This window comes from Devosia sp. A449 (assembly GCF_054489375.1).
On record NZ_JBTMWU010000004.1, the window covers coordinates 114,595 to 170,868 of the forward strand.

The 56,274-nt window shown below is 62.4% G+C and carries 56 protein-coding genes (2 of these 56 cut by a window edge); 39 read left to right on the forward strand and 17 right to left on the reverse strand.

The window, feature by feature from the left end; all coding sequences use genetic code 11:
• On the reverse strand, window positions 1-447 hold the 5' end (the start) of the coding sequence (locus tag ACX3OW_RS13010; RefSeq protein ID WP_459096210.1) for a heavy metal translocating P-type ATPase. It extends 1,779 nt beyond the left edge of the window; 447 of the gene's 2,226 nt are visible here — the first part of the coding sequence; the start codon lies at window positions 445-447; its stop codon lies beyond the left edge, outside the window.
• Window positions 448-514: 67 nt separating this feature from the next.
• Here ACX3OW_RS13010 and ACX3OW_RS13015 point away from each other — a divergent pair, with 67 nt between their 5' ends.
• Window positions 515-952 carry a MerR family transcriptional regulator gene (locus tag ACX3OW_RS13015; RefSeq protein ID WP_459096211.1) on the forward strand — a complete coding sequence of 146 codons (438 nt, stop codon included), beginning with the start codon at window positions 515-517 and terminating at the stop codon, window positions 950-952.
• Between the two features lie 140 nt (window positions 953-1,092).
• On the opposite strand, the gene ACX3OW_RS13020 is transcribed toward ACX3OW_RS13015, so the two are convergent.
• A complete protein-coding gene (locus ACX3OW_RS13020; RefSeq protein ID WP_459096212.1) occupies window positions 1,093-3,825 on the reverse strand; it encodes a glycoside hydrolase family 2 protein in 2,733 nt (910 codons plus the stop codon).
• Between the two features lie 189 nt (window positions 3,826-4,014).
• Between ACX3OW_RS13020 and ACX3OW_RS13025 the strand changes: the two genes are divergently transcribed.
• Window positions 4,015-5,040 (forward strand): LacI family DNA-binding transcriptional regulator, encoded by a 1,026-nt coding sequence (locus ACX3OW_RS13025; protein ID WP_459096213.1) that lies wholly within the window; start codon window positions 4,015-4,017, stop codon window positions 5,038-5,040.
• Here ACX3OW_RS13025 and ACX3OW_RS13030 read toward each other — a convergent pair.
• Entirely contained in the window at window positions 5,037-6,038 is a 1,002-nt protein-coding gene (locus tag ACX3OW_RS13030; RefSeq protein WP_459096426.1) for a LacI family DNA-binding transcriptional regulator, read from the reverse strand. The genes ACX3OW_RS13025 and ACX3OW_RS13030 overlap by 4 nt on opposite strands.
• 135 nt (window positions 6,039-6,173) lie before the next feature.
• On the reverse strand, window positions 6,174-6,908 hold the full coding sequence (locus ACX3OW_RS13035; protein ID WP_459096214.1) for a GntR family transcriptional regulator: 735 nt from the start codon (window positions 6,906-6,908) through the stop codon (window positions 6,174-6,176).
• Window positions 6,909-7,088: 180 nt separating this feature from the next.
• Here ACX3OW_RS13035 and ACX3OW_RS13040 point away from each other — a divergent pair, with 180 nt between their 5' ends.
• From ACX3OW_RS13040 to ACX3OW_RS13065, 6 genes are all read left to right on the forward strand, one after another.
• Entirely contained in the window at window positions 7,089-8,372 is a 1,284-nt protein-coding gene (locus tag ACX3OW_RS13040; RefSeq protein WP_459096215.1) for an extracellular solute-binding protein, read from the forward strand.
• Between the two features lie 108 nt (window positions 8,373-8,480).
• On the forward strand, window positions 8,481-9,341 hold the full coding sequence (locus ACX3OW_RS13045) for a carbohydrate ABC transporter permease (RefSeq protein ID WP_459096216.1): 861 nt from the start codon (window positions 8,481-8,483) through the stop codon (window positions 9,339-9,341).
• Window positions 9,342-9,350: 9 nt separating this feature from the next.
• Window positions 9,351-10,178: a carbohydrate ABC transporter permease gene (locus ACX3OW_RS13050; RefSeq protein WP_459096217.1), complete on the forward strand. Its 828-nt coding sequence runs from the start codon at window positions 9,351-9,353 to the stop codon at window positions 10,176-10,178.
• A 24-nt stretch (window positions 10,179-10,202) separates the two neighbouring features.
• Window positions 10,203-11,669 carry a hypothetical protein gene (locus ACX3OW_RS13055; protein ID WP_459096218.1) on the forward strand — a complete coding sequence of 489 codons (1,467 nt, stop codon included), beginning with the start codon at window positions 10,203-10,205 and terminating at the stop codon, window positions 11,667-11,669.
• 26 nt (window positions 11,670-11,695) lie between these two features.
• Entirely contained in the window at window positions 11,696-12,766 is a 1,071-nt protein-coding gene (locus tag ACX3OW_RS13060; RefSeq protein WP_459096219.1) for an ABC transporter ATP-binding protein, read from the forward strand.
• On the forward strand, window positions 12,763-13,815 hold the full coding sequence (locus ACX3OW_RS13065) for an Ldh family oxidoreductase (protein WP_459096220.1): 1,053 nt from the start codon (window positions 12,763-12,765) through the stop codon (window positions 13,813-13,815). Before ACX3OW_RS13060 ends, ACX3OW_RS13065 begins: the two co-directional genes overlap by 4 nt.
• A 78-nt stretch (window positions 13,816-13,893) precedes the next feature.
• On the opposite strand, the gene ACX3OW_RS13070 is transcribed toward ACX3OW_RS13065, so the two are convergent.
• From ACX3OW_RS13070 to ACX3OW_RS13110, 9 genes are all read right to left on the reverse strand, one after another.
• Window positions 13,894-14,895, reverse strand: coding sequence for a LacI family DNA-binding transcriptional regulator (locus ACX3OW_RS13070; RefSeq protein ID WP_459096221.1), 1,002 nt, complete (start codon window positions 14,893-14,895; stop codon window positions 13,894-13,896).
• Window positions 14,896-14,928: 33 nt separating this feature from the next.
• A complete protein-coding gene (locus ACX3OW_RS13075; protein WP_459096222.1) occupies window positions 14,929-16,050 on the reverse strand; it encodes an ABC transporter ATP-binding protein in 1,122 nt (373 codons plus the stop codon).
• Between the two features lie 3 nt (window positions 16,051-16,053).
• Entirely contained in the window at window positions 16,054-16,887 is an 834-nt protein-coding gene (locus ACX3OW_RS13080; protein ID WP_459096223.1) for a carbohydrate ABC transporter permease, read from the reverse strand.
• Window positions 16,884-17,747, reverse strand: a complete 864-nt coding sequence (locus tag ACX3OW_RS13085; protein ID WP_459096224.1) for a carbohydrate ABC transporter permease — start codon at window positions 17,745-17,747, stop codon at window positions 16,884-16,886. The genes ACX3OW_RS13080 and ACX3OW_RS13085 overlap by 4 nt, the downstream gene beginning before the upstream one ends.
• Before the next feature lie 17 nt (window positions 17,748-17,764).
• A complete protein-coding gene (locus ACX3OW_RS13090) occupies window positions 17,765-18,715 on the reverse strand; it encodes a nucleoside hydrolase (protein ID WP_459096225.1) in 951 nt (316 codons plus the stop codon).
• A gap of 21 nt (window positions 18,716-18,736) precedes the next feature.
• Entirely contained in the window at window positions 18,737-19,666 is a 930-nt protein-coding gene (locus ACX3OW_RS13095; RefSeq protein ID WP_459096226.1) for a carbohydrate kinase family protein, read from the reverse strand.
• Window positions 19,659-20,063, reverse strand: a complete 405-nt coding sequence (locus ACX3OW_RS13100) for a secondary thiamine-phosphate synthase enzyme YjbQ (RefSeq protein WP_459096227.1) — start codon at window positions 20,061-20,063, stop codon at window positions 19,659-19,661. Before ACX3OW_RS13100 ends, ACX3OW_RS13095 begins: the two co-directional genes overlap by 8 nt.
• The gene (locus ACX3OW_RS13105; RefSeq protein ID WP_459096228.1) at window positions 20,063-21,193 is read right to left on the reverse strand and encodes an SIS domain-containing protein; all 1,131 of its coding nucleotides are present in this window, start codon (window positions 21,191-21,193) and stop codon (window positions 20,063-20,065) included. The genes ACX3OW_RS13100 and ACX3OW_RS13105 overlap by 1 nt, the downstream gene beginning before the upstream one ends.
• Before the next feature lie 98 nt (window positions 21,194-21,291).
• The gene (locus ACX3OW_RS13110; protein WP_459096229.1) at window positions 21,292-22,611 is read right to left on the reverse strand and encodes an ABC transporter substrate-binding protein; all 1,320 of its coding nucleotides are present in this window, start codon (window positions 22,609-22,611) and stop codon (window positions 21,292-21,294) included.
• A 202-nt stretch (window positions 22,612-22,813) separates the two neighbouring features.
• Here ACX3OW_RS13110 and ACX3OW_RS13115 point away from each other — a divergent pair, with 202 nt between their 5' ends.
• The gene (locus ACX3OW_RS13115) at window positions 22,814-23,047 is read left to right on the forward strand and encodes a substrate-binding domain-containing protein (RefSeq protein ID WP_459096230.1); all 234 of its coding nucleotides are present in this window, start codon (window positions 22,814-22,816) and stop codon (window positions 23,045-23,047) included.
• 181 nt (window positions 23,048-23,228) lie between these two features.
• Here the strand turns inward: ACX3OW_RS13115 and ACX3OW_RS13120 are convergent, their stop codons facing one another.
• The gene (locus ACX3OW_RS13120; protein ID WP_459096231.1) at window positions 23,229-23,870 is read right to left on the reverse strand and encodes a dihydrofolate reductase family protein; all 642 of its coding nucleotides are present in this window, start codon (window positions 23,868-23,870) and stop codon (window positions 23,229-23,231) included.
• A gap of 120 nt (window positions 23,871-23,990) precedes the next feature.
• Here ACX3OW_RS13120 and ACX3OW_RS13125 point away from each other — a divergent pair, with 120 nt between their 5' ends.
• Together ACX3OW_RS13125 and ACX3OW_RS13130 are read left to right on the forward strand one after the other, a co-directional pair.
• Window positions 23,991-24,341, forward strand: a complete 351-nt coding sequence (locus tag ACX3OW_RS13125) for an ArsR/SmtB family transcription factor (protein WP_459096232.1) — start codon at window positions 23,991-23,993, stop codon at window positions 24,339-24,341.
• Window positions 24,325-24,804, forward strand: coding sequence for an SRPBCC family protein (locus ACX3OW_RS13130; protein WP_459096233.1), 480 nt, complete (start codon window positions 24,325-24,327; stop codon window positions 24,802-24,804). The genes ACX3OW_RS13125 and ACX3OW_RS13130 overlap by 17 nt, the downstream gene beginning before the upstream one ends.
• A gap of 226 nt (window positions 24,805-25,030) precedes the next feature.
• On the opposite strand, the gene ACX3OW_RS13135 is transcribed toward ACX3OW_RS13130, so the two are convergent.
• Both ACX3OW_RS13135 and ACX3OW_RS13140 read right to left on the reverse strand, forming a co-directional pair.
• The gene (locus ACX3OW_RS13135; RefSeq protein ID WP_459096234.1) at window positions 25,031-25,471 is read right to left on the reverse strand and encodes a MaoC family dehydratase; all 441 of its coding nucleotides are present in this window, start codon (window positions 25,469-25,471) and stop codon (window positions 25,031-25,033) included.
• Window positions 25,468-25,905 carry an acyl-CoA thioesterase gene (locus tag ACX3OW_RS13140; RefSeq protein ID WP_459096235.1) on the reverse strand — a complete coding sequence of 146 codons (438 nt, stop codon included), beginning with the start codon at window positions 25,903-25,905 and terminating at the stop codon, window positions 25,468-25,470. The genes ACX3OW_RS13135 and ACX3OW_RS13140 overlap by 4 nt, the downstream gene beginning before the upstream one ends.
• Window positions 25,906-26,083: 178 nt before the next feature.
• On the opposite strand from ACX3OW_RS13140, the gene ACX3OW_RS13145 reads away from it, so the two are divergent.
• From ACX3OW_RS13145 to ACX3OW_RS13215, 15 genes are all read left to right on the forward strand, one after another.
• Entirely contained in the window at window positions 26,084-26,887 is an 804-nt protein-coding gene (locus ACX3OW_RS13145) for an enoyl-CoA hydratase/isomerase family protein (protein ID WP_459096236.1), read from the forward strand.
• A complete protein-coding gene (locus ACX3OW_RS13150; RefSeq protein ID WP_459096237.1) occupies window positions 26,884-28,683 on the forward strand; it encodes an ABC transporter permease subunit in 1,800 nt (599 codons plus the stop codon). The genes ACX3OW_RS13145 and ACX3OW_RS13150 overlap by 4 nt, the downstream gene beginning before the upstream one ends.
• A 44-nt stretch (window positions 28,684-28,727) precedes the next feature.
• Window positions 28,728-29,807 (forward strand): extracellular solute-binding protein, encoded by a 1,080-nt coding sequence (locus tag ACX3OW_RS13155; protein WP_459096238.1) that lies wholly within the window; start codon window positions 28,728-28,730, stop codon window positions 29,805-29,807.
• 127 nt (window positions 29,808-29,934) lie between these two features.
• Window positions 29,935-31,008, forward strand: a complete 1,074-nt coding sequence (locus ACX3OW_RS13160; protein WP_459096239.1) for an ABC transporter ATP-binding protein — start codon at window positions 29,935-29,937, stop codon at window positions 31,006-31,008.
• A gap of 79 nt (window positions 31,009-31,087) precedes the next feature.
• Window positions 31,088-33,124, forward strand: a complete 2,037-nt coding sequence (locus tag ACX3OW_RS13165) for an acetate--CoA ligase family protein (RefSeq protein WP_459096240.1) — start codon at window positions 31,088-31,090, stop codon at window positions 33,122-33,124.
• 77 nt (window positions 33,125-33,201) lie between these two features.
• Complete coding sequence (locus tag ACX3OW_RS13170) at window positions 33,202-34,311, forward strand: NAD(P)/FAD-dependent oxidoreductase (RefSeq protein ID WP_459096241.1); 1,110 nt, start codon at window positions 33,202-33,204, stop codon at window positions 34,309-34,311.
• Window positions 34,295-34,597 carry a (2Fe-2S)-binding protein gene (locus ACX3OW_RS13175; protein WP_459096242.1) on the forward strand — a complete coding sequence of 101 codons (303 nt, stop codon included), beginning with the start codon at window positions 34,295-34,297 and terminating at the stop codon, window positions 34,595-34,597. The genes ACX3OW_RS13170 and ACX3OW_RS13175 overlap by 17 nt, the downstream gene beginning before the upstream one ends.
• Entirely contained in the window at window positions 34,594-36,015 is a 1,422-nt protein-coding gene (locus ACX3OW_RS13180; protein WP_459096243.1) for an FAD/NAD(P)-dependent oxidoreductase, read from the forward strand. Before ACX3OW_RS13175 ends, ACX3OW_RS13180 begins: the two co-directional genes overlap by 4 nt.
• Window positions 36,012-36,398 carry a RidA family protein gene (locus tag ACX3OW_RS13185; protein WP_459096244.1) on the forward strand — a complete coding sequence of 129 codons (387 nt, stop codon included), beginning with the start codon at window positions 36,012-36,014 and terminating at the stop codon, window positions 36,396-36,398. Before ACX3OW_RS13180 ends, ACX3OW_RS13185 begins: the two co-directional genes overlap by 4 nt.
• 57 nt (window positions 36,399-36,455) lie before the next feature.
• Complete coding sequence (locus ACX3OW_RS13190; protein WP_459096245.1) at window positions 36,456-37,463, forward strand: LacI family DNA-binding transcriptional regulator; 1,008 nt, start codon at window positions 36,456-36,458, stop codon at window positions 37,461-37,463.
• An 87-nt stretch (window positions 37,464-37,550) separates the two neighbouring features.
• Complete coding sequence (hisD, locus tag ACX3OW_RS13195; RefSeq protein ID WP_459096246.1) at window positions 37,551-38,861, forward strand: histidinol dehydrogenase; 1,311 nt, start codon at window positions 37,551-37,553, stop codon at window positions 38,859-38,861.
• 679 nt (window positions 38,862-39,540) lie between these two features.
• Entirely contained in the window at window positions 39,541-41,070 is a 1,530-nt protein-coding gene (locus ACX3OW_RS13200) for an ABC transporter substrate-binding protein (protein ID WP_459096247.1), read from the forward strand.
• 81 nt (window positions 41,071-41,151) lie between these two features.
• Window positions 41,152-42,069, forward strand: a complete 918-nt coding sequence (locus ACX3OW_RS13205; protein WP_459096248.1) for an ABC transporter permease — start codon at window positions 41,152-41,154, stop codon at window positions 42,067-42,069.
• A complete protein-coding gene (locus ACX3OW_RS13210; RefSeq protein ID WP_459096249.1) occupies window positions 42,062-42,976 on the forward strand; it encodes an ABC transporter permease in 915 nt (304 codons plus the stop codon). The genes ACX3OW_RS13205 and ACX3OW_RS13210 overlap by 8 nt, the downstream gene beginning before the upstream one ends.
• Window positions 42,973-44,598: a dipeptide ABC transporter ATP-binding protein gene (locus ACX3OW_RS13215; RefSeq protein WP_459096250.1), complete on the forward strand. Its 1,626-nt coding sequence runs from the start codon at window positions 42,973-42,975 to the stop codon at window positions 44,596-44,598. The genes ACX3OW_RS13210 and ACX3OW_RS13215 overlap by 4 nt, the downstream gene beginning before the upstream one ends.
• 40 nt (window positions 44,599-44,638) lie before the next feature.
• Here ACX3OW_RS13215 and ACX3OW_RS13220 read toward each other — a convergent pair whose 3' ends face one another.
• Window positions 44,639-45,289: a GntR family transcriptional regulator gene (locus ACX3OW_RS13220; protein WP_459096251.1), complete on the reverse strand. Its 651-nt coding sequence runs from the start codon at window positions 45,287-45,289 to the stop codon at window positions 44,639-44,641.
• Window positions 45,290-45,491: 202 nt separating this feature from the next.
• Between ACX3OW_RS13220 and ACX3OW_RS13225 the strand changes: the two genes are divergently transcribed.
• From ACX3OW_RS13225 to ACX3OW_RS13285, 13 genes are all read left to right on the forward strand, one after another.
• Complete coding sequence (locus ACX3OW_RS13225; protein WP_459096252.1) at window positions 45,492-46,091, forward strand: peroxidase-related enzyme; 600 nt, start codon at window positions 45,492-45,494, stop codon at window positions 46,089-46,091.
• Between the two features lie 41 nt (window positions 46,092-46,132).
• Window positions 46,133-47,341, forward strand: coding sequence for a cystathionine beta-lyase (metC, locus tag ACX3OW_RS13230; protein WP_459096253.1), 1,209 nt, complete (start codon window positions 46,133-46,135; stop codon window positions 47,339-47,341).
• A gap of 41 nt (window positions 47,342-47,382) precedes the next feature.
• Window positions 47,383-47,730: a RidA family protein gene (locus ACX3OW_RS13235; protein WP_459096254.1), complete on the forward strand. Its 348-nt coding sequence runs from the start codon at window positions 47,383-47,385 to the stop codon at window positions 47,728-47,730.
• Between the two features lie 25 nt (window positions 47,731-47,755).
• On the forward strand, window positions 47,756-48,553 hold the full coding sequence (locus ACX3OW_RS13240; protein WP_459096255.1) for a 2-keto-4-pentenoate hydratase: 798 nt from the start codon (window positions 47,756-47,758) through the stop codon (window positions 48,551-48,553).
• A 4-nt stretch (window positions 48,554-48,557) separates the two neighbouring features.
• Window positions 48,558-49,502: an acetaldehyde dehydrogenase (acetylating) gene (locus ACX3OW_RS13245; protein WP_459096256.1), complete on the forward strand. Its 945-nt coding sequence runs from the start codon at window positions 48,558-48,560 to the stop codon at window positions 49,500-49,502.
• 1 nt (window position 49,503) lies between these two features.
• A complete protein-coding gene (gene dmpG, locus ACX3OW_RS13250; protein ID WP_459096257.1) occupies window positions 49,504-50,523 on the forward strand; it encodes a 4-hydroxy-2-oxovalerate aldolase in 1,020 nt (339 codons plus the stop codon).
• Window positions 50,520-51,287, forward strand: a complete 768-nt coding sequence (locus tag ACX3OW_RS13255) for a 2-keto-4-pentenoate hydratase (protein WP_459096258.1) — start codon at window positions 50,520-50,522, stop codon at window positions 51,285-51,287. The genes dmpG and ACX3OW_RS13255 overlap by 4 nt, the downstream gene beginning before the upstream one ends.
• 110 nt (window positions 51,288-51,397) lie before the next feature.
• Window positions 51,398-52,129, forward strand: a complete 732-nt coding sequence (locus ACX3OW_RS13260; protein ID WP_459096259.1) for an aspartate/glutamate racemase family protein — start codon at window positions 51,398-51,400, stop codon at window positions 52,127-52,129.
• A gap of 7 nt (window positions 52,130-52,136) precedes the next feature.
• A complete protein-coding gene (locus tag ACX3OW_RS13265) occupies window positions 52,137-52,910 on the forward strand; it encodes a hypothetical protein (protein ID WP_459096260.1) in 774 nt (257 codons plus the stop codon).
• 69 nt (window positions 52,911-52,979) lie between these two features.
• Window positions 52,980-54,056: an AbrB family transcriptional regulator gene (locus ACX3OW_RS13270; protein ID WP_459096261.1), complete on the forward strand. Its 1,077-nt coding sequence runs from the start codon at window positions 52,980-52,982 to the stop codon at window positions 54,054-54,056.
• A 42-nt stretch (window positions 54,057-54,098) separates the two neighbouring features.
• Window positions 54,099-55,229 (forward strand): NAD(P)/FAD-dependent oxidoreductase, encoded by a 1,131-nt coding sequence (locus tag ACX3OW_RS13275; protein WP_459096262.1) that lies wholly within the window; start codon window positions 54,099-54,101, stop codon window positions 55,227-55,229.
• Between the two features lie 12 nt (window positions 55,230-55,241).
• A complete protein-coding gene (locus tag ACX3OW_RS13280; protein WP_459096263.1) occupies window positions 55,242-55,544 on the forward strand; it encodes a (2Fe-2S)-binding protein in 303 nt (100 codons plus the stop codon).
• Window positions 55,541-56,274, forward strand: partial view of an FAD/NAD(P)-dependent oxidoreductase gene (locus tag ACX3OW_RS13285; RefSeq protein WP_459096264.1) — the 5' portion only. 682 nt of this gene lie beyond the right edge of the window; 734 of the gene's 1,416 nt are visible here — the first part of the coding sequence; the start codon lies at window positions 55,541-55,543; its stop codon lies off the right edge, out of view. Before ACX3OW_RS13280 ends, ACX3OW_RS13285 begins: the two co-directional genes overlap by 4 nt.

The window sequence follows — 56,274 nt, forward strand, 5'->3', positions numbered from 1 at the left end:
GCCGATCGGCACCAGTCCTACCAGCAGCGCCGCGACGAACGACCAGTGGCCGATCTCCGGCTGCACCCGGCCAATCAGATAAGCGGCCAGCAAAGCCGCGCCGCATGCCAGGGTAAGAATGGCTTTCCGGGTTCTCCACCAGGGGAGGCCCTCGTCATGGTTACGATCACCGTGCATGTGGACATGACCGGCGATTTGCGCCGACGATGGTTCGACCTCCAACGGCCGGATAGGCCTGGTGGGATAGCCGAGATTGCCGACCTTGGTGACGATCTCCTGCAGGTCGGCGCCGGGTGCGTGCTTGACCGTCAGCGTGCCGTTCATGACCGAGACGGAGACGTCCTCGACGCCGGCCACGCGCCGCGCAGCGGTATCGACCTTGGCTGCACAGGCACCGCAATCCATGCCCTCGACACGAAAGCGTGTCGTATCGATTTCTGCATCCATTCGGCCCGCTCCTTGCAATCCAGAACTCAGGCGTACATCCTCCAGTGGCTATAGGAGCAAGCGCAAAATGAGCAATGGCATCGCTATCGGCAGGGTTTCGGAGGCGAGCGGGGTCAAGGTGCCGACCATCCGCTACTACGAGCAGATCGGACTGCTGCTGCCGCCACCGCGCACCGAGGGCGGTCGCCGCGCCTATGAGAAGGCCGATATCGAGCGGCTGAGCTTCATCCGGCATTCGCGGGAGTTGGGCTTCGAGATCGACCAGATCCGGACCCTGCTGCAGTTACAGGATCGACCGGAGCAGTCTTGCGCCGATGCCGACGTCATCGCCAAGGCGCGCCTCGCTGAAGTGAAGGACAAGATCGCCGGCCTGACAGCGCTAAAAGCCGAGCTCGAACGCATGGTAGAGGGGTGCAGCCATGGGCGGGTCGAGACCTGCAAGGTCATCGATATCCTGGCCGACCACAGCAAGTGCAAGCACCACCAGCATGATGCGGCACATTAGGCAAAACGTTTGAATGGGCGGACACTGGTCATCATGGCCGCCTGGCGTGAGAACAGCAGAAGACGATGCAATAGGCGTTATTGACCTGGGTGATGCCGGCGGGAACGGCCATAGTGGCCTCCCCGCCGCTCCATCCCAGATTAGCCGTGGTCGACCGGCATGGTCTGTGCGGTCTGGATCAGAGCATCCAGCAGCGCTGCGGCGACCGGGTCCACTCCGGGTGCTTCGCGGGTCAGCCGGAAGCTGGTGGCGACGACGCCACCCCGGCCGACGCGCTTTTCGGCAATGATGGCGGCGGGCTTGTGCACCCAGCCGACGACAATGCCGGCATGCACGTTATTGCCGAATTCCCAGGGCCGGAATCCGGTGAGCAGATGATGCGGCACCACGTCGGAAAAGCTGAGGTCGAAGATCGGCCCGCCCGGAATGCTGGCAAACGCGCCCTCGCGGCGAAGCCAGCTGAAGCCGGCGATCCAGTCGCCCCGCCAGATGGTGCCATCGCGTTCGACCAGGCCAATGCCCGGCAAATGTTGATCGAGGCTGGGGCGGAAGGACTTGCCATCGACGACGATGCTGCGATGCGGCAGCTCGCCGTCCGGCATGTCGGTGCGCAGATTGTTGTGGGTCGGCACCGTGCCATCGGCCAGGATCACATAGCGCGCGCCCGCCTTGATCGCCTCGATATCGGCACCGGCCACCGCGTGGCACAGGACCACATCGGCCTCTGCCGCCGGCACGATGCGATAGCCCAGCCCACGGGCGAAGTCCGCCAGCTGGGGATCGGCAGCGGCGATTGCCGCCAGCTCCGACAACTGCCGCTCTGCGTAAAGCGCGATCTCGCAGCTGTTGCGCGCCAGGATGGCGTCGGCGGCTTCCAGCGTGAATTCGAGCTTGGCCATGCGGTTATCGCTGCTGGTTGGCAGGGTAATGGATAGATCATGGCTGACGGTCGATACTGTCCCCAGTCCAGCCACGGTGAGCGCCCCCTCGGCGTCGCCGCTCCAGCGCAAGGTTGCGCCGGCCGGGATGGTCTGGCCACCACTCGCCAGTGTCACCGCGATAGCCAGGGTCTCGCCGCTCCGCGCCGCATAGCGGGAGGGGCGCGGCACGATGACGATATCCGTATTGATGGTGGCAAATACATCATGGAACACGCGGGGATTGCGCTCCATGTCGAGTAGGCCATTGGCCTCCCAATGCACGTCGGTTAATTCGGTGATGACGTAGCCCATGATCGACTGGTGCAGCCGCATGGTCTCGATTTCATAGCGCAGATTGGCGAATTGATACCACTGAGCCGCTTCGATGAAGCCATCGAAGGAGCCGAAGCTGCGCTGCAGGTCGAGCGCAGCGAAGCGCTGCTCGATGCCGTGGGGCAGGGCGACGCCATCGCCCCAGACGGCGCCGGTCTCGAACCAGTCCGGTTCGCTGCCATCTTCGCGCCGTAGCAGCTTGGGGTCGGGCAGGCCCCAGACGCCGAATTCGGAGACGATCAGAGGTTCATCGCCCCGCCGCTCCGCATCGCCCAACGGCGAGAAGGTCCAGTCGGCGCCAGCGGCGAACTGAGAGGTGATGTCGTCCCATTCCTGGCGGCGCTCGGGCACCGAGCGGTAATAGTGAAAGTCGTTGAGGTCGGTCTTGACGTGGAAATTGGGGAAGCAGGCCGAGTTGTCGACCACCAGCCGGGTCGGGTCTTCTGCCTTCAGCCAGTCATACATGTCCTTGAGCCACTGGCGGTGCTCGGCATTTTCTACCAGCCGCGTGCCCCAATCCTCATTGATGATGGTCCTGGCGATGATCGAGGGATGGTTGCGGTCGCGCGCCAGAATGCCGCTCATCGTGTCGCGCATACGCTGCGCCGAGGCGGTGGTGAAATTGGCGACGTTGGGGATTTCGGTCCACACCAGCAGCCCGAAGCGGTCGGCTACCTCGTAATAGCGTGGATCCGGCACCTTGATGTGGCAGCGCAGCAGGTTGAGGCCGAGATGCTTGGCCTTGCGCGCCTGATCCTCGAGAAATTCCAGCGAGGGCGGGGTGTAGATGCCTTCGGGATAATAGTCCTGGTCCAGCGCGCCGCGCATATAGAGCGGCGCGCCATTGAGCAGGATCTTGCCGTCGCGGGTCTCGATGCTGCGGAAGCCAAAATTGTGCGAGACGCTGTCGGCATCGGCGAGGGTCACGGTCAGCGTATAAAGCGCGGGCGTGTCCGGCGACCACAGTCTGGCCTCGGCGACGCTCAGCGATACGGTGAGGGCTTGGGCGGCGGTCAAGCTGGTTTCGGCCACGATGTGGCCGGCGCTGTCGCTGATGCTCATATTGACCGGCAGGCCGATGGCGGCGTCGGTGAAACCGAGCGTGGCATGCATGACGCCATCCATGCCGGCGGTGATCTCCACCTCGGTCACGCGGCGCGCATCGCGGGCTTCCAGCGAGACCGACTGCCACAGCCCGCCAATGCGGCCATACCAGCTCATCTTGCCATGCGGAATTTCGCCGAAGGGGAAATCGGGGTAGGCGCGATGGTCGGCAGAGGGCATGACCACCCGGACCTCAACCTCGTTTTGCGGCCGGAGCAGGTCGGGGGGCAGCTCCAGCTCGAACGGCAGATAAGCGCCTTCGTGGCTGCCAATTGACTGGCCATTGAGCAGAACTTCGCAGAAATAGCTGACCGCGCCGAACTTCAGCGCCAACTGCTGGGACTCCCAGCCGTCGGGCAGTATGAAGCTGCGCTTGTAGACGGCGCTGCCGCTGGTATCGACCAGATCGGAGAATTCGGCCTGCCACGGGCCGGGCACCTGCGCCGGGCGCCAGGGGCCAGTTTCATGGCGAAACTGCCAGGCGCCGTCCAACGACAGGCTGCGGCGCGATGACATTTGGGGGGCAATGACTCGGGCGGGGCCGGCGTTGTTCATCATATCCTCAGAAGTATTAGTAATATTATTATCACCTTATGATCGTGCCGCTAATCTGGCAAGTGGATTTGCGGGCTTGATCCCGTCCCGCCAAGGGGCGTATGCGGCTGGGGCATTGGCTTGTGCCAACAGGGAGCGGGGACGGTAGCAGTGGAAAAACGTGCGACCATGCTGGAAGTCGGCGAGCTGGCCGGGGTGTCCCAGGCCACCGTGTCGCTGGTGCTCAATGGCGTCCCCAATACAAGGATTTCCGAGGCAACCCGCCGCCGCGTCATCGATGCGGCCGATACGCTGGGCTATCGCCGGGGCCGGGCGCATCCGGTGCCCGAAGGCCGCAAGCGGGTCATCGGCCTGTTCATCGACGAAGTTTCGACCACCCCGTTTGCCGCGCCCTTCATCGAAGGCGCGCGCGACGAGGCGGCGCTGCAGGATGTCACTATCGCCACCTTCTGCACTGGCTCCAATCCGGCGCTGGAGCAGGCGGCGCTGGACCTGCTGATCGGCCAGAAGGCCATCGGCGTGCTTTATGGCTCCCTGATCACCCGGCAGCTCAGCGTCCCCGACATGTTCAGCGCCTTGCCGCTGGTGCTGCTCAACTGCTTTGAACGCGAGCTGCGGTTCCCCTCGGTGGTGCCGGGCGATTTCGTCGGCGGCTACACCGCCACCACCAATTTGCTCAAGGCCGGTCACCGCCGCATCGCCCATCTGGCCGGCGAGGAATTCCTCGAAGCCTCGGTCGATCGCGAAAAGGGCTTTCGCCAGGCCATGGCCGATTTCAACGTGCCGGTGGAAGAGGCGCTAGTGTCGTTGGGCGGCTGGACGCTGCGCGGCGGGCGCGAGCGGGCGCGGGCGCTGCTGGCGCAACCCAGTCCGCCCACGGCCATCTTCTGCTTCAACGATCGCATGGCCATGGGCTGCTATGACGCCGCCCGCGCTTTGGGTCTGCGCGTGCCGGAAGATCTCTCGGTGGTCGGCTTCGACAATGATGATCTCGCCGATTTTCTCGATCCGCCGCTCTCGACCCTGGTGCTGCCGCATGACGAAATGGCGCGGTGGGCGGTCGGGCAATTGCTCGACGGCTATGATAGCGCCGATCAGGATGAGCGGCTGCAGAAGATCAAGATCGAATGCGAGTTCGTTGCCCGCCAATCGATTGCACCGCCGCGCGCCGGCTAACGGGGTGGTGCAATCGACTCGCGTTCGACCAGCGGGCATTCCAGTCGGGTGATCGGGTAGCGCGGGGCCGGCGGTACGCCGGCGGTGAACTGTTGGATGACCCACTGGCCCATGGCCCGATGCGGCAGGATAGCGCTGCTCAGGCGGGGATGCAGGTGCCGGCAGATTTCCTCGTCGTCATAGCCCAGCACCGACATATCGCGTGGAATGCTCAGCCCGGCCTCGGTCAGCGCCTGATAGCAGCCAATGGCGGTGCGATCATTCTGGCAGAAAATCGCCGTGGGCGGATTGGGCAGCGCCAGTAAGGCGCGGGTGCCCACATAGCCGGCGCTGGCGGACCAATCGCCCTCGATCACATAGTCGGGGTCAAACGGAATGTCGGCGGAGGCCAAGGCACGACGATAGCCCTTGAGCCGGTCCTGCGCCGCCTCCATCCAGACTTCCCCGGTGATGGTGGCGATGCGCCGGTGACCCTGTTCGATCAGATGGCGCGTGCAGCGCTGGCCGCCGGCCAACTCGCTGGGCACTACGGCAGGGCGGGATTGGCTCTGGGTGTAGCAATTGAGCAGCAGCACCGGAATGTCGAGCTGAGCGATCTCGGCCGGAAGTTCGATTTCGCGAGTGAAGATGCTCATATAGATCAGGCCGGCGACGCCACTCTCGACCAGCGCCTGCACAGCTTCCACTTGCGTTCTCGGGTCATTGGCGGTTTGCGACACCAGCAGGATCGCGCCAGCGGCGCGGGCTGCGGCGCTGGCACTGTCGATCGCCACGGCCGCCTCCGGGCTGGTTGCCAACTGGTCGACCAGAAAGCCGATGCGCCGCACGGCGGACTCGCGCTTCACGGTGGCGGCAAGCGGGGCGCTATAGCCAAGGCGGCGCGCTGCTTCCATGACGCGTTGCCTTGTTTCTACGGCCAGCTTGATGCCAGGTGATTGGTTGAGCACGAAGGACACCGTTGCCTGCGAGCAGCCCGCTTCGCGCGCCACATCGGTCATGGTCACGCGCCGCGTCCGTTCTGGTGCCGCCGATGCACTGGGTTCGTTCTGCCGCGACATGGGTCCGCTACTTAGGTAATGGCGCTAAAGTCCATTACCTAAGTCATCTCGGCGTGCGGTGTCGACGGGCGGCGCTCAGGCGCCCACCAGCGGCTTGCCTTCGGCAGTCTGCTCGATCTGGTCGAGCGCCGGCAATACGCTATCGAGATGCTCGATCATTGCCTGTCCGGCCGCCTCGGCGTCGCCGCGCTCGATGGCGGCGAGTATCTTGGTGTGCTCGTCGATCACCCCGACCATGCGGTGGGGCAATACCAGCGTCAGCCGGCGGAAGCGGTCGACCTGGGTCTTGACCTGCAGCACCAGTTTCCAGATGCCGGGATAGCCGGCAATCTCCGCCAGTTTGGCATGAAACAGCTCGTCGCCCCGGTGAAAAGCACTGGGATTGTCGGCCTCGGCGGCCTCGCGCTGTTGCTCGATCACTGATGCCAATGTCAGCACCTGGCTGCGGGTGGCCATGGTCGCGGCCATGCTGGCGGTGGTCTTTTCCAAGGCCTTGCGGATCACCATCGCCTCAGGCAGTTCCTCATAGGGAATGCGCGCCACAAAGGTGCCGGACTGGGGGAAAATCTCCACCAGCCCCTCATCAGCCAGACGCTGCATCGCCTCGCGGGCCGGGGTCCGGCTTATCCCGAAACGGCGCGCCAGATCGTTCTCGCTGATCTTGTCGCCGGGCTGCATCTGCATGGCGACAATGTCCTCGCGCACCTCTTGGTATACTAGACGCCAAGTTGCGGCGGCCCGGTTCGCATCGCGTGGCGGCGGCGAGGATTTGCGCGCCCTCGGCGCTGATTTACCCCTGATTTCAGACATTTCCAGTGCGTTCTCACCGATCTGCGCGCGGCTTTTCCCGCGCTGTCCGGAGCATAAGCAGCGCCGTGTCTGGCATGCAAGGTAAAATTTATTAGCTGTATCATTGACTGGTATATTAATGTGCATTAGCTCTATTTAGCAACGAACCCGAAAACGGGTCCGGTTCCAAGGGAGGGAATAATGCTCGCTACCAAATCCAAGCGATCCAGGTCAAAGCTGGGTTATTTGCGCGCTGCCTTGTTCGGCGCAGCGGCTTCGTGCTTTAGCGTGACGGGGGCTTTTGCCGGCTCCATCGAATTCTGGACCTTGTTCAGCGGACCGGATGGCGAGGCCATCGATGAGCTGGTCAAGACCTTCAACGCTTCCGCCGGCCAGGAAGCCGGTGTCGAGGTGAAGCTGCTGATCATTCCGTGGGACGATTTCAACACCAAGCTGTCGGTCGCCATGGCGTCGCGCCGGGCGCCCGCTCTGACCGTGGTCAATTCCGATCAGGTGCCGGTCTATGCCAATCAGGGCGCGCTTGATCCGTTCACCGCAGAAGAGCTGGCCGCCGCAGGCATTCATCAGGAAGACTATGTTCCCAAGGCCTGGGAAGCCGGCAATTTCAATGGCGCGCAATATGGCGTGCCGATCTCAATCTTCCCGCGCTCGATCTATTACAACAAGGATCTGTTCACCGAAGCCGGGCTCGATCCCGAAGCGCCACCGGCGACCGGCGCCGAACTGATGGAAGACGCCAAGGCGATTGCCGCGCTGGGCACCGACAAGATCGGCCTGTTCTTCAATCTCACCGGCTCTGGCACCTTCCGCAATTTCTACAGCATCTACTGGCAGTACGAAGACAGCCTCTACAATGCCGATATGACCGGGCTTTCCGACACTTTCGCGGCGACCGCCACCAAGGTATTGACCGAGCTGAAGAGCTATATCGATGCTGGCGTCACCCCCGCCAAGGATATCGGGCCCGATGCCACCAAGCTGTTCGCGCAGAACAAAATCGGCATTACCGTAGCCCAGATCACCGATCTGCCGGTGTTCCAGGCCGCGGCCCGCGATCTCGGGCTCAATTACGGCATTGCCGGCTTCCCCACCTTCGGCGACGAGCCTGCGGTGTTTGCCATGGCGCATGAGTTCCTGATCCCTCGGGGCACCTCGCCAGATGCCCGTTCCGATGCCCTGACCTTCATCAAGTGGATCGGTGAAAACGGCGTCGAATGGGCCAAGACCGGCAAGGTCTCGCCGCAATATTCGGTGATCGAGAGCGACGCCTACAAGGCGCTGCCCGAGCAGATGACCGTCACGGCTTCGATCGAGACGGCGCATTTCCCCGCGCCGCTGGTCAATCAGCCGGCGGTCGACCGGGTGGTGCAGCAGACGCTCGAAGAGTTTTATGCCGGCCGCACCACCATCGAGCAGGCGGTCGCCAAGCTCCAAGCGGCCATCCCGCCCGTGCTCTCCAAGTAACCCTCCCAGGGTCGGCTGCCTTCGGGCAGCCGGCTCCCTGTTTGCCGCGAGCCGGGCGCTGCTGCGCCGGGTTCCCATTTGCCTGTGCCCCAGGGTGGAGCTATCAGCATGTCGCAAGCACGCTCTCGTCTGTTCCCGTTCCTGCTGGTTGGCCCGTATCTCGTGGTCTTCGCCATCTTCCTTGGCTACCCGATTGTCCGTGCTGTCTATATCAGCCTGTTCGACTGGGGCATTTTCGGATCCAATGGCTTTGTTGGGCTCGGCAATTATACCTCGCTGTTTGCCGATCAGCGCTTTTGGGACTCCCTGATCACCACCACCAAATTCGCGCTGATCTTCGTGCCGATGATCATGATCATCTCGGTCGTATTGGCGGTGCTGCTGCATCGCAAGCTCCCCGGCATCGCCATTTTCCGCACCGCGTTCTTCTTCCCGCTGGTGGTCAATGTGGCGGTGGCCTCCATCGCCTTCAAATGGTTGTTCGAGCCGCAGGCCGGCACCATCAACCAGATTTTGCGCCTGCTCAATCTGCCCGATCAGGCCTGGCTGTCCGAGCCGGGCTGGGCGCTGGTGGCCATTGCCCTGATCACGCTGTGGATCAATGTCGGCTTCATGGTCATCATCCTGTTGGCCGGGCTGGAGAACATTCCCGACGACCTCTATGAGGCCGCCAATCTCGATGGCTCCAATGCCGTGCAGGACTTCTTTTTCATCACCCTGCCGCTGCTCAAGCCGATCATGCTGATCGTCATGATCCTGTCTCTGGTGCAGGCGTTTCAGGTGTTCGGCGAGGTTCTGATCATGACCGGTGGCGGCCCGTTCGGCAGCACCGAAGTGCTCACCATGCTGCTCTACGAAGAAGGTTTCCGCAGCTTCGCCATCGGCCGCGCCGCCGCCATCGGCGTCATCATCACCCTCATCATCGCGACACTGTCTCTCGTGCAGTTCCGCGTCTTCCGCCAGCGCTAGGGGTCGGCCATGAAACGCAATACGACGCTGCGTTGGATCATTCTGTTCGTGCTGGCACTGCTCTGGGTGCTGCCCGTCGCCTCGCTGATCCTGTTCTCCTTCGCGCCGTCCTCGGAAATCCTCAAGGATCAGCTCATTCCGAGCAACTGGACATTGGACAATTACTGGCGCGTACTCACCGATGCCGGGCGCGGGGTCAGCATCCCGCAGGCCATGCTCAACAGCACGGTCATCATGGTGGCCCAGGTCGTCGGCATCCTGCTGCTCGATATTCCGGCGGCCTATGCCTTTGGCCGGCTTCGCTGGATCGGCCGGGATTTCGTCTTCTTCCTGGTGCTCATCACCATGATGATGCCCGGCGTTCTCGAAGTGCTGTCGCTCTATGACATGATGGCCAATCTGGGACTGGTGGATACGGTCTATGCCGTCATCCTGCCCGGACTGCCGCGCGTCGTCGGGATCTTCATCCTGCGTCAGTTTTTCCAGCAATTGCCCAGGGAGATGGATGAGGCGGCGCGCATGGATGGCGCGACCGATTTTCAGGTGTTCCGTCTCATCATGGTGCCGCTCGCCGCACCGGCCATCATCACCGTGTCGGTGCTGAGCGCGCTATATAGCTGGAACAACTTCCTCTGGCCGTTGATCATCACCAATTCCCCGGCCTCGATGACGGTGCCGGTGGCGGTATCCTACCTGTCGGCCTCCGACGCGGCGATCATCAACTACACGGTTATTCTGGCGGCCGCCTTCTTCACCTCACTGCCCATGATCATCCTGTTTCTGTTCGGACAGCGCTGGATCGTCAATGGCATGCGCCCCACTGCGGGCATCAAGTAAACCGCGTTATTCAGGAGCTTATTCATGGCCACCATTAAGGTCGACGTCAGTCCCCGTCACGAGATTTCACCCCGGCTTTACATGCAGTTCATGGAGCCGCTCGGCACCACGGATTCCTCGGTCGAGGCCTGCTGGGACATTCTGGAAGACAAATGGCGCGACGATTTTGTCGCCGTGGTGCGCGATCTCGCGCCGTCGTCCATCCGCTGGGGCGGCATTCTCACCAGTTTCTGGAAGTGGCGCGAAAGCGTCGGCGAGCCCGGCCAGCGCCCGCCCATGTTCAACTACCTCTGGGGTGGCGTCGAAACCAACCGCGTCGGCGTGCATGAATTCCTCGACTTCTGCGAGGCGGTTGGCGCCGAGCCGATCATGGCGATCAACTTCGCCGCCGATGGCCGGCCCGAATATATCAACACCGCGCGCGGCGAACAGCGCTCGGGCGATGCGCAGGAAGCGGCGGATCTGGTCAGCTATTGCAACGACCCCGACCATGCCGAGCGCAAGGCCAATGGCCGCGACAAGCCGTGGAATGTCCGGACCTGGCAGATCGGCAACGAAACCTCCTATCCAAAGGCAGGCGAACGTTTCACCTCGCAGGAAAACGCCCGCCACTACCGCGAATTTGCCGATGCGATGCGGGCGCGCGATCCCAAGATCGTGCTGATCGGTTGGGGTGACATGGAGCGCGACACCAATGACTGGTGGGCCACCGACCTGATCGAGGCGGCAGGCGACCAGATCGACATGGTGGCGCTGCACATGATGAACCAGCAGCCCGTGGTCAAGGATACCGTGCTGCAGGGCCGGCGCTACCAGCAGGACGTCAAGCAGACCTGGAAGGAACTGGACGCCATCTATCGCGTGGTGGAAACCAAGCTGCTCGATGCGCGGGCGGTGGTCTCCAAGGCCAATCCAAAGCTCAAGCTCGCCATTACCGAAGGCCATCTGTCGCTGCAGCCGCATAACAAGATCGAGCTGCTGCGCGAATGGCTCTCAGGCGTCTATCATGCCCGCTGCCTGACGCTGTTCGAGCAGCATTCCGACATTATCGACATCTGCACGCTCGCCGATTTCGCCGGCACCAGTTGGACCGTCAACGCCGTTCTGCTGGGCTCGCCGCGCGAGCAGCCCTATCTGCTGCCGGTAGGCCATGTCATGCGCCTGTTCAAGACCCAGTCCGGCACCCATGGCCTCAAGGCCGATAGCGCCAATGACGCGGTCGTCGTCTCGGCCTCGCGGGCCGGCAACACGGTCTATGTCCATGTCACCAACACCGATATCGAAAATGCCGCCTCGGTGGATATCGATCTGGGTGGGGCTATTGCGCAGGGCGTCATCTGCCACCGCATCGCGCCGGATAAGCTCGACGCCGCCATCGACTCCACCAATCTGGATGTCTTTGCCGTGCAGCAGAGCCCAGTGCCGAGCCTGAAGGGAATCGCCCTGCCCAAGGCATCGGTCAGCGTTTACGTCATCGAACTGGCTGCCTAGGCGGCCCCGGGGTCGAGGAGAACACCATGGCTGGACTGCAACTCAACAATGTCCGCAAGAACTACGGCAACGTCGAAATTATCAAGGGCATCGACCTGGCCGTTGAACATGGCGAATTCGTCGTGTTCGTGGGTCCATCAGGTTGCGGCAAGTCGACCCTGTTGCGCATGATTGCTGGGCTGGAGGAGATCACCAGTGGCGATGTCTTCATCGGCGAGCGTCGCTGCAACGATGTGGCGCCGCGTGATCGCGGCGTCGCCATGGTGTTCCAGTCCTATGCCCTCTATCCGCATATGACGGTCGAGGAAAATGTCGGCTTCGGACTGCGCCTGGCCGGCATTCCCAAGCCGGAGCGGGCGCGGCGGGTGCGCGAGGTGGCGCGCATCCTGCAAATGGAGGAACTGCTGCAGCGCAAGCCCAGCCAGCTCTCCGGCGGGCAGCGCCAGCGCGTCGCCATCGGCCGCGCCATCATCCGCCAGCCCGAGGTGTTCCTGTTCGACGAACCCCTCTCCAACCTCGATGCCGCCTTGCGCGTCGATATGCGCATGGAGCTGTCCAAGCTGCATGTCGAGCTGGGCGCCACCATGATCTATGTGACCCATGATCAGGTGGAAGCCATGACCATGGCCGACAAGATCGTGGTGCTCAATTTCGGCGAGGTGCAGCAGGTCGGCACGCCGATGGAGCTGTATAATCACCCGGCCAATCTGTTCGTCGCCGGCTTCATCGGCGCTCCCAAGATGAATTTGATGAAGGTGACGGTCGACGCCGTGACTGCCAGCTCGGTCACCGTCTCCTCGCCGGCGCTGCGCCAGACCGTGTTGCCGATTGCCACCAGCGGGCTGGCCGCCGGCGCCGTCCTGACCTTTGGCATTCGCCCCCATCTGCTGGTGCCGCAGGCCGATGGCCCGATCAGCGGACAGGTGCGCCTCATCGAACGGCTCGGCGACACCACCATCGTCGAGGTGCAGAGCGACGGCGGCACGGTGTTTGCCGCCATTGATGGCGATACCGAAGTGAGGCTGGAACAGACGTTGATCCTGGGTTTCGATGCCGCAAGGGCGCATCTCTTCGGTCAGGACGGCACCCGATTGTGAATGTTCCCGGCGCGGCGCTGATCGACTTCGCCGCCCGCGCCCTGACCCAGGCGGGGATGGACGGCAATGAGGCCGGCGTGGTCGCCGAATTGCTGGTCGAAGCCGACCTGCTGGGCCACGATACTCATGGCGTCAACCTGCTCGCCAGCTATGTGGCCGAGCTGGAGAGTGGCGGCATGCTCGGCGTAGGCGAACCGATCATTCTGCGCGACCACGCCGCCATTGCCCATTGGGACGGATGCTGGCTCAGCGGTGTCAGCCTCATCGCGTCGGCCATCGATGTCGCCGCCGCCAAGGCCCGCCAATTCGGCCTCGGCGCCGTCAGCATCCGCCGCGCGCATCACACTGCCTGCCTGCAAGCCTATCTCGAACGCGCCACGCGGCAGGGCCTGATGCTCATCATCGCCAGCTCTGACCCCCAATCGGTCACCGTCGCCCCCTTTGGCGGGCTCGATGCGGTCCTGGGCCCAGATCCGGTCGCGGTGGGCATTCCCACCAGCGGCGCACCGATCCTGATCGACATGTCATCCTCAATCACCACCAATGGCATGGTCACCCGCACCGCCGCCGAGGGTGGACAACTACGCGGCCCCTGGCTGCAGGATCATGCCGGCACGCCGACCGCCGATCCGCAGGTGCTTGCTGCCCTGCCACCCGGCAGCATGCTGCTCACCGGCGGGCAGGATCATGGCCATAAGGGTTATGGCATGGCGCTCACCGTCGAAGCACTGTCGCAGGGGCTTTCGGGCTATGGTCGCGCCAATGCCGAACCGCGCTGGAGCGCCTCGGTCTTCGTGCAGGTGATCGACCCCGCCGCCTTTAGCGGCCTCGATGACTTCACCGACCAGACCGACGCCCTGGTCCGGCTCTGCCACGGCGCACGACCCCATCCTGATGTCGCCGCCGTCCGCCTCCCCGGCGAACAGGCGCTGGCTCGTAAGCGCCACGCGCTGCAACACGGTATCGCCCTACGTCCGGGCGCCTTGGCGAGGTTGAACGAGCTGTCCCGCCATCTGCGAATCCCGCTGCCCGAGCCCTTCGCAAAATAGCGACAGAACGGCTGCTTCTGTGCTCATAGTTCCGATGGACTGCTGTCCAAAGGGAACGAAACCCGCTCGGGAATGGGGTTACTCCATGCGCACGGATTTCCGTTCAGTGATTTTTGGCGTGACTAGAATTTCCGTCTCCGCGACACCCAAACCGTCGATGATCCGGAGCAAAGAGTCGATCGCGAGGCGGCCGATTTCGATGCCGCCCTGGGAGATCGATGTCAGTGGCGGTTGGGTGAAGGCGCCGAAAGCGATGTCGTCATAGCCGATCAGGGACACATCATCAGGAACCGCAACCCCTGCCTCGTGTAACCGGGACAATGCGCCGATCGCCATCATGTCGTTCATGGCGAACACCCCGTCTGGGTGCCCCTGCGGGTTGTTCAGCAACTCGGCCATGGCTCGATAGCCGCCCTCAAGCGACCAATCGCCGTAAATCACCCGGTCGTCGGGTATCGTCAGGCCGGCGCGGTGGGCACCCGCGGTAAACCCCGCCAGCCGAGCCGCCATCAGGCGGTGATTCAGCTGACCGCTGATGCAAGCCAGTTGGCGGGCCCCGGCCTCAATCAACCGCGTCGCCGCCAGCATGCCGCCGGCAAAGGAATCGTCGGAGATGGACAGGTCAACGCCCTTGGCCGAGGTGAATAGGGACACCGTGGGAACGTCGGCGAATTGTTTCTTGAGGTCGAAGTGCCAGGCGTTTTGATCGGTGGTCATGACCACCAGCGCATCGACCTGTTTTTGACGCAACGTGTCGAGATAGGCGGTCTGGCGCAGCTCTTCATCCTCGGTATTGCACAGGATGAGACTGTAACCGCGATTGAAGCTCTGCTCTTCCACGCCATGCAGGACGTCGGCAAAGAATGGATTGCGCGTGTTGGTGATCAACATGCCAATCGTCATGGATTTTTTTGACTTCAGCGAGCGGGCGACTGAATTGGGCTGATAGCCGAGTTCGGCAATCGCCAGTTCCACCCGGCTCGCCGTCTCTGGCAAGACCAGGCGGGTCTTGTTGATGACATGAGAAACCGTCGACAGAGAAACCTGTGCCCTGGCGGCTACGTCCTTGATTGTTGCCACCTGTGCGTCCTCCAATTCACCCGTTCATCCCTGTCATGCCAAACGTGTTCCGTCTTCTGCAAAAACGAAACAGCATTTCCGATCCATAAGCAGGCCAGTTGTTTGCCCCGGCCGGAATGGCGTATTGTTCGGCACTTCAACGGTGATGTTATGATTTTCTCCAGCCTGTAAATATGCATAGGCTATATTTCCCAGACGCTCCACGGCGACAACGGTGCCGTCGAGATCGCCTTGCCCCGCTGCGGTCAGCGTCACATGGTTGGGGCGGATGCCCAGGGTTACCGGCGCGCCAACTGCAAGCGGAGCGGCCATCGGGATATCGGCAATGGCGCGGGTGAAGGTCACTGCCTGCAAGGTGACCGCTGCGCCGGTCTGGCCGCTGACCTGCGCGGCAAAGAAGTTCATCTTGGGTGAGCCGATAAACCCGGCGACAAAGCTGTTCGCGGGATTTTCGTAGAGTTCGAGCGGCGCGCCGACCTGCTCGATCCTGCCGTCGCGCAGCACCACGATACGGTCAGCCAGCGTCATCGCCTCGACCTGATCATGAGTGACATAGATCATGGCCGTGGCCAGATCCATGTGCAGCTTGGCCAGTTCAAGCCGCATATGCACGCGCAGCTCGGCATCAAGGTTGGACAGCGGTTCATCGAACAGGAACAGGCGCGGCTGCTTGACGATGGCGCGGCCAATGGCGACGCGCTGCCGTTGCCCGCCCGACAGCGCCTTGGGTTTGCGGTCGAGATAGGGATCGAGCTGGAGCAGGCGCGCGGCCTGTTCGGCGCGCCGATAGCGCTCGGCCTTGGGCATGCCGGAAATCTTCAGGCCAAAGGCAATATTGTCGCGCACGCTGAGATGGGGGTAGAGCGCGTAGCTCTGGAACACCATGGCCACGCCACGCTGCACCGGCGGCAGGCGGGTGACATCGCGGCCATCCATGGCAATGCCGCCGGACGACACCTCGTCGAGACCGGCAATGAGGCGCAGCAGCGTGGATTTGCCGGAGCCGGACGGGCCGACAAAGACGATGAACTCGCCTTCGGCGACACTCAGTTCGATGTCGCGTAGCACGTCTACATTGCCAAAAGCCTTGCTCAGGCCAGTGATGACCAGTTGGGCCGGCGGAACGGCGGGCGCGGTAGTGGGGAGGTTTGCCATGGGTTACCCTTTGACTCCGCCTGCAGTCATGCCTTCGATGAAAAACCGCTGCAGCAGGATGAAGAACAGAATGACGGGGGCGATCAGGATGAAGGCGCCGGCCATCATCGCTCCCTGGTCGCTAGCTTGAGTATTGTTCATGGAGAGATAGCCCAGCGTCATGGTGAAGTTGGACTGGCCCTGCTGGAAGGTCGAGGTGATCAAAAACTCGTTCCAGGCATTCAGCCAGACGATGATCGCCACGGTGATCAGCCCCGGTCGCGCCAGCGGCACGATGACCTCGACAAAAATCCGCAACGGCCCGGCCCCATCCATATAGGCCGCATCTTCCAGTTCCACCGGAATGGTCAGGATCGTCGCACGCAGCAGGAAGATCGCCAGTGGCAAATTGAGCGCCGACAGGATGACGGCAGTGCCCACCACATTGCCGACCAGCCCGAGCTGCGCGAAAATCGCGTAGAGCGGGAACAGGAACAGCTGGATCGGCACCGTGGTCGCGCAGAGGAAATACAGCGTGACCAACTGCCAGAACTTCACCTTGCGCCGCGCCAGCACATAGGCGGCCAGCGAGGCGGCGGTGAGCGTGATCAGCACCGTCAGGCTGGACAGGGTCAGGCTGTTGACCAGACCGATGGAGAATTTGGCGCCTTTCCAGGCCCGGGCGAAATTGCCGAAATCCCAGGTGGCAGGCAGCAGCAGCGGATTTTGCATGATCTCGCGGCGCGACTTGAAGGCGTTCACGGCCACCAGCAACAGCGGGATCAGCGAGACAGCGACAGCGCCGGCCAGGAAAATATTGGCCAGCCCGTGGGACAGACCCGAACGAACGCGGCTCATTTGGACATACTCGCCTGGCTGATGCTCACATAGACGATCGAGGCCACAAGCCCGAAACAGCCCATGACCAAGGCCACCGCTGCCGCCTTGCCGACCTGGAAGGTGGTGAAGGCGAAGTCATAGGCAAAAGTGGACAATATCTCGCTGGAACGCGCCGGGCCGCCCTTGGTGAGCAGGAAAATGTAATCGAAGGTGAGGAAGGAAAAGATGGTGGTGAAGACGAACATCAACCCGATGGTCGGCAGGATATTGGGCATCACCACTTCGCGAAACACCTGCCAGCCATTGGCGCCTTCCATTAGCGCCGCTTCCAGCTGATCATCCGGCGTCTGGCGCATCGCGGCCAGGAACACCACGGCGAGATAGCCCCAGAAATGCCAGACGTCGATGGCGGCGACGGCATAGAGCGAGGTCGATACGTCGGAGAGCGGGTTGACCATGGGCAGGCCCATGCGGTTGACGAAGGCCAGCACGCCCGCCACCGGATTGAGAATGATATTCTGCCAGATCATGGCGTTGGCCACCGGCGAGAGCACATAGGGCAGCAGGACGATGAGCTGGAACAACGCATGGCTGCGTTTGCGGGTGCGCAGGATCGACGCCATCAGCAGTCCCAGCGCCATCGGGATGGTCAGGAAGATCACCACCCACTGCATATTGTGGCTCAGCGCCCGCCAGAATACCGGGTCGGCAAACAGCGCGGAGAAATTGCTGCCGCCGACCCAGTCCGGGGTGGTCGCCCCGTTCCAGTTGGTGAAGGCCACGACGAAGGTGAGCAGGCCGGGCACAAGCACAATGCTGGCGCTGAGCAGCAGCGCCGGCATCAGAAATAGCGTGTAAATCCATGGATTGCGGATCATCGGGCCTGCTCGCTTGGTTACTGGATCATCGTGTCGGTGTGGTAGTCGAGGAAGCGCTCGTAGTCGGCGTCATAGGCCGCATAGATCTGCGGCAGATGCGTCCAGGTATGGTGGGTGCGCCGGTCGATGATGGTCATGCCGCGCGTCAACGGGCTGTGGCCGGTTTCGACCGCGACATGGACGTGATGGCAGCGCAGGAAGGTCGGATCGATGGCGGCCGCCACCACCAGGCTGTCGATCAGCACGGTGGAGTCCTCATAGCCGCGGCCATGGACGAATTCGGCGACGCTGAGCACGAACTGGGCTTCCGGCTTGGGCGAGGCGCGCAGCTTGTCCAGATCCTTGGCGCGATGGATGGCTTCCGGGCGGCCCCACACATCGACGCCGATAGCGGTGACCTTGATGCCCGAGGAGAACACCAGCTGTGCGGCTTCCGGATCGACAAAGACGTTCCATTCGCTCATCGGGTTGTCGCCCGTGCCGAGGAACTGGGAATAGTCGTTAAAACCAAAGCTGCCGGCGGTGCAGATGATTTCGCTGATCTTGTCCTTGAGGTCGGGCGCGGCCAGCAGCGCGGTGGCAACGTTGGTGAACGGGCCCAGCACCAGGATGGAGATATTGCCGGGATATTTGCGCACCGTTTCGACGATCAGCTCGGCGGCGGTGATGTCGAGTTCGGGGCGGTCGGATTCGGGGAACCAATTATTGGCCAGGCCGTCTTCGCCATGGGAGAACGGGTCGCGCGGATGCGGGCGCATGATCGGGTTGGCCGGGCCCTTGGCCACCGGAATTGGCGGTGCGCCGATCAGGTCGAGCACGCGGCGGGCGTTCTTGCTCGCCACATCAGAGGTCACGTTGCCGCTGACGCCGGTGATCGCCTTCACGTCGAGCTTGCCGGACTTGAAAGCCAGGATGATGGCGCCGGCGTCATCCGTCCCCGGATCGCAATCGATGATGACATTCTTCATAGCTAGATTCCTTGCAGACTATTAAAGCGTGGACTGGATCGCGGCGGTGGCCGCACGCAATTGGTTCAGGCGGGCCTCGGCCTCCCCGGAGCGCTTGATGTCGCTCGGCTCGAAGGTGCCGAACTGCACGACGGTGTAGGCGGCCGCGATGGTGCCGCACATGGCGGCCTCGGCTGGTGACAAACCATTGGCCAGCGCCGCGACGGTCGCACCGGAATAGGCGTTGCCGCCGCCGGTGACGTCGATTGCCTCGACGAGCAGGCTCGGCACGAAGACGGGTTTGCCATCGGCAATGGCGTAGCTGCCCCGGCTGCCGACGCGCAGGAAAATCACCGGCGCGCCGAGCGCGGCAAGCGTCGCCAGCAAGACGGTCTCGTCCTCCTCGCCAAACAGCAGCCGCGCTTCGGCCAGGTTCAGCGAGACGGCGTCGAGCTGGGCGATAGCCGCCAGCACATTGGGCCGGTTCTCGGGCGTGACGGTATCCAGCGCCACTTCCCACAGCACCAGCAGGCCGGTCTCTCGGCGCTGCTCCATGAGATAATGCAGCACCGCATCGCCGGTGCGGCCGAAGACATAGGCACTGCGCGCGCCGGCCAGATTGGCCGCCACATCGGCCACCGTCGCGCCGGCATCCACCAGCGACTGCGGGCCGTGCAATTGTCGCTCGGTGCGCTCGTCGTCGCTGGCATAGGTCACCAGATTAACCAGCGACGGACCGGCCATCAGCCGCAGACCGCGCAGTGACAGGTCGTTGCGCTGGAACCAGGGGTGGAACAGGGTTTCGGCATCGGTGCCGACGCCCGAAACGAACACCGCCTGGTCGCTCCACAACGCCGTCCCGGCCAGGGCATGCAGGCCCCCGCCGACAACGCCATCCATGCGCCGACCATCCGGAAACCGGATATTGTCGGTCATGGCTGCCGAAATGACGAGATCGTGCCCGTTAGCCATTGGTGCAGCTCACGAAGAATTCGCGCGGACGCGGGCCGTCGAACTCGTGGAAAAACACGCCCTGGGAATGGCCGCGCAGCAGCTTGCCCTCAGAGATTATCATGGTGAGGCTGACGCCCATCAGCACCGATTTGATGTGGCCCGAAGCGTCCTGCGGCGTATCCCACTGATGCTTGAAATCGATCCGGGTCGGGATCAGGCGGTCGATATCGTCATGGATATCCTGATGACCGAGTTCGTCCCAGAATGAGGTGATGGACAGGCCAGCCGTGGTGTGGGGGCTGTAGATGACGCAGAGTCCGTCGGTCACGCCGCTTTCGGCAACGGTGGCCTCAACCTGGCTGGTAATTTCCGTGGCGCCGTTGGCAGCCGTGGCGAGTGTGTGCTTCTTCAACATCAAACAGTCCCTTCCGAAATCTTGCTGCCCTGCACCGAGGCGGCCTGCTGGCCATCGGCCCAGGGGCCGACAAAGCCGCGCCCATGCACGACGTCGAGCACGGTGCTGAGTTCGTCGGCCAGCATGGTCAGCGGCACGACATGCAGCAAAGGCGACAGGTTTTCGGCACCAGCCGAAACCACCGGCAACAGCGTCAGGTCGGGATGGGTCACGCCCGCAATCGCGCCGCCCACGACGATGACCGGCCGGCCCAGCGTTTCCAGATAGGTCAGGATTTCGCTGGCCCGTTCGGTGCCGGCGCCGCCGGCGGGCAGGATGAGAATGGTGGGGGTGCTCAGGTCAGTGACGAAATAGTGGATATGCGCCCACTCCTCCAGATCGACCGGCACACCATGGCGGCCAACGGCCTCCATCAGCTTGGCCGCGCCGAACTCGGCGACGGCCAGAGACGGCCCGGCGCCCAGCAACTCGAACACCGGCTGGCCGGAAAACCGGCGGGCCAATTCGGCAATTTTGGGCCGCAATTCGGTCTGCAGCGTTTCGAGCGCCGCGATGTCGCCTTGCAAGGTCTGGCGATGGGCCTGCGCCTCATCCATGGTGATCGTCATCAGCACTTCACCGAAGCGCAGCGCCAGCATTTGCAGCGCCAGCAGCATCAGCATGAAGCTAAAATAACCCGGCGAGCGCGGCAGCGACACCGCCGGCAGCACGGCGACATGGGAGGCGGCCTGGGCCAGCCGGCTGTTGGGATTGGCGGTCAGCGCCAGCACCTTGGCCGAACGGGCGCGCAGCCGGCGCGTCGCCTCGACGGCCCGCGCCGCCTCGCCAGAATTGGAAATGCCGATGAACAGGGTCGAGCGCAGCCAGTCGTCGGAGCGCGCCTCGCTGAGATAACGCGACACCGACATGGCGGAAACCGCGCTCACGTCCAGCCCGGTCACCGTCTCGAAAAATTCCTTGCAGGCCGCGCCGACAATCAGCGAGTCGCCGCTGCCGAAGATCACCACCCGGCGGATCGCATGGATCTCGGGCGTGGTGAGCACCAGCCGCACGATATCGCGCAGCCCCTGGAAATGTTCAGCCAGCAAAGCCGGCGTCAGACGGATGTGTTCGGCGAAGTCTTTGGTCATGGGAAGATCCTGCTACGCAATGGAGCGCTGCCCTGGGACTGGAACCGAAGCCGGCCCAGGGCAGCAGAAGTGGACGACGGCGGGGCGCCGTCGCGCGCTTAGAAGCTGGGCTTGGGCACCAGCGGCACGAGATCGTTGGCCTTGTCTTCCGCATAGGCCTTGGCAGCGACCTCAAGCATGGCCTCGGCGGTCATCTGCCCGAGCCAGACTTCCTCGATTTCCTTGACGAAAACCTGGCTGGTGGTGGGCGGGAAGAAGGTCTGGATCTTGTAGCCAAACGAGCCCTTGTTGATCGCCGCCATCATGTCGCTCATGGCTTCGAAATACGACTTGGTCAGACCGGTCGCATTGGGATCAACGGGGAATTCGCGCAGCGGCACGGCCCAATAGCCCGGCCAGTCCACAGCGATCCGCGCGGCAAACTCGGAGGACAGCATCATGTCGAGCGCCAGCGCCGCACCATCCTTGACCTTGGAATTGGCGTTGATCGACCAGGTGACCTGATCACCCAGATCGTAGATCGGATACGGCATGGCCGGGTCTTGCTGCGGGAACGGCGCAAACTTGAAGTTCTCGGCTTCGTCACCGACGAAATAATTGGTCGCCCACTGGAAGGCCATCGACGGGCTGAAGAAGAAGGGCGAGCGCCCATCCGACATCAGCGCGATCGACTCGTCGGAGGTCAGCGAGAAATAGTCGCTGCCGCCGAGATAACCCGCCTTGAACCAGCGCGCCGATTCTTCAATGGCATGAACCATTTCGGGCGACGTCCACGGGGCCGCGCCGGTCAGAATTTCATGCAGCTGCTCGGGGCCGACCACCTGGTTGAGGAAGATGGACGCATAGTCCTGATTGACCGGCTGCCAGCCTTTATTGCCGGCGACCGACGGATACAGCCCCCGCTCCTTGGCTTCCGCCAGAATGGTCTCAAGCTCGGCCTTGGTGGTGGGCACGGTCCAGCCGTTCTCTTCCAGCACCTTGGTATTGTAGAACATACCATCGCTGATGATGGAGCCGGGCATGCAATAGATCGCATCCAGCATGCGGCAGGTGTCGATAGCCGGCTGCAGCAGGCGCTCGCTCCAACCGAATTTGTCGATGTAGGGCTGCATGGGCTCGATCTTGCCCGCTGCCGCCAGACCCGCCACGTAGGACGGACCCGAGGTGTAAACGATATCGGGGCCCTGATTGGCCAGCACCGCCACGCGGACGTCGTTGTCGACGGAATTGCGGAACTCGATCACCAGCTCATAGTCCGACTGGGACGCATTGAACGGGTCGATCAGCTGGGTCTGCATGACCTCCTGCAGATTCAGCGGGGCCCCCCAGAACCACAAAGTGACCGGCTCGCGCGCCGCCGCCGTTGAAACCATGAGCGCCGCGATCAAGGCGCCGGACGTTAAGGATCTTTTAGACATGAACAACCCTCCCAAGTGAGACGCCGGCCTGCCGGGGGCGCCCGTTTTACGCAGTGCAACTGCAGCCAAAGCAGAATTAGCAATACAAAAACGATTGCGCAAACGTTTTTATGGGGCGTCGGCGTCATTTTTCTAGGTTTTGACGACGTGACCGCCACGGTGCGAGCTTTGCTTGAGGGGGCCGAGCCGCCGGACGCGCTGTTTGGCTGGGCCGACGATTTATGCGCTCGAGGTGCTGAGTGCGGTCCGTGCGCTGGGCCTGCGGGTGCCTGAGGACGTGGGCTTTATCGGCTACGACAATTCCGCGCCATGCGCATTCACGCAGAACAGTCTCACCAGCATCGATCAGTCCGGACGGCTGCTCGGCCTGCAGGCTACGCGGCTGCTGATCGAGCGGATCAAGGGGCGCAGCGAGGCCGAAAACATTTCGTGGTGACGCCGCGCGTCGTCGCCCGCAACAGTTCAGCACGCCGTCAGCACTGACGGGAATGCTGGCAGCATGCTGAGTGTTTTCTTGCGGTTTTCTTGCGGTTTTCTCGTGCCGCGGATAGCCCGGCGTCGGTCACCGCGCGGATGCGACCCCCTTTGAGCGCAAGCTGACGGACTTTTCCCGAGAGCTAGCGTTGAAAGGTGAGGTGAATGATGCCGCTTTCGGCGGTTTCCGAGTTTACCGTGTAGCCGGCCTCCAGGCCGCGTAGATCGTCCCAGAGGCGGATGCCTTGCCCGAGCAGAATCGGCGTAATGGCGACATGCAGGTGGTCGACAAGGCCGGCCTTGAGGTAGTCGCGCACCATGCTGGGGCCGCCGCCAATTCTGACATCCTTGCCGTTGGCGACGCTCGTGGCCTGCTGCAGCGCATCGGTCTGGGTGGCGTTGATAAAATGGAAAATGGTGCCACCCGCCATTTCAATGGCGGGACGCGGCGTGTGGGTCAGGACAAAGACCGGGCAGCGGAAGGGCGGTTCGTCGCCCCACCATCCCTTCCAGTTCGGGTCATCGGGGAAGTTATGCAGGCCGAATTTGCCCGCCCCCATGATTTCCGCGCCGATATTGGCGAAGTAATCCTGCGCATATTTATCGTCCAGGCCAGTGGTGCCTTTGCCGCTGGTGTCCTTGAGCACGCGCTGCTGGAATGTCCTTGTCGCCGCATAGGCGCCGACGAGGCGCGGCCAGTCCTCGCCAAAGGGCTTTTCGGGTGTTTGGTCGGTGGTTGTGGCGAAGCCATCAAGCGAAATGATAAGATCAACACGAACGGCCATGCGAGGGCTCCTTCTGCAGGTGGATTTACTAAGGTGACTGCCTTTGTATTTTATGCCAAATGGTAAGGCAAGTGCCTTATTGTTATTGACCCATGCCCTGATCCGTTCTAGCTGAGTCCGATGCCTTCCCATTCGACTTCACTCGATCGAGCCTTTCACGCCCTCAGCGACCCGACGCGCCGTGCGGTGATGTCGCGGCTCGCTGAGGGGGAATTGCCGGTCAGCATCCTGGCCGAGCCATTCGACATGGCGCTGCCTTCCTTCGCGCAACATCTCAAGGTGCTGGAGGATTGCGGGTTGATCGCCAGCGAAAAGCGCGGGCGTAGCCGCTGGTGCCGCCTGGAACGGGCGCGCTTCGACGAGGCCGCGAACTGGATGGAAGCGGAGCGCCAGCGCTGGGCCGAGCGGCTCGATCGGCTGGAGACCTATTTGGACAAGACGGGAAGAGATGACGATGGCAAAGCTGTTTGAGACCTGGTCGCTCGAGCGCGAGATCGTGCTGGTCAAGGTGCTGAAGCACCCGCGCCATAAGGTCTTCGCCGCCTGGATGGACCCGGATGCGCTGGCGCAATGGTATGGCCCGACGGGCCTCACCATCGAGAACCACGAGGCCGATATTCGCGAGGGCGGGGTGTGGCGCTTCGACATGGTGGGCGTGTTCGAGGGCCAGGAGCAGCGCTTCCCCAATCTCATGGGCTTCCTCAAGATCGTGCCGAACGAGCTGATTGTGGCGGATTATGGCTCCCCGGACCCCAACGACCCGGAACGCTTCCGCATGACGATCACCTTCGATGAACAGGCCGACGGCAAGACTGTGCTGACCATGCGCCAGCTTCACCCAAGCCGCGAACGCCGCCAGGTGGTCGTCGGTTTCGGCGCGGTGGAATATGGGCTGCAGACGCTGGACGGCCTTGCCACCTGGCTGGATGGCTGAAACGCCGCCCATTCAGGGGAGGTGGCGGCCGTCCGTCCACAGTGTCCATTAACGGCCGCTGTCAGGACTTTCGGTCGCCAATCTGGTCGATCCGTCAGAATTTTGCGCGATTCCGACTTTTGCACCGGCCGAGGTCTGGCCGTTGCGGTGGGGCGAGGGCAGGGCGGTCAGATCGACGCTTTGCCCGTCCCATTCAAGCACGATGCGCGGCCGAGATAGCCTCTTGCTACAGGCGGCGATCGCGTGATTGTACGAATAGAATGGCTTCGCCGGTCAGGACCACGACGCCGTCGCAGGTGCAAGTCGTGTCCAGATGGACGCGATTGCGCTCCGGCTCCAGCTTGGTGATGCGAACCTCGGCCTCCACCGTGGCTCCGGGGCGGACCGGGGCGCGAAACTCCAGTGTCTGTTTGATGTAGACATTGCCGGGTCCGGGCAGGCGCGTCCCGAGTACGGATGACACGATGCCGCCGGTCAGCATGCCATGGGCAATTCTGCCGCCGAAGCGGGTTTGCTTGGCCCATTCCTCGTCCATGTGGATCGGATTGAAGTCGCCGACGGCGGTGGCGAACATTTCGATATCCGCCACTGTGACCGTCTTGCTCAGGCTGGCCGACATGCCGACGGCCAGATCTTCAAAGCAATAGCCCGCTGCAATCACGCTCATCGCACAAATTCTCCATCGAAATCTGGGGTGTCGGCGAGGAATGGTTCCAGGCGAAGCCGGACCTCCTCGGGGATCGGCGTGGCCTTGTTGGCGGCGTAATCCATGTGAACATAGGTGCAGCGTCCGGCAGAGCTGATGCAGTCATCCTGCATGATGACCTCATTGACCTGAAAGCTGCTCCGGCCGAGGCGCCGGACCCAGGTGAGCACCCGGACGTCGGACGCCAGATAGATCTGGCGCTTGTAGCGAATCTCCATCGACACCAGCGCCAGGGCCCAGCGCTCGAACGACATTTCGGGCGTGATCGCGCGGAAGATTTCGCGGCGTCCGGCCTCAAACCAGATCGCCGAGGTCACATTGTTGATGTGCCCCGCACCATCGGTTTCCGAGACGCGTGGCGTGATGTCCGTTCTGATCGAATTGGCCGGTATCACCGCATTTCCTCCCTATGCATCCGAATTCATAGATTAAGCCATTGCCGCCACCTAACACGGAAAGTCCGCATAAAAAAAGCTGAAACTGGCTGAATCTTGTTTGCATGCGTATGCATTTCATGCAACAACGACGCTGCAAAACTTGATCGGATGGGGAGGAGCCTCGTTGATGTACGAATTGATCAAGGTCGATGTACGGGCAGGAATTGGCTATCTGACCTGGAATCGGCCGCGCGTTCATAATGCGATTTCGCCTGAAATGATGGCCGAGACGATGGACGCCCTGTCGGTGCTGGGCGGTCGTGATGACGTCCGTGTCATCATCCTGTCGGGCGAGGGGAAGTCATTCAGTTCGGGTTGCGACATCAGTGTCTCCGCCGACCGGAAGACTGAAGGAATCGACGAATGGCGGGCCCGCTACCAGAAGAGCCTGCAGTTCATGCTCAGCTTCTGGCGCTGCCCCAAGCCGGTCATCGCTTCGATCCACGGCTACTGCCTGGCGGGCGGTTTTGAGGCCAGTCTGGCCTGCGATATTTCCGTTGCGGCCGAAAGCGCGCGCTTTGGCATGCCGGAAGCCAAAATGGGGTCGCCGAGCATTTCGCTCATGCTGCCATGGCTCGCTGGCCCGAAAGTGGCGAAAGAAATTCTGATGTGCGCGGAGGATTCATTCTCTGCCGCCCGGGCCAAGGAAGCGGGCATTCTGAACCATGTCGTGCCCGACGCGGAGCGCGAGGAGTTTGTGCTCAAGATCGCCAACCACATCGTCGGCGCATCGCCCGTTGCGGTGGCCTATTACAAGCGCGCCATCAACCAGACTTTTGAAATTATGGGCCTGACAGCGGCTCTCGATGCCAATGTCGAGGCGGCGGCCAGCATGAAGGGCATTGTCGACAAGGACCGCGACGAATTTCTGCGCATCCGCAAAGATCAGGGTCTTAACGCGGCGATTGCCTGGCGCGTGTCGCGGGTCGGTGCGCAATGACCATTGCTGACACACAGCCGCAGGCTGGACGTGGCGGCGTGCGCTCGTGGCGCCAGCGTCCCTTTTTCTCACTGCTTCCGCTCATCCCGGCCTGGGCCTTCCTGCTGCTCTTCTTTGCCCTGCCGCTGATTTTCGTCACCGGCGCGAGCATCTTCGATGAGGATGGGGCGCTGTCGCTGCAGAATTTTATCCGGCTTGCCGAGGCGCCGGTCTATTGGCGCATTCTGCTCAATACGCTGGATATTGCGTTCTGGACGGCCTGCATCACGGTTCTGGTCGGCTATCCGCTAGCCCGCTTGCTGGCCTCCGGGCAGCGCAGTGGCAGTAGCTTTTTGATGATCGCCATCATGATCCCGCTCTGGACCAGTTTTCTGGTCCGGGCGCTGGCCTGGATGCTGATCCTGTCCAGATATGGCGTCGCCAACAGCACGATGCTCTCGCTGGGCATACTCGATACGCCGGCGCGGCTGGTGAACAACTATCCGGCGGTGCTGCTGGCCATGGTGCATGGCATGATGCCGCTGGCGGTGCTGACGATGTATTCTGTCATGCAGAACATCGATCCGGCTCTGACCCGTGCCGCTTCGACGCTTGGCGCGCGCTCCGGTAACGCCTTCTGGCGGGTGTATTTCCCGATTTCGCTGCCCGGCGTGGCTTCGGCGTGGCTGGTGGTCTTTGTCTCCGCGCTCGGCACCTTCATCGTGCCGGTAATGCTGGGCAGTCCGCGCGAAATGATGATTGCCGGCTCGATCGTCGAGCAGATCAACAACAACTTCAATTGGGGCTTTGCCGGCGCGCTGACCGTCATGCTGCTCGGCGCCACACTGCTGGTCTATGTGGTGTTCGAGCGAACGCTGGGTAGCTCGGTGCTGTCTGGCGGGGCGGTAAGCTCGGCCTCGAGTGGCGCGCGCACCGGGCGGATCCAGCAGTGGATGCGGCCGATCGGCCGGAAAATCCTGGCTGTCGCCGGCGATGTGACGGTGTTCTTCGAGAAAGCTCTCGAGCGGGTGCTGGGTCGGCGGCAGAGCGGCAGCGGTGTGCTGCTGAAGGCTACCGCCTGGCTGCTGGTTGCCTTCCTGGTGCTGCCAGTTGTTTTCGTGATCCCGGTGGCGTTCTCGGAAGACCGCTTCTTCAGCTGGCCGCCGGTTGGCTTCACCACCGAATGGTTCGAAACCTACTTCACCTCCAGGGTGTGGATGCAGGCGACGCTCAATTCACTGATGTTCGCCTTTGTCTCGGCCGTTGCATCCATGGTGCTCGGAATTCCTGCGGCGCTGGTCCTGGCGCGTCGAAGCGTGCCGATGCGGGCGCTGCTGATGATGCTGGTGCTGATGCCCCTCGTGCTGCCGAACGTCATCGTTGCGGTCGGGCTGTTCTATGTCTTCGCCTATCTCAACATGGTGGGCAGCATCTGGGCGATCATCATCGGCCATACGGTTCTGAACCTGCCCTATGTGATCATCACCGTCATGGCGGTGCTGAAAAACTACGACACCCGCCTGGACCATGCCAGCTGGACCCTGGGCGCCGGCAAGCTGCAGACCTTCCGTCTGGTGACCATGCCGATCTTGCAGGCCGGCATTACCGCAGCCTTCCTGTTCTCGTTCGTCCGGTCCTTCGATGATCTGTCGATCGTGCTCTTCCTGGGAGCAGGACAGCTCAGCACCCTGCCTTTGCAGCTCTGGTCGACCGCCCTGGTCGGCATCGACTCGACACTCGCCGCCGTATCGACCGTCATTTTCGGTGCTGTCTGCATCGTGGTCGTGGCGGCAATCAGAATTGGTTCGAAAAAGTAACAGTAACGATCCAATGCCGTCTCTTAATGTGGAGGAAAAAGAACATGAAGAGCATCAATATATCGCGCAGAAGTGCATTGAAGGTCATCGGGGCGTCGTCCGCTCTGCTGGCAACTCCGGCAATATTTACCCGCGCCTATGCGCAGGACGGTAACTTCTCGGTCGGTATCCCCGGCGGCTACGAGAAGGCTTTCCAGACTGCGTTCCTCGACCCCTATGAGCAGGAATTCGGCGTGAAGCCGACGCCCATCCTCGCCGGCACGTCGACGGTCGAGATCAAGGCCCAGGTCGAAACCGGCAAGTTCTTCTACGACGTCCGCTTCAGCGTGGCGGCGACCGGCAACGAGGTTCTGGCCGAGGCCGGTCTGCTTGAGCGGATCGACGATATCGACTCCGAGGATGTGCAGGCGATCTATGCCGCCATGCCCGAAGCGCAGCGCCGTCCGACTTTCCTGCCGCATGGCCTGTCGGCACAGGTCATTGCCTTTCAGGACCATCTGAACTTCGAAAACTACGCCGATATCTGGGACCACAAGAACCTGCCCGGAGCGCGTGCACTGCGCGGCCAGGGCAAGGATACGATTGAAGCTGCCCTGCGCTCGATGGGCAAGCGCCCGAGCGAAACGGCCGCGTTCCTCGCGGACGAAAATGGCTGGAAGCAGGTCTTCGCCCGGTTGGACGAGATCAAGGAGCATGTGACCAACTGGTGGGAAGAAGACTCCGACATTACCCGCCTGCTCGGCGCCCGCGAGGTCGATGTGACGGCTTTCCCGCATCACCGGGCCATGGCCGCCGTCGAAAGCGGCGCCAAGATCAAGTTCAACTATAGCCAGAGCATGACGACCGCGCTCGGCTGGGTCATTCCCAAGAACAGCCCGCAGGCCGAGGCAGGACGCAAGTTCATCGCATTCTGCTCGCGTCCCGACCGGGCGGCCGCGTTCTCCCAGGATGTGCCGATGGGGCCGGTGCATCCCGGCGTCATGGCGCTGCTCGACCCGGCCTTCGCGGCCACGCTGCCGACCCATCCCGACAATATCGGCAAGATCGAAGCCGAGGACGTGGTGTTCTGGCACCAGAACCAGGGCAAGGCGAATGAACGCTTCAAAGAGTGGCTGCTCGCATAACGAGAGTCTCTGACCGCAGCGGCATGCGACCAATCCGGCCGCATGCCGACCTCAGGATCGCAGACTGATGGTTGGCCACGCCGCATATTCGGCACGCCCAAAGCCCGAGCCGGCAAGGAATTTTTAAATGGATCTAAAACTGAAAATCGAGGGAGTGAGCAAGTCCTACGGAGTTGTCAAAGCCCTGAATCCGATCTCCGTGGATGTGCCGGCCGGCGAATTTCTGACGCTGCTCGGGCCGTCGGGATCCGGCAAAACCACCTTGCTGCAGATATTGTCGGGGCTGGTGGCGCCGGACGGTGGTGCCGTATGGATCGACGGCAAGCTCGCAACGCATCTGCCGCCCTCCCAGCGCGATATCGGCATGGTGTTCCAGAGCTATGCGCTGTTTCCCCATATGACGGTCGCGGAAAATGTTGCCTTTCCGCTGCAGATGCGCGGCATGAAGAGCGCCGACATCGCTCCGAAAGTGCGACGGATTCTGGACATTGTGCAGCTGCCGCATATGGCGGACCGGTTTCCGAAAGAGCTGTCGGGCGGCCAGCAGCAGCGTGTCGCTTTGGCGCGCTGTGCGGTCTATGAGCCGCCGATCATCCTGATGGACGAGCCGCTCGGCGCGCTCGACAAGAATCTGCGCGATCAGATGCAGCTGGAAATCATCCGCCTGCACAAGACGCTGGCCACCACCGTCCTCTACGTCACCCATGACCAGGAGGAGGCGATGGCCATGTCTGATCGGATTTGCCTGATGAAGGACGGCCAGATCGAACAACTCGGCACCCCGCATGAGCTCTATAGCGCGCCGCGGAGCGAGTTCGTCGCCAACTTCTTCGGGCGCTCCAATGTCTTTAAATGCACCGTCAAAAGCCGGCTCGACAATGTCGTGCTGCTGGAAGCGCCGGTCGGTCCGATGATCTCCAGCGAACGGCGCGGCGGGGCCGGGGCCAAGAGCGGGCAGACCGTATCGGTTGTCGTCCGGCCTGAGGATGTTTGTTTCCTTGCCGCTGGCGAGAGCGCGGACAACGAGATTGTTGTCCAGCTCGAACAGCGGGTGATGACCGGCGCGACCACACGCTATCTGGCGAAAAGCAAAGACAACACGCCGATTGAAATCCTGTCGTTCAGCTCAACCGAAACCGTGCCCGTGGGCGGCGAGTGTCGCGTGGGCTGGTCCAAGGAAAACGTCACTATCGTCTGCTGATCGCAAGCTCATCGAGCAGGTCGGCAGCAATAAGCTCGCTTCGCGCGAGCCGTATGAGGGAATTGATATGTATAGCAGTATGACGAAGCTCTTTTCGCCCAAGAGCGTAGCCGTTGTCGGGGCCAGTGAACGGGCCGGAAACCTGGGTGGCAGGTTGATTACGGCGCTGAAGAAGGGTGGCTATCAGGGCGAGATTTATGCCGTCCATCCCACCGCGACTGAAGTGTTTGGCGCGCCCTGTTTTCCGCGCATCGGCGACATCGGCACGACCGTCGATTTCGCGGCGCTTTCCGTGCCGGACAGCCAGTTGCTGCATGCCTATGAGGCCGCTATCGAGGCAGGCGTAAAGGGCTTCCAGATCCCGAACCGGGCCTATGATGCCGAGCGCAAGTCGCTGACCTATATTCCCGACCGCCTGCGCGATCTGGGGCTTGAGGCCGGTGTCGCGGTCTGCGGGCACAATTGCATGGGCTTCATGAATGTCCGCGACAGCGTGCGGATGACGCATAATCCGCCCCCGGGTGTGGATCTGACGCCCGGTGGCGTCTGCATCATCTCGCATAGCGGTTCGAGCTGGTCTGGCATCGTCGGCAGCCAGCGCGATCTGGCCCTGGATATCGCCGTTTCGGCCGGCGCGGAGGTGGTTTCGGGCTTCCCCGAATATATCGATTATTTCGCCTCGCTGCCGACGACGCGGGTGATTGGCCTTGTGGTGGAGACCATCCGCCGCCCCGAAGAATTCCTCGCCGCCGTCGGCAGTGCCTTCCGCAAGGGCATCCCGGTGGTCCTGCTGGCACTGGGTTCCACCGATGTCGGCGCCAAGTTCACCGAAGCCCATTCTGGCGGGCTCTCGAGCCCGCGTCAGGTGCTGGATGCCATCGGTCGGAAATACGGGGTCATCGTCACCAAGACGCTCGATGAATTCCTCGATTGCATCGAAGCCTTCCGCACGGTTCGGATTCCGACCGCTTTGAGCGCGGGCGTTATCAGCGATTCCGGCGGCGAGCGTCAGCTCATTGCGGACGTCTCAAGCTGGACCAATCTCAAGCTCGCCAGCTACACGGAGCAGACCAATAAGCGGCTGACCGAAATCCTTGAGGATGACGTCGTGATCGGCAATCCGCTGGATTCCATGGGGGATGCACCCATGGCCGATTCAGGCATCGCCATTGCCAAGGACCCCGCCGTCGGCGCCGTCGTGATCGGCAACAATCTGGTCGATGGCCGCCAGTTCATGATCGATGTCTCGAACTCGACGACCAAAATCCATGAGAGCACCGACAAGCCGGTTTTCATCTTTGGTAATCTCAGCACGTCGGTGTCGCGGCCGGGTGCACGCAATCTGCGCATGAAGGGCATTCCGGTGCTGATGGGCACCGAATCCGCCTGCTACGCCATTGGCTCGTTTCTGAGCTGGCATGAGAAGCGCCGGGATTCGGCCGCAACAGCCGCCGGGGCGGACCGCAAGCAGGCACCGGCGCTGCCGGCCCTGCCGGACAGTTTTACCCAGGACCAAAGCTATGCGCTGCTCGCCCAATGCGGCTTGCCCATGGCCCCCATGCTGGAGTCCGGCACGCTGCAGGACACGCTGAACAACGCGCAGTCGCTTGGCTATCCCGTGGTTCTCAAGACCGCCAATCCGGCCATTGCGCATAAATCCGATATCGGCGGCGTCATCCTCGGCATTCGCAATGAGGACGAGCTTGCCAGGCACTATGCCGATCTCGCGCAACGCTGCGGATCACAGGTGTCGCTGCAGCCCGCTTTGTCCGCCGATTATGAGTTGATCGTCGGCATGCATCGTGACCCGCGTTTTGGCCCGATCATGACGCTTGGCCTTGGCGGGGTGTTCACCGAGATCCTGCGCGACAGCGTCAATCTCCTGCCGCCGGTCTCCTTTGCCGAGTTCGAGATCAGCGTGAATGCACTGCGTGCGGCGCCGGTCCTGCACGGCGCAAGAGGGCAGCAGGGGGTGTCCCTGGCCGAACTGCACCAGGTGGTCCTGACCATCTCCGAGCTTGCGACGCAGAACCCGCGGATTACCGGCATCGACCTCAATCCCATCCTGGTGCGGAACGGCAAGTTGAGCATCGTCGATGCACTGATCACGGTCTGACATGGCGAGGGCGGGGAGCCACTGCTTCCCGCCCGCAATCCTGCGAACAGCGGCGATGACGCGGAATAGGCAAACGAATGCACGGTGAATTCGACTACGGGGTGATTGGCGGCGGCCTGGTCGGGGCATCGCTCGCCTATGGCTTGGCCAAGCGCGGCCAGAAGGTGGTTATGTTCGACGAGGCGGACATTGCCCGCCGGGCATCGCGTGGCAATTTCGCCCTGGTCTGGGTTCAGGGCAAGGGCGCTGCATTCCCGGTCTATTCGGATTGGACAATATCGTCCGCCATGGCGTGGAGCGGTTTTGCCGAGGAACTCCAGACCCTGACCGGCATTCCGCTGCACCATCGGCGGCCGGGCGGCTTCGTGCTCTGCCTGGACGAGGCTGAGCTTGCTAGCCGCGCCGATGAACTGGGCAAGCTGAAAGCCCATAATCCGGACTATCCGTTCGAGATTGTCGGTCGCAGCGAACTCGCAAAAATCCTGCCGCAGATCGGGCCCGACGTGGTCGGCGCGACCTATTGTGCGCTCGATGGTGACGTCAATTCGCTGATGCTGTTGCGCAGCCTGCATAGCGCTTTCGCGCTGCTGGGCGGCACGTCGCTGCCCGGCGCTAAGGTGCTCGATATTCAGTGCGACGGCGACGCATTTCGCCTCAAGACGCCGACGGGGCCGATCCAGGTCAACAAGGTCATCCTTGCCGCCGGGCTCGGCAACAAGGAACTCGGCAGCATGGTGGGCTTCGATGTGCCGGTCCGGGCGCAGCGTGGCGAGATCATGGTGACGGAAAAGATCGCCCCCTTCCTGCACCATCCGATGCATGTCATCCGGCAGACCAATGAGGGCGGCGTGATGATCGGCGACAGCCATGAGGAGGCCGATGACTACAATTCGGTCAGCCTGCCGATCCAGTCGGGCATGGCCAGCCGGGCGGTGCGGATGTTCCCCTGCCTGGAGGACCTCAATATCGTGCGAATGTGGTCGGCCCTGCGCGTCCTCAGTCGGGATGGCTATCCGATCTATGCCCAATCCAAAACCCATCCGGGCGCCTATCTGGTCACCTGCCACAGCGGCGTGACGCTGGCGGCGGCGCATGCCAACCGGCTGGTGCCAGCCCTATTGTCGGGCACCGAGGACGCAACCATCAACGCCTTCGGACTGGAGCGGTTTCATGCTGAAGCGGCTTGACGATTTGCCGGGTGAACCGGTGCGAATCCACATCGATGACCGCCTGGTGGAAATGCAGGCCAGTGACTCCGTGGCAGCGGCGCTGCTGCTGGCCGGACTGACCACCGTCAGGACCACATTGGTGTCCGGTGCGCCGCGTGCGCCCTATTGCATGATGGGCGTGTGTTTCGAATGCCTCGTGACCATCGACGGCGTGGCCAATCGGCAGGCCTGTATGGTCGACGTGCAAGAGGGCATGCAAGTTCAGACCCAGATCGAACGCCAGTCGGGGAGGGCGGCACCATGATCGCCACGCAATCGCTGCAAGCGCTCGACGATCACTACGCCCTCATCGTGATCGGCGCCGGTCCAGCCGGTATGGCCGCCGCCGTCGAGGCCAGCCGGCATGGGGTCAAAACCCTGGTGCTGGACGAGAATGCTGCCGTCGGCGGCCAGATCTACCGTGCGATTACCGCGACCACGCCGAAGCGGCTGGCCATTCTCGGCAAGGACTACGCCCAGGGCGCCAAGCTGGCCCAGGCCTTCACGCAGTCGAATGCCGCCTATCTTGCAAAGGCCACCGTCTGGCGGCTGAGCCCGGAGCGCGAAGTCGGGGTTTCCCACGATGGCGTCTCCCGCCTGATCACCGGCGACCGGGTCCTCGTGGCCACTGGCGCCATGGAGCGGCCTTTTCCGATTGCGGGCTGGACCTTGCCTGGCGTCATGACCGCCGGTGCAGCGCAAATTCTGCTGAAGGCGAGCGGCGCCGTCATGGGCCCGAAGCTGGTGCTGGCGGGCAGCGGGCCGTTGCTCTGGCTGCTGGCCAGCCAATATCTCGCCGCCAAGGTTCCCCTGCTGGCGATCCTGGATACGACGCCGAAGACCAATCTGCTGAAAGCTCTCCCGCATCTGGCAGGGTTCGTGGTCTCGCCCTATTTCGGCAAGGGGCTTGCTCTGATGAGCAAGGTGCGCCGGAGTGTGCGTGTCTTCTCCAATGTCGCCCAACTGCGGGCCGAGGGCGATGGCCAGCTTGAGCAGGTGCGGTTTACCGCCTCCGGCAAAGAGCACATTTTAGCGGTCGATCATCTCCTGCTGCATCAGGGCGTCGTCCCCGAGGTCAATCTGCTCCGCTCCGTCGGCTGCGATATGGTCTGGGACGATGAGCAAATCTGCTGGCACCCGATCGCCAATGCCGGCGGCGAGACCAGTGTTCCCGGCATCTATGTCGCCGGCGACGGTCGCGCCATCTATGGCGCCGAAGCCGCGCGGTTTTCCGGGCGGCGGGTGGCGCTCGAACTCTCGAAATCTCTGGGTGCGATGGAGGGCGAGGCTTTCGCTCAGGCCTGCACCGAGGTCGAGCGCGAGAGCCGGCCATATCTGCGGGGGCGCCTGTTCCTCGACCGCATGTTCAGGCCGCATTTGACCCATCGCGCGCCAGCCAACGATGCCGTTGCCTGTCGTTGCGAAGAGGTTATGGGCGCGACGCTGCGCGACACGGTTTCAAGCCTCAAGGTTCTTGGCCCCAATCAGCTCAAGGCGTTCCTGCGCTGCGGCATGGGGCCGTGTCAGGGCCGCCAATGCAGCCTCGGCATTACCGAAACCATTGCTGAAATACGCGGTGTTTCACCCGACGAAGTTGGCGCCTATCGCATCCGGCCACCGGTCAAGCCGGTTTCGGTCGGGCAGATCGCCAATTTACTGAGCGGAGCACAGGAACGGCATTGAGCCATTCGCTCCAAGACATGATCAAGAAAGGAAATGAAATGATCGACAGACGCTATAAAACCCCAATCATGCACCGCGCCGTGATTAATTCGGGCGTTATTTATCTGGGGGGCGTTGTTGCCGACGATTTTACGGTCGGAATGTCTGTGCAGATGGCACAGGTTTGCCAGAAGATCGAAACGATGCTGAACGAGCTGGAGTCAGGCAAAGACAAGCTGCTTCATGCAACGCTATATATTACGGACATGTCGCTTAAGAGCGAACTGAACGACGCCTGGACGGCATGGATCAGCCCCGAAAACCTGCCAGCGCGGGCGACGGTCGGCGTTGCCGATCTCGGCAAGGGCGTTCTCGTGGAAGCGGTTGTGACGGCCCGCCAATAAACATGAATGAGGCAAACGGTGTCTAGCGCGGCGAATGGTTCAGAGCCAAAGGCAAGAATGGGCGGTGTTACGGCGCGGGACGTCGCCCGCCATGCGGGTGTGTCCCAGTCTACGGTGTCACGCGCCTTCGCGAATGGTGATCTGGTGTCGAAAGAGACGCGAGACCGGATATTTTCGGCCGCCGAACTGCTTGGCTACCAGGTCAACATCATGGCGCGGGGCCTGAGTACGCAGAAATCCGGCCTCGTCGCCATCGTCACCGGCTCAACCCGGAACCCGTTCTACTGGGATGTGCTGCGGCTGCTTGACGAGCGTCTGCAGGCCCTGGGCATGCATGTCATGCTGATGACGGTGAAAGAGGGCGAGAACACCGATTCAGCGGTGCGCAAGGTGCATCAGTATCGCGTGGATGGCTTGCTGGTGCTGTCGGCGGAATTGTCGTCGAAGGCGATCGATGAATGCCGGGAGTTCGGTCTGCCGGTCGTGCTGTTCAACCGCTATGTCGAAAGCGGCGACGTCTCGGCGGTCGCTTGCGACAACGTCGTGGCCGGCCGGGATATCGCCCAGTTCCTCTACAACACCAACCATAAGCGGTTTGCCTTCATCTCCGGCCTGCAGGACAGCTCGACCAACAAGGACCGTTTCCAGGGCTATTCGGACCAACTGGCCAAACTCGGTTGCCCGCCGCCGCTCGTCGAGGGCGGAGACTTTACCTATGAGAGCGGCCGGCAAGCGGTGAAGCGGCTGATGCTGCAATCGGAACGCCCGGACGCGATTTTCTGCGCCAACGACATCACCGCAATCGGTGCGCTCGACGGGATCAAGGTGGATCTGGGATTGAGGGTGCCCGAGGACGTTTCGATTATCGGCTTCGACGATATCGCCATGGCGTCGTGGTCCGGCATCGAACTGACCACCATGCGGCAGCAGACGTCGCGGATGGTCGATAGCGCGCTTGAGATCCTGACCCAGCGAATTGACGCCCCCGAACTCAAAGCGGAATTCAGGCTCGAACCCGGAAAACTGATGATCCGGCGAACGGTGCGCTTGGACCGGCCAGCCTAGCGCACCGTAAGGGGCTGAAACACCAGAGCTAATTTTATTGAAACGGGACGATAGCCGCAATTGCAGCTTCTCCCGGAGGAGGAACGCATGCCTAAATATCTGAAGACTGCGGCAGTCCCGCGCGGCAATGTCAGCAACCCCGCCGTGAAACAGACGGTTGAAGGCATCATTGCCGACGTCGAACGCGACGGCGATCAGGCGGTCCGGCGCCTGTCGATCAAGTTTGATGGCTATGATCGGGAAAGCTACCGTCTGTCGAAGCAGGACATTCAGGACTGTGTCGACGCGATGGCCAAGGAGGATCTGGACGACATCCTTTTCGCGCAGCAACAGGTGCGCAATTTTGCCCAGAAGCAGCGCGAATGCCTGCTCGATCTCGAGGTTGAAACCTATCCCGGCGTCGTGCTCGGCCACCGCAATATTCCAGTGGCCAATGTCGGCTGCTACGTGCCCGGCGGCAAGTTCCCGCTGCTCGCCTCTGCCCATATGTCGGTGGTGACCGCCAAGGTGGCCGGCGTCGAGCGGATCATTACCTGCGCGCCGCCGGTCAATGGCCGGCCATCACCCGCCATCGTGGCGGCCCAGCATCTGGCCGGGGCCGATGAAATCTATTGCCTGGGCGGCGTGCAGGCTGTTGTCGCCATGGCGCTGGGGACGGAAACGATCGCGGCGGTCGATATGCTCGTCGGGCCCGGCAATGCCTATGTGGCCGAGGCGAAGCGTCAGCTTTATGGCCGTGTCGGGATTGATCTGTTCGCCGGCCCGACCGAAACCTTGATCATCGCCGATGAAACGGCCGATGCCCTGACCTGTGCCACCGATATTCTCGGCCAGGCTGAACATGGGCCGGATTCGCCAGCCATTCTGCTGACCACGAGCGCGGCCCTGGCCGAGGCGACCAGCCAGAAGATCAACGAATTGCTGTCCGTGCTCCCCACGGCGATCAACGCCCGCAAGGCATGGGAAGAGCATGGCGAGATCATCCTCTGCAAGGATGACGCCGAGCTGCTTGCCGAGGCGGATCGTATCGCCTCCGAGCATGTGCAGGTGATGACGCGCGATCCGGATTATTTCCTGGCAAATCTGCGCAATTATGGGGCGCTTTTTCTCGGCGAGCGAACCAATGTGGCCTATGGCGACAAGGTCATCGGCACCAACCACACGCTGCCAACCTTGGGCGCGGCGCGCTACACCGGCGGTCTTTGGGTCGGGAAATTTCTCAAGACCTGCACCTATCAACGCGTGCTGACCGATGAAGCCTCGGTGTATTTTGGCGAGTATTGCTCGCGTCTCAGCATGCTCGAAGGCTTTGTCGGTCACGCCGAACAGGCCAATACCCGGCTACGACGCTTCGGCGGACGCACCATCCCCTATGGTACGGCAGCGGCGCGCACCTAAGCATAATGCAGGAAGGAGGTGGCACCGTCACGGTGCTACCTCCAGACGAGGCCCCGATAGCCGCAGTAAGGCTCAAGCGAGACGTAAACGCAGAGCCGCGACGTGCTGCTGAGGCCTCTGAAGGAATGCGTCGGCTGGACGTATCTGTCCACCGTGCTCGACGGTCCCAAGACGAGACCGACATTCCGCTAATCGGCGACCCAATCTGCGCCGAATGTTCTGACGACGGCCATTTCAGCCCCAGGACCACACCTTCATCGTGCCGGTAGCCGCCGGTCTGCTGTTGGTGATTTGACGCGAAAAGCAGCCATCTCAAGACAGAGGCCAAGACCATCTTGCTGCCCCGAACCTGCGGGGCGGTGAGCGCTCTGGTGTTTATCCCTAAGGCCCTGATCTGCCTGGCGGTCGGCGCAATCAAACGCAATGTCCGAGATTCGTTTTGCGTCCGCAAAATGGATTGGATTCGAAGGCGGCTTGGCAAGGGACAGTGTTGCTCAGTCCGTGCAGCGTCAGGAAATCAAAACTACATCCCGGCAGGATGCTGACAGAAATGTGTTTGACATCCGAAGGAAATCCAACATAAATTTCCGGCGTCGCGTTCGTGGGAGCAATGGCGGAACTGCGGCGCTCAATGAGACACATTCAAAAAAACCACTTCACAGGGTTTCTGGAGGAACGAATGCGAATTCTCTCAACTTTGTCCGCGGCGGTATTGGGGCTCGCCCTGAGCTCGGCCCCGGGCATGGCTGCTGAACCAGGTACGGTCACCATCGTCGGAACGTCCGGACCGCAGACCATGGATGGCTGCCAGGTCAGCGTTTCGTCGACCGGCCGTATCCTCAAGCAGAACGTGCTTGAATCACTGACCGAGATTGATGCCATCAAGGGCGGCGCCGTGCCGCGTCTGGCCACTTCGTGGGAGCAGGAAGAGGACGGCTCATGGCTGTTCAAGCTGCGCCAGGGCGTGAAATTCCACGACGGCAGCCCGCTCACCCCAGAAGCCGTCATCTACTCGTTTGACCGCATGCTCGATCCGGCCATGGGTTGCGATGCGCTGATCTTCGTGTTCTCCGGCGTCGAAGTGAAGGTTGAGGCTGTCGATGACGAGACAGTCCGTATCGTCACCAATCCGGTGCAGCCCATCCTGCCGCTGATGACGGAATCCCTGCCCATCGTTCCGCTGTCGACCCCGCGTAATGAAATCACCCGCACGCCCATCGGCACCGGGCCATATGTTTTCACCAACTGGGATACCCAGACCTCGGTGACGCTCGAGCGCTTTGACGGCTATTGGGGCGAGCAGCCTCAGGTCGAAAAGGCAAACTTCATCTGGCGTGACGAAGCCAGCGTGCGTGGTGCCATGGTCGACGTTGGCGAGGCCGATCTGGCTCTGTCCATCGGCGAGCAGGATGCCAAGGACACCGACGTGGTGTTCCAGAGCGCCGAACTGTCGCGCATCAAGATCAATACCGACCAGGCGCCGTTCGACGACGTGCGCGTCCGCAAGGCGCTCAACCTGGCGCTCGATCGTCAGGCACTGATCGGCACGCTGCTGAACAGCAAGCTGACCCTGGCCAACCAGATCGTCGGCCCGAGCGTGTTCGGCTACAGCCCCACCATCGGCCAGTACGAATATGACCCCGTCGAGGCCAAGCGCCTGCTGGACGAGGCTCGTGCCGATGGCGCTCCGCTGGATCGTCCGATCCGCATGATCTCGATCAGCGGTTCGAGCACCTTCTCCAACCAGGATGAAGTCATCGAGGCACTGATCTCGATGTGGCAGCAGGTTGGTCTGAACGTGCGTGTCGAGGCGCTGGAAATGGGTCTGTTCCGCAGCTCCATCCGTCGCGACAGCTTTGAGCCGGGCCGTGATCCCACGCTGGTGTTCTCCAACCACGACAACACCACGGGCGATGCTGGCATGAGCATCTTCTCCAAGTATCACTCGGGCAACATGACCGCAGACCTTCCGATCGGCGAAGAAGCCATCAAGGAAATGGATGCGCTCATCGAAAGCGGCATGGCCGCTGTAGGTGATGAACGCCTGCGTATCTTCCAGGAAGTCATGCGTCTCGAGCATGAGGAAGTCGTGCCGGAAGTCTGGCTCTATTACATGGTGAACATCGTGCGCATGAGCGACCGGATCACCTACGAGCCCAACGCCCGCACCAACGCCGTCATCGAGCTGGCCGACATCACGCTGAACTAAAAATGCACTGGCGCGGCGCCGATCCTATTGGCGCCGCGCCTCCTCGTCGCATCCGTTCGTCTGCGCCACGAAAGGCATGACATGCTGCAATTCATCCTTAAGCGGGCGTTGAGCGGGGGGCTTTCCCTTGCCATCCTGATTACGCTTATCTTTTTCTTTGCCCGTTTGAGTGGCAACCCCACCGACCTGTATGTGCCGATGGATACGTCGGAACTGGTGCGCGCGCAGATTGCCGAGCAGCGCGGTTTCAACGATCCCGTCATGACCCAGTTCGGCAAATTCCTGTCGGATTTGTCGCGTGGCGATCTTGGTGACTCGCTGCGTTTTGCGCGCCCGGCCATTGATGTGGTGAAGGAGGCGATGCCGACGACGCTGACGCTGGCTGCCCTGGCTATTCCCATCGCGACAGTGCTGGCGCTGATCATCGGATCGCTTGCCGCCCTGCGCCCCGATGGCTTGTTCGATCGCATTGCCGGCGGCGCCTCACTGGGCGCGGCCAGCCTGCCCGATTTCTGGCTCGCCATTGTGGGCATTCTGGTTTTCGCCGTGATGCTGCGCTGGCTGCCGACTTCTGGCACGGGTACCCCCTTGCATTGGATACTGCCGGTGGCGGTGCTGGTGTTCCGCCCGCTTGGTATTCTCGTGCAGGTGGTGCGCACCTCGATGATTGCGGTGTTGAGCGCGGACTATGTCCGCGCCGCGCAGGCAAAAGGCGTCCGCCAATCGGTGATCGTCATGCGCCATGCGCTGCCCAACGCGGTGATCCCGATGCTGATGGTCGTCGCCTATCAGTCGGCCGGCATCCTGAATGGCGCCATCGTCATCGAGATGATCTTTGGCCTGTCCGGCGTGGGGCGCCTCATGCTGGATTCGGTCATCTATCGAGACTTCAACCTGTTGCAGGCGGTCGTCATCGTCACGGCCATCGCAATCTTTCTCGTCACCGCGCTGGCAGACGTTCTGCACGCGCTTATCGACCCCCGTATCAACCATGGTTGAGGATGAAATGGTGGGCACACCCGCTACGCCGCGCCTGGTCGCATTCCTTTGGTTCGTCCGCTCGCAGCCGGGCGCTGCCTTGTCGATCGGCTATCTCTTGCTGATCGCCGTCATGTTCCTGATTGGACCGATATTCTTTGCCCAGTCTGCCGGGATGGTGAATTTCACCACCCGCAACCTGCCGCCCCTGACAATGGAGCCCAGTTGGAACTTCATCCTGGGCAGTGACTCGCTGGGCCGGCCGACCTTCGATCGTCTCGTCATGGCAGCGCAGCCAACGGTGGGCATCACCCTGGCGGCCGTTGCCATCGGCGCCACCGTCGGGATCTTTCTCGGGCTGGTGGCCGGCATGCGCAATGGCTTCATGTCCTCGGTGATCATGCGCTTTGCCGACGCCCTGATGAGCTTTCCGACGCTGCTGCTGGCCATCCTGTTGCTCTATATCGTCAAGAGCAGCATCGGCACGGTGGTCGTAGTGCTCGCGGTGAGCCGCGTGGCGCTGTTCATCCGCGTCACGCGCGCCGAAACCATGGAAGTGCGCAGCCGGGTCTATGTCACCGCGTCGCGTGCCATCGGTGCGCCGGTCTCGTGGATTACCCGCGTGCACCTGCTGCCTACCCTGCTGCCCACCCTGGTGACGCTGCTGGCGGTGGAAGTGGCCTTCACCATGCTCGCCGAATCCAGCCTCAGCTTTATCGGCGTCGGCGTGCAGCCGCCCGGTATTTCGTGGGGGCTGATGGTCGCGCAGGGCCGGGAATATCTCGCCACGCAATGGTGGCTGGCGCTTTGGCCGGGCTTGGCCATCGTGCTGACGGCGGTCTCGCTGATCGTTCTCGCCGACTGGATGAAAACCGCGCTTGACCCGCGGCAGAAATGGCGCCTGCAAACGTCGGAGAACAACAAGTGAGCACTTCTGTCCCACTCCTGCGTGTTGAAAACCTGTCGATTGAATTCGGCTCGGGCAGCGCCGCGATCAAGGCCGTGCGCAATGTCAGCTGGTCGATCAATGCCGGCGAGACTCTGGCGATCATCGGCGAAAGCGGTTCGGGCAAGAGTGTCAGTTCATCGACAATTCTGAATCTGTTGCCGATGCCGCCAGCGCGCATCACCAGTGGCCGGATCATGTTTGGCGATATCGATCTGCTCAAGATCGGGACGCGTCAGCGCCGCGCAATCAACGGCAAACGCATCTCGATGATCTTTCAGGATCCGCTGGCGAGCTTGAACCCGCTGCATACCGTGGGCGATCACATCACCGAAGCCATGACCACTCATGGGGTGGCCAAGCCAACGGCGCGAGCGCGGGCGCTCGACCTGCTGGGACGGGTCGGCATTGCCGACCCCAAGACGCGCTTCGATGACTACCCGCACCAGTTTTCGGGCGGGCAGCGCCAGCGCATCATGATCGCGGTGGCTATCGCCATGGGCCCGGAATTGCTCATCGCTGACGAGCCGACCAGCGCGCTCGACCTGACCGTGCAGGCCGAAATTCTGCAATTGCTCCGCGATTTGCAGAAGGAAACCGGGATGGCGATCGCCATCATCACGCACGACATCAACGTGGCGCGGCAGTTTTCCAACACCGTGGTGGTGATGAACCGGGGCGAGGTGGTTGAATCCGGGGTGACCAGCGCTGTGCTGGCCAATCCGACCAACGACTACGCCAAGCGCCTGATCGCCGCCGTGCCCGACCCCCACGCCGCCATCATTGCCTATGACCGGCCCGCCGGCGGCAAGCCGATGTGTGAGGTCACGAACCTGACCAAGATTTACCCGGCCCGGAAGAATTTCTTCGGCCGCCGGGTCAGTGCCGACAAGCTGGCGGTAAACAATATCGACCTCGACATCTTTCCCGACGAAATCGTCTGCGTCGTGGGCGAGACCGGTTCGGGCAAGTCGACGCTGGTGCGCTCGATCCTGTTGCTGGAGAAGGCCGATGCCGGTTCAGTGGTGGTGGACGGCAAGAATTTGATGGCCATGGATGCCGATGGCCTGCGCGCCATGCGGCGGGACATGCAGATCATTTTCCAGGACCCGACTGCCTCGCTCAACCCGCAGCTGACGGTGGAGGCCATCGTCTGCGAGCCGTGGAACGTTCATCAGGATGTGATGCCGCAAGGCCAGCGCCGGGCGGCCGCAGGAGAACTGCTGGAACGGGTTGGCCTGAAGAAGGAACATCTCGACTGGCACCCGCATCAGTTTTCGGGTGGGCAGCGCCAGCGTATCGCGATTGCAAGGGCCCTGGCACTCAAGCCGCAGTTGATCGTGTGCGACGAGGCCGTGTCAGCGCTGGACGTTTCGGTTCGCGCCCAAATCCTCGATCTGCTCGCCGAACTCAAGGCGGCCACCGGGATGTCGCTATTGTTCATCACCCATGATCTGGGTCTGGTGCGCCAATTCGCCAACCGCGTTGTCGTCATGCGGAACGGCGAGATCGTCGAGGTCGGGAACGTCCAGGACGTGTTCCTGGCGCCCAACCATCCCTATACCAAGAACCTGCTGGGCTCGCTGGAGCGTCTTGTTGAGTAGGGCCGCGCGGATAGCATCAAGCGATGCGCGTGGCCGCTGCTTAGCGTCGGGCCAGATTGTCGACGAAACCGTCCCAGACGCGGGTCAGGTGGTGGTTCAGGGCAGCACGCGCCGCGTCGCTGTTGCCGTCGGCAATCGCCTGCAGGATTTCAAGATGTTCCTTGCAGTTCTCGCGGAACCGGCCGGGGTAGCGGTTGACGTTGCACATGCGGACGCGACGGCGAACCGTGGCGATGGTCTGCTCCAGGGCGACGTTGCCGCTGGCCTTGGCGATGGCCATGTGCAGGTCTTCGTCCAGCGCAAAATAGACCGGCAGGTCAGCCTCTTCGCGGCTCGCCATGGCTTCGATACGGGCCTTGAGGTCCGCCAGGATCGCCGGGTCCATGCGACCGGCGGCGCCGGCGCAGGCTTCGCCTTCCAGCAGGCGGCGCAGCTGCAGCAGGTCGAGATATTCTTCGATGGTCGGCGAGGGCACCATGTAGAGGCCGTTGGACAGGCGGTCGAGCATCCCTTCGCCATGCAGCCGGCTCAGCGCGATGCGCAGCGGCGTCCGCGAAATATCGAGAATTTCGGACAGCGGGCGTTCCTCGATCACCTTGCCACCCGGAAGCTCCCGACGAAGGATCATGGCGGACAAGGCTTGGTAGGTACTCTCCGAGAGGGTTTGCCCAGCGGCATCAGGTCTCTTCACGGCGCGGCTCCAGCATGACTGCATATATTCGAGTCAATCAAATACGCACGTCGCGTCAGAGTTTCAATTGAATTCCACCGCGATCCCAACGGCTTCCGCCAAGTCCGACGTGACACAGTAGGCAGCACTCTCACGCTAAATGCAACAGAACGAACATCGTGCGGACCTTCGGCCAGAACAGCGCACAAATTGGAGAAAACATATGACTGATCAAAACACAAACAGCGCGGCTCAGGCATCAGCTTCCCTCACCTGGCTTGACTTGGAAACCGTCGCGCCTACTCCAGAGCTGCAGAAGGTTTTTGACACGACGATTGAGCGGATTGGCTATGTCCGCAATTCGCAGCTGGCCATGGCCGGCATGCCCGAAGTTGTCATCGCGCTGGACGGGCTGAGCCGCTCGGTCATGAAGGACACCGCCGGCAGTCTTAGCCCCAAGGAGCGCGAGCTGATCGCCCTGGTGGCGAGCGTCGAAAACAGCTGCGTGTCGTGCACCTTTACCCATGCTGCGCGCCTGCGTTCGATCACCAGCGATCCGCTATGGACCGCCATCGTCGAGGTCAATTATCGCCACGCCGCGCTGACCGAGCGCGAGCGGGCCATTGCCGACTATGCCTATACGCTGACCGCCCATCCGGCGCTGGTCGATGACCAGGATCTGGAGCCGCTGCGCGCCGCTGGCGTCACCGAACAGGACATTTTCTACGTCATCGCCATCACCGCCTACTTCAACCTGAGCAACCGGCTGATGAGCGGGCTGGGGATGAAGCCAAACCAAGAGGCCTATGACGCCGGGCGTTAGTCGCTGCGTCATCCAATAGCTGTTTAATCGGGGCATATGCCATGCGCGACAATGACGAGAATTATGGATTTGGCACCCGCCTCGTGCAGATGGGGCGGTCCAAGTCGGACGGACAATCCTTTGTAAATCCGCCGCTGGAGCGTGGCTCCAGCGTGCTGTTTCCCACCATCGCGGCGCGGGACGCAGTGCGTCAGCGCCCGCTCGACCAGGTGCTCACCTATGGGTTGAAGGGCGGGCAAACCCACTTTCACCTTGAAGACGCCGTGGCGGAAATCGAAGGCGGCAGCCGCTGCCAGATCGTCTCGACCGGATTGGCGGCGGTGACCACCGCGCTGTTTGCCTATCTCAAGGGCGGCCAGCATTGCCTGATGCCGGACAGCGTTTACGGTCCGACCCGGTCGTTCCTGTCGAGCATCGGCAAGGATAGCGGCATGTCCGTGACTTACTACAAGCCGACCATCGACGAGGCCGGCCTGCGCGCCCTGGTGCAGGACAATACCACTGTGATCTATGCCGAAAGCCCCGGCAGCCACACCATGGAAGTGCAGGACGTCGCCATGCTGTCGCGCGTCGCCCGCGCGGTCGGCGCCAAGCTGCTGATGGACAATACCTGGGGGCTGTCCTTCTTCAAGCCATTCGAGCATGGCGTGGATTGTTCGATTCAGGCTGGTACCAAATATATTGGCGGCCACTCCGATCTGATGCTCGGCACCATCACCACCAATAGTGATGATGACTGGAGCCGTGTCCGCAATACGGCGGTGACGCTGGGGCAATATGCCAGCCCCGACGATTGCTGGCTGGCCCTGCGTGGCCTGCGGACCTTGCGGGTGCGTCTGGCCGAACACATGCGCGCCGGCATGGCCGTGGCGCAATGGCTCGAAGGCCGCGCCGAGGTAAAGCAGGTGCTGCATCCGGCGCTGCCCGGTGCGCCGGGACACGACTTGTGGAAGCGCGACTTCACCGGCGCCTGCTCGCTGTTCTCCGTCGTGCTCGACCCGCGGTTTGAATATGCCGACATGGTCGCCATGATCGATGCGCTGAAGCTGTTTGGCATTGGCGCGTCCTGGGGTGGCTTTGAAAGCCTCGCTTTGCCGACCACTGGCACCGTCACCCGCACGGCCGAAACCGGCGGTTTCGGCGCGCAGGTGTTCCGCCTCCATATCGGGCTCGAAGATACCGACGATCTGATCGCCGACCTTGATGCCGGCTTTGCGGTCTTGAACGGCCATGCTGCGGACCGGGCCTGAGGCCCTCCCGGCGCACACCTTAACTCAACAGGAATTTTGCCATGACCATCACCCGTTTTGACACCAATCACCGCCGCAGCCGCGTCGTCATCCACGGCGACACCGTCTATCTGGCCGGCCAGGTTTCCGCCGATACCGATGGCGACATCACCCACCAGACCAAGGGCACGCTGGCCCGGGTCGACCAGGCGCTGGCGCTGGCCGGCAGCGACAAGAGCAAGATCCTCAGCGCCACGATCTGGCTGAGCGATATGGCTGACTTCAAGGCCATGAACGAAGTCTGGGATGCGTGGATCGACCCGCAGAACCCGCCGGCCCGTTCGTGCGGCGAGGTCAAGCTGGCCCGTGCCGACCTGCTGATCGAAGTGATCGTGGTGGCGGCGCGCTAACGCCGCCGAAAACTCTCCGAAAGGTATGGCGATCGTGTCAGAAACTAACATCCAAGAGGCCGCGGACCGACTGTGGCAGGCCTGGGAAACCGGCACGCCGGTCGACCCCGTACGCGATCGGATCGGGGCCGGCGACGTTGCTGCGGCCTATCAGGTGCAGGACATCAATACCCGCCGCTGGGAAGCCCAGGGCCGCAAGATTTCGGGCCGCAAGATCGGCCTGACCGCCAAGACGGTGCAGGCGCAACTCGGCGTCGATCAGCCCGATTACGGCGTGCTGTTTGCCGATATGGAAGTGCAGGACGGCGAGGACATCGCCTTCGGCCGGGTGTTGCAGCCCAAGGTCGAGGCAGAAGTGGCCTTTGTCATCTCGGCGCCGCTGACCGGCCCGCATTTGACCATGACGACCCTGATGACGTCCATCGCCTTCGCCTTGCCGGCGATCGAAGTGGTGGGCAGCCGGGTCAGCAATTGGGACATCCGTATTGCCGATACGGTGGCCGACAACGCCTCGAGCGGACTCTACGTGCTGGGGCAGACCCCGCGCCAACTAAGTGATTTCGACCTGCGTCTCTGCGGCATGGTGATGCTGCGCAATGGCGAGCCGGTGTCGGTGGGGGCGGGCGCTGCCTGCCTCGGCAGCCCGCTCAATGCCACGCTGTGGCTGGCGCGCACCATGGCCGCCGCCGGCCGGCCGCTCGGTCCTGGCGACGTGGTGTTGTCCGGCGCGCTCGGCCCGATGGTCGTGGCTCAGCCCGGTGACGTGTTTGAAGCGCGGATCAATCGGCTCGGCTCAGTCAGCGTTGGATTTGGGAGGGAGTGAGAACATGACGAAAATCAAATGCGCCATCATCGGCTCGGGCAATATCGGCACCGATCTGATGATCAAGATACTGCGCCACTCCAAGACCCTCGAGATGGGCGCGATGGTGGGTATTGATCCCAGCAGCGACGGCTTGGCTCGCGCCAGCCGCATGGGCGTCACCACGACGCATGAGGGCCTCGAAGGTCTGCGCCGGCTTGCTGAATATCCCGACATCCGTGTGGTGTTCGACGCCACCAGCGCCGGCGCCCATCGACACCACAATGAAGCGCTGCAGGCCGATGGCAAGCAGGTGATCGATTTGACGCCCGCTGCTGTCGGACCGTTCATCATTCCCGCGGTCAATCTCGATAAGCATCTTGAGGCGGGCAATGTGAACATGGTCACCTGCGGTGGCCAGGCGACCATTCCGATGGTGGCAGCAGTCAACCGGGTCAGCCCGGTGCGCTACGCCGAAATCGTGGCCTCGATCAGCTCCAAATCGGCTGGCCCCGGCACGCGCGCCAATATAGATGAATTCACCGAAACCACCGCCGCTGCCATCGAGCAGGTTGGCGGCGCCCAGCGCGGCAAAGCGATCATCATTCTCAACCCGGCTGAACCGCCGATGATCATGCGCGATACGGTGTTCTGCCTGTGCGATGCCGCCGACACCGACAAGATCCGCGCATCGGTCGAAGAGATGGTGCGAGACGTGCAGAGCTACGTGCCCGGCTATCGCCTCAAGCAGGAAGTTCAGTTCGAACAGATCGGCTCGAACGCGCCGCTGCTGATCCCGGAAATGGGCGGCAGCTTCACCGGGATCAAGGTTTCCATTTTCCTCGAGGTCGAAGGCGCTGCGCATTATCTGCCAGCCTATGCGGGGAACCTCGACATCATGACCTCCGCGGCGCTGAAAACTGCTGAACGCCTGGTCGAGAAACGCAACTGGACGGCGAGGGCAGCGTAAGATGAGCAGGCTTTACATTCAGGACGTGACGCTGCGCGACGGCATGCATGCCGTCCGGCATCAATATGATCTGGGCCATGTGCGTGACATTGCGCAGGCGCTGGACGAGGCTGGCGTCGACGCCATCGAGGTCGCCCATGGCGACGGGCTGATGGGGTCGACCTTCAACTATGGCTTCGGCGCCCATACCGACGAGGCCTGGATCAAGGAAGCCGCCAAGGTCTGCAAGAACGCGGTGCTGACGACGCTGTTGCTGCCCGGCATCGGCACTATCGAAGACCTCAAACGCGCCCGCGACAATGGCGTCCGCTCGGTGCGCATCGCCACCCATTGCACCGAGGCCGATGTCAGCGCCCAGCATATTAGCGCCGCCAAGGAGATGGGGCTGGACGTGTCAGGCTTCCTGATGATGTCGCATATGACCTCGCCCGAAGCGCTGGCGGCCCAGGCCGTCAAAATGGAAAGCTATGGTGCCGACTGCGTCTATGTCACCGATTCCGGTGGTGCGCTGACCATGGCCGGCGTGACCGAGCGTTTCGACGCTTATGCCAAGGCGCTGAAGCCCGAAACCCAGCGCGGCGTACATATGCATGAGAACCTGTCGCTATCGGTCGCCAATACAATTGTCGCCGTTCAGCACGGCGCGACCCGTGTCGATGCTTCGTTGGCGGGCATGGGGGCAGGGGCCGGCAATTGCCCGCTCGAAGCCTTCATCGCCGTGGCCAATGTCTATGGCTTCGAGCATGGCTGCGATCTGTTCAAATTGCAGGACGCCGCCGAAACCCTGGTGCGTCCGTTGCAGGACCGTCCGGTGCGGGTCGACCGCGAAACGCTGACCTTGGGTTATGCGGGGGTCTATTCGTCCTTCCTGCGTCACGCCGAACGGGCGGCAGGGCTTTATGGCCTCGATACCCGCGAAATCCTGGTTGAACTGGGCAAGCGCGGCATGGTGGGCGGCCAGGAAGACATGATCGTCGACGTGGCGCTGGACATGATCAAGCAAAAAGAAAGTGCAGCATGACTGACCTGCAAAGACTGGCGGAAATCGCCGATGAGGCGGCCCTTTGCGCTACAGCAATTCCTCAATTTTCCGACACGCATACCCTGAGTGTTGACCAGGGCTACGCCATCCAGACGCTGTCCATGAACCGCCGCTATGCGCGCGGCGACCGGCGGATCGGCATCAAGATGGGGTTCACCAGCCGCGCCAAGCAGCTGCAGATGGGGCTCGATGACCTGATCTGGGGCCGCCTGACCGAATCCATGCGTCTCGAAGAGGGCGGCTGCGTTTCGATGAGCCGGTTCGTGCATCCGCGCGTCGAACCGGAGGTCGCCTATCTGATCCGGCATCGCCTGGAAGGCAATGTGAGTGCGCTTGAGGCGTTGAACGCGGTGGCGGGCGTCGCGCCCGCCATGGAAATCATCGACAGCCGCTTCGCCAACTTCAAGTTCGACGTGGCCGACGTGGTGGCCGACAATACCTCTGCCGCGGGGTTTGTTATCGGTGACTGGTACGCGCCCGGCACCGATGTCGCCAATCTCGGGCTGATCCTGTCGATCAACGGTCGGCCTCGGCAAATCGGTTCCACTGCCGCAATCCTCGGCAATCCGGCGCGTGCGTTGGTGGCGGCAGCCCGGATGGCTGCCAGCGCCGGCGAAGCGCTTTGCCCCGGCGACATCGTTCTGGCCGGCGCCGCAACGGCGGCGGTCGAGTTTTCGGCCGGTGACCACGTCCAAGCCCAGTTCGAAACCTTGGGCTCGATCAATTTCTCTATCGTCGACTAACCTTTTCACCCTGCTGATAAATTTATAAGTTCCATTTGGATTTCATTGACACTCAAGTGGAACTTGAGCGATATGTCCGCATCCTGGTGGCTAGCGAACGGGCTTGCAGAATGACCCCCACTGAATTCCCCCTGGGCCGCCATCGCGGTCGCCCCGTCTATGGCGCCAAGCTCGGCATCATCATCCTCGACACCCGCTTCCAGCGTTTTGTCGGCGATATCGGCAATGCCGAAACCTTCGATTATCCGGTGCAGTATTCGGTCATTAAGGGCGTTTCGCTTGGCGCCGACCTCACGCCGGAAGGCGAGACGTTGCAGGTTTTCTATCGGGCCATTGATGACCTCGTGGCGCGTGGCGTCGACGGCATTTCGACCAGTTGCGGCTTCCTCGCGATCATGCAGCCACATCTGGCCGCGCGCAGTCCGGTGCCGGTTGCCAGCTCCAGCCTGCTGCAGATCCCGATGCTGCAGCGCATGCTGCCGACCTCGCAGCAGGTTGGCGTGGTGACGGCCAAGAAGCCGGCCCTGACCCCGGCGCATTTTGCCGGCGTGGGCGTGACCTTCGACGGTCCGATCGCCGGCATGTCGCTCGAAGGCTATTTCCGCGCCAATCTGATCAGCGGCAATCCGAAGATCGATTTTGTCAGGCAGGAACAGGAAGTCTTGGACACCGTCCGGGGCCTCCTGGAGGAAAATCCGAACATGGGCGCGCTGGTGTTTGAATGCACCAACCTGTCGCCCTATTCGGCTTCCGTCGAGCGTGAGTTCGGCATTCCGGTCTATGACGTCATCACCATGCTGGACTGGTTCCATGCCGGGCTTCGTCCCCGCCAATACAGGTAACATGCCCATGCCTTTCAATCCGCTTCACGGTTCCGGCGGCGTGTGCCGCGTCGGCATCATCGGCGCTGGGCGTATCGCCCAGGCGATCATCACCAGCATTCAGGCAGGCGAGGCCGGGGCCTATGAAGTTTGCGCCGTGCTGACCCGGCGCAGTGCCGAGCGGCCCGGGATCACGGCGCTGACCACCGCCGACCGCGCTGAGTTTCTGGCCAGCAAGCCTGATCTGATCATCGAAGCCGCCGGGCCAGATGGGCTGCTCGAGCATGGCGTTGCCGCGATTGCGGTGGCCGATATCTGGTCGATCAGCGGCATGGCGTTGGGCGATGCTGATTTTGCGGCCAAGGTCGAGGCCGCCGGGAAGCAGGCCGGCCATCGGCTCCGCCTGCTGGGTGGCGCCATTGCCGGCCTTGATGCCGCAACGGTGGCCGCGCGCGATCCCGAGGCACGTGTGTTCATCGAGGCCGTGACCAGCACCACAGTCGAGGGCGATACGCCTGATTTTGTCGGCACTGCACGCGAAGCCGTCGGCCAGCTGCATGGCGTCAATGTCGTCGCCGCCGCGGCCCTGGCCGGGACCGGTCTCGACGCGACCCACTTGACCTTCTTCAACCGCAAGCCTGGCACTCGCCGCTTTTTCAATATCCGGATTGAAAGCAGCGTCGGCAATTTCGCCATGAGCAGCAGCCCCAACCTGTCCCCCGAAACCGGCGCAACCTTCATCGTCGCGTCGTCGGTGGTCACGGCGCTGGTGCAGGCGCAGCGCACGATCTGGGCCGGCTAGACTGGACATTACGGGCGGGGCAGGAGGCTCCGCCCGGATCACCATGCGGTGGTGGGGGGAGTAATCAGATTGGCGCTGCATAAATTCTTGTCGCGGTTCCAACCGCCGTGGCGCGCCATGCTGGCCTTGCTGGTCGGCGCGTTGTCTGGCGTGTTGGCGCAGGCCGTCGGCCTGCCGCTGCCCTGGATGCTTGGCCCGATGATCGGCACGACGATTGCTGCGTTGTCGGGTGCCCCTATCCGCTCACCGGCCCGGCTGCGGGTGGTGTTTCTTCCGGTGCTGGGCGTCATGCTCGGTTCGGGGATTGATGCGAGCATTCTGTTGGCGCTGGGGCGCTGGAGTATCACCTTCGCCTTCCTGATCCCCTTTTCCATCGCCGCTGCTGCTGCGTCTTACTGGTTTTACCGGGGCATCGGCCGCTACGATCCGGTGACGGCGTTTTTCAGCGCCATGCCGGGCGGTCTCAATGACATGGTGATCATGGGCGTCGAGGCCGGCGGCGAGGAAAAACGCATCGCCATGGCGCATGCCACGCGGATTCTGGCGGTTATTCTATTCGGGGTATTGTTCTTTGGCGTGGCCATGGGGGTCTCCAGCGGCAGCGCCGCGCCACGCGGAGCGGCGCTCAACGCGCTGACGGTGCAAGACTGGCTGGTGCTGGGAGGCTGCGCCCTGTTGGGCGTGCCATTCGCGTCTGTTCTGCGCCTGCCTGCGCCAGCGATCCTGGGGCCGATGGTGCTGAGCGGGATCGCCCATGTCACTGGGCTGGTCACCGTTGCGCCGCCGGACTTGGTCGTCATCATCGCTCAGGTGGTGATCGGAACCGTCATTGGCGGACGCTTTGTGGGCGCCAGCCTCAGGCAGGTCGGCCGGGATATGGGGCTGGGCGTCGGCTCCTCACTGCTCATGATCGCGGTTGCGGTGCTGTTTGCGCTGATTGTCAGCACGATCACCGGCACCGAGATCAGCCACACTTTCCTCGCCTATTCGCCGGGCGGGTTGACCGAGATGAGCCTGCTCGCTTTGGCGATGGGGCAAGAGGTGGCCTATGTTTCGGTGATGCATGTGGCGCGGCTGACCCTGGTGATCTTCGCCGCTGCGCCAGCGCTCCGATGGCTGCGCCGCGCACGCCGGGTGACCCCATGAATTGGGTATTTTTGACGGTAGGCAAGACGAGGGCGGTGCACCGTGGCGACTGACTATGATTTGCTGATCATTGGTGGTGGCCTGATCGGCTGCGCTGCTGCCTGGGGCGCGGCACGCGCCGGCGCACGCGTGGCGATTGTCGATGGTGAAGACGGCGCCTATCGCGCCTCGGTGGGTAATTTTGGCCTGCTGTGGACGCAGGGCAAGGGCGTCGACGCGCCGGCCTACGCCAACTGGACCCGCAAGGCGGTAAAGCTCTGGCCAGAATTCGCCGAAGCCTTGGGTGCTGTCAGTGGTGTCGATATTGGCTTTGAACAGAAGGGTGGCCTGCACTTCCTGCTGTCGGAGGCCGAGGCCGAGAAGCGCATGGCGCAACTGGCGCCACCCGGCTCCCCCAAGGATGATTTTGCGGTCGAATTCATCGCCGCCAGCACGCTGCGCGAAACCATGCCGGAGCTGGGTCCCGACGTTTATGGCGCGACGTTCTGCAAACAGGACGGCGCGGTCAATCCGCTGCTGCTGCTTCAGGCCCTGCGCATTGCGCTGCACAAGAGTGGCGTGACAATGCTGTCGGGAAAGTCGGTCGATCAGATCCGTCCCGATGGCAGTGGCTTTGCGGTTTCGGTCGGTGACCGCCAATTACGGGCAGGGCGGCTGCTGCTGGCCGCGGGGCTGGGTAGTCGCGAGCTGGGGCGTGACATTGGTCTTGATCTGGCCGTGTTCCCGCAGCGCGGCCAGTTGATGATCACCGCTCGGACCACGCCATTCCTGCACATGCCGACGACCGCGATCCGCCAGATGGCCGAGGGCACGGTTCTGCTCGGCTCGACGCAGGAAAATGTCGGCTTCGACAAATCCATCGGGGTTGGTCAGCTGGGGCAGATTGCGGAGCGCGTGGTGCGCATTTTCCCGCGCATTGCCGATCTGGATCTGGTGCGCAGCTGGTCCTGCCTGCGGGTGATGACGCCTGATGGGCTGCCGATCTATCAGCAATCGGAGCGCTATCCCGGTGCCTTTGCCGCCACAGCCCATAGCGGGGTGACGTTGGCCGGCATTCACGCGCTGATGCTGGCCCCGGCCATCCTGTCGGGTCAGTTGCCGCAAGACGTCGAGGCCTTTGCCGCGGATCGCTTCGGGGACTGGCAGAGCCACACCGGTGGATCGTCACATTAGAGGGGCCGCGCGATGTTCAAGAAACTGACAGCGGACGCGGGAAGCGTCGCGCCGGAGCAGGTCACCCTGACGGTGGACGGTCGCATAGTCGTGGCACAAGCAGGCGACACCGTTGCCGCAGCGCTACTGGCCACCGGCCAAATCAATTTCCGCATGTCCCCGACTTCGGGCAAACCGCGCGGCCCCTATTGCATGATGGGCGTGTGTTTTGAATGCCTCGTCACCATCGATGGGCGCGCGGGTCGACAGGCCTGCATGACCTCGGTCGTAGCCGGCATGGATATACGCACCGACACAGGAGCAAACCCGTCATGACGAACACTGTGCCACCCGCCGATGCCGGGCAATGGGACACCATCGTCGTGGGTGCCGGTCCTGCGGGGCTGGCGGCGGCCACGTTGCTGGCCGAGCATAAACTGCGCGTGCTGGTGCTCGACGAGCAGCCCGCGCCCGGCGGGCAGATCTATCGCGGCATTGAGCGTACGCCCGCCGGTAGCCGGAAGGCAGAAATCCTGGGCAGCGACTATCTGCATGGCGCCGATCTGGTCCGCCGCTTCCGCGCCAGCGCGGCTGCCTATTGGCCCGAGACCAACATGTGGCACGTGGCGCCGGGGCTTGAGGTGTTTGCCAGCCGCGAGGGCATCACGCACAAGCTGCGGACCTCAAAGCTGATCCTTGCCACCGGAGCAATGGAGCGGCCTGTGCCGGTCGCCGGCTGGACCTTGCCTGGGGTGATGACCGCCGGGGCGCTGCAAATCCTGATCAAGAATAGCGCTCTTGTCGCCGATGAGCCCATCGTCATTGCTGGGTCCGGACCGCTGTTTTATCTGCTGGCCCATCAATGCATATTGGCAGGCGTGCCGATCGCGGCGCTGCTTGATACCGCCGTGTCTCGCCATATGCTGGGCGCCATCCGCGCCATGCCGCGGGCGCTGACCGGCAAGGGCCCGGGCTATCTGCTCAAGGGGCTGAAACTGAAACTGGCGCTGCGGCGCGCCGGCATCCCGACCTATGGGGCAGTGCGCGACATTGAAATTCAGGGCAA

Excerpts from the sequence above, each read along its gene's own strand:
- ACX3OW_RS13020 (WP_459096212.1), bottom strand. The coding sequence starts at position 3,825 with ATGTCATCGCGCCGCAGCCTGTCGTTGGACGGCGCCTGGCAGTTTCGC.
- ACX3OW_RS13055 (WP_459096218.1), top strand. The coding sequence starts at position 10,203 with ATGGCCACCATTAAGGTCGACGTCAGTCCCCGTCACGAGATTTCACCC.
- ACX3OW_RS13180 (WP_459096243.1), top strand. The coding sequence starts at position 34,594 with ATGATCGCCACGCAATCGCTGCAAGCGCTCGACGATCACTACGCCCTC.
- ACX3OW_RS13265 (WP_459096260.1), top strand. The coding sequence starts at position 52,137 with ATGCCTTTCAATCCGCTTCACGGTTCCGGCGGCGTGTGCCGCGTCGGC.
- ACX3OW_RS13190 (WP_459096245.1), top strand. The coding sequence starts at position 36,456 with ATGGGCGGTGTTACGGCGCGGGACGTCGCCCGCCATGCGGGTGTGTCC.
- ACX3OW_RS13110 (WP_459096229.1), bottom strand. The coding sequence starts at position 22,611 with ATGTCTAAAAGATCCTTAACGTCCGGCGCCTTGATCGCGGCGCTCATG.
- ACX3OW_RS13205 (WP_459096248.1), top strand. The coding sequence starts at position 41,152 with ATGCTGCAATTCATCCTTAAGCGGGCGTTGAGCGGGGGGCTTTCCCTT.
- ACX3OW_RS13150 (WP_459096237.1), top strand. The coding sequence starts at position 26,884 with ATGACCATTGCTGACACACAGCCGCAGGCTGGACGTGGCGGCGTGCGC.
- ACX3OW_RS13135 (WP_459096234.1), bottom strand. The coding sequence starts at position 25,471 with ATGAGCGTGATTGCAGCGGGCTATTGCTTTGAAGATCTGGCCGTCGGC.
- ACX3OW_RS13095 (WP_459096226.1), bottom strand. The coding sequence starts at position 19,666 with ATGGCTAACGGGCACGATCTCGTCATTTCGGCAGCCATGACCGACAAT.
- ACX3OW_RS13100 (WP_459096227.1), bottom strand. The coding sequence starts at position 20,063 with ATGTTGAAGAAGCACACACTCGCCACGGCTGCCAACGGCGCCACGGAA.
- ACX3OW_RS13240 (WP_459096255.1), top strand. The coding sequence starts at position 47,756 with ATGGCGATCGTGTCAGAAACTAACATCCAAGAGGCCGCGGACCGACTG.
- ACX3OW_RS13130 (WP_459096233.1), top strand. The coding sequence starts at position 24,325 with ATGGCAAAGCTGTTTGAGACCTGGTCGCTCGAGCGCGAGATCGTGCTG.
- ACX3OW_RS13170 (WP_459096241.1), top strand. The coding sequence starts at position 33,202 with ATGCACGGTGAATTCGACTACGGGGTGATTGGCGGCGGCCTGGTCGGG.
- ACX3OW_RS13280 (WP_459096263.1), top strand. The coding sequence starts at position 55,242 with ATGTTCAAGAAACTGACAGCGGACGCGGGAAGCGTCGCGCCGGAGCAG.
- ACX3OW_RS13125 (WP_459096232.1), top strand. The coding sequence starts at position 23,991 with ATGCCTTCCCATTCGACTTCACTCGATCGAGCCTTTCACGCCCTCAGC.
- ACX3OW_RS13235 (WP_459096254.1), top strand. The coding sequence starts at position 47,383 with ATGACCATCACCCGTTTTGACACCAATCACCGCCGCAGCCGCGTCGTC.
- ACX3OW_RS13210 (WP_459096249.1), top strand. The coding sequence starts at position 42,062 with ATGGTTGAGGATGAAATGGTGGGCACACCCGCTACGCCGCGCCTGGTC.
- ACX3OW_RS13060 (WP_459096219.1), top strand. The coding sequence starts at position 11,696 with ATGGCTGGACTGCAACTCAACAATGTCCGCAAGAACTACGGCAACGTC.
- ACX3OW_RS13165 (WP_459096240.1), top strand. The coding sequence starts at position 31,088 with ATGACGAAGCTCTTTTCGCCCAAGAGCGTAGCCGTTGTCGGGGCCAGT.
- ACX3OW_RS13160 (WP_459096239.1), top strand. The coding sequence starts at position 29,935 with ATGGATCTAAAACTGAAAATCGAGGGAGTGAGCAAGTCCTACGGAGTT.
- hisD (WP_459096246.1), top strand. The coding sequence starts at position 37,551 with ATGCCTAAATATCTGAAGACTGCGGCAGTCCCGCGCGGCAATGTCAGC.
- ACX3OW_RS13030 (WP_459096426.1), bottom strand. The coding sequence starts at position 6,038 with ATGACCGATGTGGCGCGCGAAGCGGGCTGCTCGCAGGCAACGGTGTCC.
- ACX3OW_RS13245 (WP_459096256.1), top strand. The coding sequence starts at position 48,558 with ATGACGAAAATCAAATGCGCCATCATCGGCTCGGGCAATATCGGCACC.
- ACX3OW_RS13035 (WP_459096214.1), bottom strand. The coding sequence starts at position 6,908 with ATGTCTGAAATCAGGGGTAAATCAGCGCCGAGGGCGCGCAAATCCTCG.
- ACX3OW_RS13175 (WP_459096242.1), top strand. The coding sequence starts at position 34,295 with ATGCTGAAGCGGCTTGACGATTTGCCGGGTGAACCGGTGCGAATCCAC.
- ACX3OW_RS13105 (WP_459096228.1), bottom strand. The coding sequence starts at position 21,193 with ATGACCAAAGACTTCGCCGAACACATCCGTCTGACGCCGGCTTTGCTG.
- ACX3OW_RS13260 (WP_459096259.1), top strand. The coding sequence starts at position 51,398 with ATGACCCCCACTGAATTCCCCCTGGGCCGCCATCGCGGTCGCCCCGTC.
- dmpG (WP_459096257.1), top strand. The coding sequence starts at position 49,504 with ATGAGCAGGCTTTACATTCAGGACGTGACGCTGCGCGACGGCATGCAT.
- ACX3OW_RS13050 (WP_459096217.1), top strand. The coding sequence starts at position 9,351 with ATGAAACGCAATACGACGCTGCGTTGGATCATTCTGTTCGTGCTGGCA.
- ACX3OW_RS13120 (WP_459096231.1), bottom strand. The coding sequence starts at position 23,870 with ATGGCCGTTCGTGTTGATCTTATCATTTCGCTTGATGGCTTCGCCACA.
- ACX3OW_RS13045 (WP_459096216.1), top strand. The coding sequence starts at position 8,481 with ATGTCGCAAGCACGCTCTCGTCTGTTCCCGTTCCTGCTGGTTGGCCCG.
- ACX3OW_RS13015 (WP_459096211.1), top strand. The coding sequence starts at position 515 with ATGAGCAATGGCATCGCTATCGGCAGGGTTTCGGAGGCGAGCGGGGTC.
- ACX3OW_RS13225 (WP_459096252.1), top strand. The coding sequence starts at position 45,492 with ATGACTGATCAAAACACAAACAGCGCGGCTCAGGCATCAGCTTCCCTC.
- ACX3OW_RS13080 (WP_459096223.1), bottom strand. The coding sequence starts at position 16,887 with ATGAGCCGCGTTCGTTCGGGTCTGTCCCACGGGCTGGCCAATATTTTC.
- ACX3OW_RS13200 (WP_459096247.1), top strand. The coding sequence starts at position 39,541 with ATGCGAATTCTCTCAACTTTGTCCGCGGCGGTATTGGGGCTCGCCCTG.
- ACX3OW_RS13255 (WP_459096258.1), top strand. The coding sequence starts at position 50,520 with ATGACTGACCTGCAAAGACTGGCGGAAATCGCCGATGAGGCGGCCCTT.
- ACX3OW_RS13040 (WP_459096215.1), top strand. The coding sequence starts at position 7,089 with ATGCTCGCTACCAAATCCAAGCGATCCAGGTCAAAGCTGGGTTATTTG.
- ACX3OW_RS13155 (WP_459096238.1), top strand. The coding sequence starts at position 28,728 with ATGAAGAGCATCAATATATCGCGCAGAAGTGCATTGAAGGTCATCGGG.
- ACX3OW_RS13090 (WP_459096225.1), bottom strand. The coding sequence starts at position 18,715 with ATGAAGAATGTCATCATCGATTGCGATCCGGGGACGGATGACGCCGGC.
- ACX3OW_RS13075 (WP_459096222.1), bottom strand. The coding sequence starts at position 16,050 with ATGGCAAACCTCCCCACTACCGCGCCCGCCGTTCCGCCGGCCCAACTG.
- metC (WP_459096253.1), top strand. The coding sequence starts at position 46,133 with ATGCGCGACAATGACGAGAATTATGGATTTGGCACCCGCCTCGTGCAG.
- ACX3OW_RS13085 (WP_459096224.1), bottom strand. The coding sequence starts at position 17,747 with ATGATCCGCAATCCATGGATTTACACGCTATTTCTGATGCCGGCGCTG.